General features: G+C 64.2%; 55 protein-coding genes, 3 tRNA genes and 1 pseudogene (2 of these 59 only partly in view). 26 read left to right on the top strand and 33 right to left on the bottom strand.

The window, feature by feature from the left end; all coding sequences use genetic code 11:
- The 3 genes in view from AB3X95_RS02015 to ssuD are tightly spaced (at most 25 nt apart) and all read right to left on the bottom strand, a layout consistent with a single transcriptional unit that may run on beyond the window.
- Positions 1 to 38, bottom strand: partial view of an ATP-binding cassette domain-containing protein gene (locus tag AB3X95_RS02015; protein WP_176119941.1) — the beginning only. The gene continues 964 nt to the left of window position 1, outside the view; 38 of the gene's 1,002 nt are visible here — the first part of the coding sequence; the start codon lies at positions 36 to 38; its stop codon lies beyond the left edge, outside the window.
- Entirely contained in the window at positions 35 to 883 is an 849-nt protein-coding gene (gene ssuC / locus AB3X95_RS02010) for an aliphatic sulfonate ABC transporter permease SsuC (protein ID WP_368620551.1), read from the bottom strand. Before ssuC ends, AB3X95_RS02015 begins: the two co-directional genes overlap by 4 nt.
- A 25-nt stretch (positions 884 to 908) precedes the next feature.
- Complete coding sequence (ssuD, locus tag AB3X95_RS02005; protein ID WP_368620550.1) at positions 909 to 2,069, bottom strand: FMNH2-dependent alkanesulfonate monooxygenase; 1,161 nt, start codon at positions 2,067 to 2,069, stop codon at positions 909 to 911.
- Positions 2,070 to 2,593: 524 nt separating this feature from the next.
- On the opposite strand from ssuD, the gene AB3X95_RS02000 reads away from it, so the two are divergent.
- Positions 2,594 to 3,019 (top strand): hypothetical protein, encoded by a 426-nt coding sequence (locus AB3X95_RS02000; RefSeq protein WP_176108714.1) that lies wholly within the window; start codon positions 2,594 to 2,596, stop codon positions 3,017 to 3,019.
- Positions 3,020 to 3,116: 97 nt separating this feature from the next.
- On the opposite strand, the gene AB3X95_RS01995 is transcribed toward AB3X95_RS02000, so the two are convergent.
- Positions 3,117 to 4,253, bottom strand: coding sequence for an enoyl-CoA hydratase/isomerase family protein (locus AB3X95_RS01995; protein ID WP_368620549.1), 1,137 nt, complete (start codon positions 4,251 to 4,253; stop codon positions 3,117 to 3,119).
- Between the two features lie 46 nt (positions 4,254 to 4,299).
- On the bottom strand, positions 4,300 to 5,136 hold the full coding sequence (locus AB3X95_RS01990) for a TetR/AcrR family transcriptional regulator (protein ID WP_368620548.1): 837 nt from the start codon (positions 5,134 to 5,136) through the stop codon (positions 4,300 to 4,302).
- 146 nt (positions 5,137 to 5,282) lie between these two features.
- Between AB3X95_RS01990 and AB3X95_RS01985 the strand changes: the two genes are divergently transcribed.
- The gene (locus tag AB3X95_RS01985) at positions 5,283 to 6,257 is read left to right on the top strand and encodes an NAD-dependent epimerase/dehydratase family protein (RefSeq protein ID WP_368620547.1); all 975 of its coding nucleotides are present in this window, start codon (positions 5,283 to 5,285) and stop codon (positions 6,255 to 6,257) included.
- A 42-nt stretch (positions 6,258 to 6,299) separates the two neighbouring features.
- Here the strand turns inward: AB3X95_RS01985 and AB3X95_RS01980 are convergent, their stop codons facing one another.
- Both AB3X95_RS01980 and AB3X95_RS01975 read right to left on the bottom strand, forming a co-directional pair.
- Positions 6,300 to 6,584: a DUF1488 domain-containing protein gene (locus AB3X95_RS01980; protein WP_013089272.1), complete on the bottom strand. Its 285-nt coding sequence runs from the start codon at positions 6,582 to 6,584 to the stop codon at positions 6,300 to 6,302.
- A gap of 162 nt (positions 6,585 to 6,746) precedes the next feature.
- Positions 6,747 to 7,034 (bottom strand): hypothetical protein, encoded by a 288-nt coding sequence (locus tag AB3X95_RS01975; protein ID WP_176367862.1) that lies wholly within the window; start codon positions 7,032 to 7,034, stop codon positions 6,747 to 6,749.
- Positions 7,035 to 7,323: 289 nt separating this feature from the next.
- On the opposite strand from AB3X95_RS01975, the gene AB3X95_RS01970 reads away from it, so the two are divergent.
- Together AB3X95_RS01970 and AB3X95_RS01965 are read left to right on the top strand one after the other, a co-directional pair.
- Positions 7,324 to 7,515, top strand: coding sequence for a hypothetical protein (locus AB3X95_RS01970; RefSeq protein WP_176108719.1), 192 nt, complete (start codon positions 7,324 to 7,326; stop codon positions 7,513 to 7,515).
- An 82-nt stretch (positions 7,516 to 7,597) separates the two neighbouring features.
- Positions 7,598 to 7,987, top strand: coding sequence for a hypothetical protein (locus AB3X95_RS01965; RefSeq protein WP_176367863.1), 390 nt, complete (start codon positions 7,598 to 7,600; stop codon positions 7,985 to 7,987).
- A gap of 46 nt (positions 7,988 to 8,033) precedes the next feature.
- Here the strand turns inward: AB3X95_RS01965 and AB3X95_RS01960 are convergent, their stop codons facing one another.
- Positions 8,034 to 8,372, bottom strand: a complete 339-nt coding sequence (locus AB3X95_RS01960) for a multidrug efflux SMR transporter (protein WP_176119950.1) — start codon at positions 8,370 to 8,372, stop codon at positions 8,034 to 8,036.
- A 4-nt stretch (positions 8,373 to 8,376) separates the two neighbouring features.
- A complete protein-coding gene (locus AB3X95_RS01955; protein WP_013089267.1) occupies positions 8,377 to 8,874 on the bottom strand; it encodes a heme-degrading domain-containing protein in 498 nt (165 codons plus the stop codon).
- A gap of 221 nt (positions 8,875 to 9,095) precedes the next feature.
- On the opposite strand from AB3X95_RS01955, the gene AB3X95_RS01950 reads away from it, so the two are divergent.
- The 4 genes from AB3X95_RS01950 (at position 9,096) to AB3X95_RS01935 (ending at position 11,765) form a co-directional block, all read left to right on the top strand.
- Positions 9,096 to 9,172 (top strand) — tRNA-Met (locus AB3X95_RS01950).
- Positions 9,173 to 9,643: 471 nt separating this feature from the next.
- Positions 9,644 to 9,985, top strand: coding sequence for a hypothetical protein (locus tag AB3X95_RS01945; protein ID WP_368620546.1), 342 nt, complete (start codon positions 9,644 to 9,646; stop codon positions 9,983 to 9,985).
- Between the two features lie 337 nt (positions 9,986 to 10,322).
- Positions 10,323 to 10,706: a hypothetical protein gene (locus tag AB3X95_RS01940; RefSeq protein WP_368620545.1), complete on the top strand. Its 384-nt coding sequence runs from the start codon at positions 10,323 to 10,325 to the stop codon at positions 10,704 to 10,706.
- Positions 10,707 to 11,033: 327 nt separating this feature from the next.
- A complete protein-coding gene (locus AB3X95_RS01935; protein WP_368620544.1) occupies positions 11,034 to 11,765 on the top strand; it encodes a hypothetical protein in 732 nt (243 codons plus the stop codon).
- 314 nt (positions 11,766 to 12,079) lie between these two features.
- Here AB3X95_RS01935 and AB3X95_RS01930 read toward each other — a convergent pair whose 3' ends face one another.
- The 10 genes from AB3X95_RS01930 to AB3X95_RS01885 form a co-directional block, all read right to left on the bottom strand.
- Positions 12,080 to 12,487, bottom strand: coding sequence for a hypothetical protein (locus tag AB3X95_RS01930; RefSeq protein WP_368620543.1), 408 nt, complete (start codon positions 12,485 to 12,487; stop codon positions 12,080 to 12,082).
- Between the two features lie 15 nt (positions 12,488 to 12,502).
- Positions 12,503 to 12,697: a hypothetical protein gene (locus AB3X95_RS01925; RefSeq protein ID WP_368620542.1), complete on the bottom strand. Its 195-nt coding sequence runs from the start codon at positions 12,695 to 12,697 to the stop codon at positions 12,503 to 12,505.
- 121 nt (positions 12,698 to 12,818) lie between these two features.
- On the bottom strand, positions 12,819 to 13,886 hold the full coding sequence (locus tag AB3X95_RS01920; protein WP_368620541.1) for a hypothetical protein: 1,068 nt from the start codon (positions 13,884 to 13,886) through the stop codon (positions 12,819 to 12,821).
- A gap of 121 nt (positions 13,887 to 14,007) precedes the next feature.
- Positions 14,008 to 14,289, bottom strand: a complete 282-nt coding sequence (locus AB3X95_RS01915) for a hypothetical protein (protein WP_368620540.1) — start codon at positions 14,287 to 14,289, stop codon at positions 14,008 to 14,010.
- 3 nt (positions 14,290 to 14,292) lie between these two features.
- Positions 14,293 to 15,183 carry a hypothetical protein gene (locus AB3X95_RS01910; protein ID WP_368620539.1) on the bottom strand — a complete coding sequence of 297 codons (891 nt, stop codon included), beginning with the start codon at positions 15,181 to 15,183 and terminating at the stop codon, positions 14,293 to 14,295.
- Between the two features lie 56 nt (positions 15,184 to 15,239).
- Positions 15,240 to 15,572: a hypothetical protein gene (locus AB3X95_RS01905; RefSeq protein WP_368620538.1), complete on the bottom strand. Its 333-nt coding sequence runs from the start codon at positions 15,570 to 15,572 to the stop codon at positions 15,240 to 15,242.
- A 131-nt stretch (positions 15,573 to 15,703) separates the two neighbouring features.
- On the bottom strand, positions 15,704 to 16,351 hold the full coding sequence (locus AB3X95_RS01900) for a hypothetical protein (RefSeq protein WP_368620537.1): 648 nt from the start codon (positions 16,349 to 16,351) through the stop codon (positions 15,704 to 15,706).
- Complete coding sequence (locus AB3X95_RS01895) at positions 16,344 to 16,769, bottom strand: DNA primase (RefSeq protein WP_368620536.1); 426 nt, start codon at positions 16,767 to 16,769, stop codon at positions 16,344 to 16,346. The genes AB3X95_RS01900 and AB3X95_RS01895 overlap by 8 nt, the downstream gene beginning before the upstream one ends.
- Positions 16,766 to 16,981, bottom strand: a complete 216-nt coding sequence (locus AB3X95_RS01890; protein ID WP_368620535.1) for a hypothetical protein — start codon at positions 16,979 to 16,981, stop codon at positions 16,766 to 16,768. Before AB3X95_RS01890 ends, AB3X95_RS01895 begins: the two co-directional genes overlap by 4 nt.
- A gap of 431 nt (positions 16,982 to 17,412) precedes the next feature.
- Positions 17,413 to 18,732 (bottom strand): tyrosine-type recombinase/integrase, encoded by a 1,320-nt coding sequence (locus AB3X95_RS01885; RefSeq protein WP_368620534.1) that lies wholly within the window; start codon positions 18,730 to 18,732, stop codon positions 17,413 to 17,415.
- A gap of 422 nt (positions 18,733 to 19,154) precedes the next feature.
- On the opposite strand from AB3X95_RS01885, the gene AB3X95_RS01880 reads away from it, so the two are divergent.
- The 6 genes from AB3X95_RS01880 to AB3X95_RS01855 all read left to right on the top strand — a co-directional run bounded on the left by AB3X95_RS01880 (position 19,155) and on the right by AB3X95_RS01855 (position 24,293).
- The gene (locus AB3X95_RS01880) at positions 19,155 to 19,700 is read left to right on the top strand and encodes an NUDIX hydrolase (RefSeq protein WP_018432136.1); all 546 of its coding nucleotides are present in this window, start codon (positions 19,155 to 19,157) and stop codon (positions 19,698 to 19,700) included.
- Between the two features lie 9 nt (positions 19,701 to 19,709).
- A complete protein-coding gene (gene aat, locus AB3X95_RS01875; protein WP_176119951.1) occupies positions 19,710 to 20,447 on the top strand; it encodes a leucyl/phenylalanyl-tRNA--protein transferase in 738 nt (245 codons plus the stop codon).
- A gap of 102 nt (positions 20,448 to 20,549) precedes the next feature.
- Positions 20,550 to 21,395 carry an arginyltransferase gene (locus tag AB3X95_RS01870; RefSeq protein ID WP_368620533.1) on the top strand — a complete coding sequence of 282 codons (846 nt, stop codon included), beginning with the start codon at positions 20,550 to 20,552 and terminating at the stop codon, positions 21,393 to 21,395.
- A 126-nt stretch (positions 21,396 to 21,521) separates the two neighbouring features.
- Positions 21,522 to 22,544, top strand: a complete 1,023-nt coding sequence (locus AB3X95_RS01865) for a quinone-dependent dihydroorotate dehydrogenase (RefSeq protein WP_368620532.1) — start codon at positions 21,522 to 21,524, stop codon at positions 22,542 to 22,544.
- A gap of 109 nt (positions 22,545 to 22,653) precedes the next feature.
- Complete coding sequence (locus tag AB3X95_RS01860; RefSeq protein WP_184225780.1) at positions 22,654 to 23,448, top strand: cystine ABC transporter substrate-binding protein; 795 nt, start codon at positions 22,654 to 22,656, stop codon at positions 23,446 to 23,448.
- Between the two features lie 185 nt (positions 23,449 to 23,633).
- Complete coding sequence (locus AB3X95_RS01855; protein WP_176108727.1) at positions 23,634 to 24,293, top strand: amino acid ABC transporter permease; 660 nt, start codon at positions 23,634 to 23,636, stop codon at positions 24,291 to 24,293.
- A gap of 32 nt (positions 24,294 to 24,325) precedes the next feature.
- Here AB3X95_RS01855 and AB3X95_RS01850 read toward each other — a convergent pair whose 3' ends face one another.
- The 5 genes and pseudogenes from AB3X95_RS01850 to AB3X95_RS01830 all read right to left on the bottom strand — a co-directional run bounded on the left by AB3X95_RS01850 (position 24,326) and on the right by AB3X95_RS01830 (position 30,119).
- Positions 24,326 to 25,372 carry a Gfo/Idh/MocA family protein gene (locus tag AB3X95_RS01850; protein ID WP_368620531.1) on the bottom strand — a complete coding sequence of 349 codons (1,047 nt, stop codon included), beginning with the start codon at positions 25,370 to 25,372 and terminating at the stop codon, positions 24,326 to 24,328.
- A 188-nt stretch (positions 25,373 to 25,560) separates the two neighbouring features.
- Positions 25,561 to 26,280 carry a FadR/GntR family transcriptional regulator gene (locus AB3X95_RS01845; protein ID WP_176119954.1) on the bottom strand — a complete coding sequence of 240 codons (720 nt, stop codon included), beginning with the start codon at positions 26,278 to 26,280 and terminating at the stop codon, positions 25,561 to 25,563.
- A gap of 338 nt (positions 26,281 to 26,618) precedes the next feature.
- On the bottom strand, positions 26,619 to 27,182 hold the full coding sequence (locus tag AB3X95_RS01840) for a flavin reductase family protein (RefSeq protein ID WP_176120116.1): 564 nt from the start codon (positions 27,180 to 27,182) through the stop codon (positions 26,619 to 26,621).
- A 15-nt stretch (positions 27,183 to 27,197) separates the two neighbouring features.
- Positions 27,198 to 28,139: pseudogene (locus AB3X95_RS01835) on the bottom strand (sugar phosphate nucleotidyltransferase); the annotation flags it as partial.
- Positions 28,140 to 28,256: 117 nt separating this feature from the next.
- Positions 28,257 to 30,119 (bottom strand): alpha/beta fold hydrolase, encoded by a 1,863-nt coding sequence (locus AB3X95_RS01830; protein ID WP_368620530.1) that lies wholly within the window; start codon positions 30,117 to 30,119, stop codon positions 28,257 to 28,259.
- A 456-nt stretch (positions 30,120 to 30,575) separates the two neighbouring features.
- Between AB3X95_RS01830 and AB3X95_RS01825 the strand changes: the two genes are divergently transcribed.
- Positions 30,576 to 32,045, top strand: a complete 1,470-nt coding sequence (locus tag AB3X95_RS01825) for an oligosaccharide flippase family protein (protein ID WP_368620529.1) — start codon at positions 30,576 to 30,578, stop codon at positions 32,043 to 32,045.
- Between the two features lie 9 nt (positions 32,046 to 32,054).
- Here AB3X95_RS01825 and AB3X95_RS01820 read toward each other — a convergent pair whose 3' ends face one another.
- Positions 32,055 to 32,588: a GNAT family N-acetyltransferase gene (locus tag AB3X95_RS01820; protein WP_176108731.1), complete on the bottom strand. Its 534-nt coding sequence runs from the start codon at positions 32,586 to 32,588 to the stop codon at positions 32,055 to 32,057.
- 368 nt (positions 32,589 to 32,956) lie between these two features.
- Here AB3X95_RS01820 and AB3X95_RS01815 point away from each other — a divergent pair, with 368 nt between their 5' ends.
- From AB3X95_RS01815 to AB3X95_RS01795, 5 genes are read left to right on the top strand one after another with little or no spacing between them, the layout of a single operon-like run.
- Positions 32,957 to 33,208: an acyl carrier protein gene (locus AB3X95_RS01815; RefSeq protein WP_176119958.1), complete on the top strand. Its 252-nt coding sequence runs from the start codon at positions 32,957 to 32,959 to the stop codon at positions 33,206 to 33,208.
- Positions 33,205 to 34,512 (top strand): acyl-CoA dehydrogenase family protein, encoded by a 1,308-nt coding sequence (locus AB3X95_RS01810; RefSeq protein ID WP_368620528.1) that lies wholly within the window; start codon positions 33,205 to 33,207, stop codon positions 34,510 to 34,512. The genes AB3X95_RS01815 and AB3X95_RS01810 overlap by 4 nt, the downstream gene beginning before the upstream one ends.
- Positions 34,513 to 35,586: an amino acid--[acyl-carrier-protein] ligase gene (locus AB3X95_RS01805; protein ID WP_368620527.1), complete on the top strand. Its 1,074-nt coding sequence runs from the start codon at positions 34,513 to 34,515 to the stop codon at positions 35,584 to 35,586. It begins immediately after the preceding gene.
- Positions 35,583 to 36,656, top strand: a complete 1,074-nt coding sequence (locus AB3X95_RS01800; RefSeq protein WP_368620526.1) for a DUF1839 family protein — start codon at positions 35,583 to 35,585, stop codon at positions 36,654 to 36,656. The genes AB3X95_RS01805 and AB3X95_RS01800 overlap by 4 nt, the downstream gene beginning before the upstream one ends.
- 15 nt (positions 36,657 to 36,671) lie before the next feature.
- Positions 36,672 to 39,320, top strand: a complete 2,649-nt coding sequence (locus AB3X95_RS01795; RefSeq protein WP_368620525.1) for a glycoside hydrolase family 2 protein — start codon at positions 36,672 to 36,674, stop codon at positions 39,318 to 39,320.
- A gap of 164 nt (positions 39,321 to 39,484) precedes the next feature.
- Here the strand turns inward: AB3X95_RS01795 and AB3X95_RS01790 are convergent, their stop codons facing one another.
- Positions 39,485 to 39,727: a hypothetical protein gene (locus AB3X95_RS01790; RefSeq protein WP_176119963.1), complete on the bottom strand. Its 243-nt coding sequence runs from the start codon at positions 39,725 to 39,727 to the stop codon at positions 39,485 to 39,487.
- Between the two features lie 222 nt (positions 39,728 to 39,949).
- On the opposite strand from AB3X95_RS01790, the gene AB3X95_RS01785 reads away from it, so the two are divergent.
- Together AB3X95_RS01785 and AB3X95_RS01780 are read left to right on the top strand one after the other, a co-directional pair.
- A complete protein-coding gene (locus AB3X95_RS01785; RefSeq protein ID WP_062123840.1) occupies positions 39,950 to 40,684 on the top strand; it encodes a Crp/Fnr family transcriptional regulator in 735 nt (244 codons plus the stop codon).
- A 36-nt stretch (positions 40,685 to 40,720) separates the two neighbouring features.
- Positions 40,721 to 42,106: an undecaprenyl-phosphate glucose phosphotransferase gene (locus AB3X95_RS01780; RefSeq protein ID WP_368620524.1), complete on the top strand. Its 1,386-nt coding sequence runs from the start codon at positions 40,721 to 40,723 to the stop codon at positions 42,104 to 42,106.
- Positions 42,107 to 42,279: 173 nt separating this feature from the next.
- On the opposite strand, the gene AB3X95_RS01775 is transcribed toward AB3X95_RS01780, so the two are convergent.
- From AB3X95_RS01775 to rpiA, 3 genes are all read right to left on the bottom strand, one after another.
- Positions 42,280 to 42,702, bottom strand: coding sequence for a type II toxin-antitoxin system HigA family antitoxin (locus AB3X95_RS01775; RefSeq protein WP_176119965.1), 423 nt, complete (start codon positions 42,700 to 42,702; stop codon positions 42,280 to 42,282).
- Positions 42,703 to 43,196: 494 nt separating this feature from the next.
- Entirely contained in the window at positions 43,197 to 44,426 is a 1,230-nt protein-coding gene (locus tag AB3X95_RS01770) for a glycosyltransferase (protein ID WP_176119966.1), read from the bottom strand.
- Between the two features lie 433 nt (positions 44,427 to 44,859).
- Positions 44,860 to 45,555, bottom strand: coding sequence for a ribose-5-phosphate isomerase RpiA (gene rpiA, locus AB3X95_RS01765; RefSeq protein WP_368620523.1), 696 nt, complete (start codon positions 45,553 to 45,555; stop codon positions 44,860 to 44,862).
- Between the two features lie 206 nt (positions 45,556 to 45,761).
- On the opposite strand from rpiA, the gene AB3X95_RS01760 reads away from it, so the two are divergent.
- Together AB3X95_RS01760 and AB3X95_RS01755 are read left to right on the top strand one after the other, a co-directional pair.
- Entirely contained in the window at positions 45,762 to 46,595 is an 834-nt protein-coding gene (locus tag AB3X95_RS01760; protein WP_368620522.1) for an RNase A-like domain-containing protein, read from the top strand.
- Positions 46,592 to 46,885: a contact-dependent growth inhibition system immunity protein gene (locus tag AB3X95_RS01755; protein WP_013089241.1), complete on the top strand. Its 294-nt coding sequence runs from the start codon at positions 46,592 to 46,594 to the stop codon at positions 46,883 to 46,885. The genes AB3X95_RS01760 and AB3X95_RS01755 overlap by 4 nt, the downstream gene beginning before the upstream one ends.
- Positions 46,886 to 46,993: 108 nt before the next feature.
- On the opposite strand, the gene rlmB is transcribed toward AB3X95_RS01755, so the two are convergent.
- Positions 46,994 to 47,737, bottom strand: coding sequence for a 23S rRNA (guanosine(2251)-2'-O)-methyltransferase RlmB (gene rlmB, locus AB3X95_RS01750; protein ID WP_013089240.1), 744 nt, complete (start codon positions 47,735 to 47,737; stop codon positions 46,994 to 46,996).
- Between the two features lie 132 nt (positions 47,738 to 47,869).
- On the bottom strand, positions 47,870 to 50,365 hold the full coding sequence (gene rnr / locus AB3X95_RS01745) for a ribonuclease R (RefSeq protein WP_368620521.1): 2,496 nt from the start codon (positions 50,363 to 50,365) through the stop codon (positions 47,870 to 47,872).
- Between the two features lie 422 nt (positions 50,366 to 50,787).
- Between rnr and AB3X95_RS01740 the strand changes: the two genes are divergently transcribed.
- Together AB3X95_RS01740 and AB3X95_RS01735 are read left to right on the top strand one after the other, a co-directional pair.
- A tRNA-Leu gene (locus tag AB3X95_RS01740) sits at positions 50,788 to 50,874 on the top strand.
- 227 nt (positions 50,875 to 51,101) lie between these two features.
- Positions 51,102 to 51,188: transfer RNA gene (locus tag AB3X95_RS01735), tRNA-Leu, on the top strand.
- A 166-nt stretch (positions 51,189 to 51,354) separates the two neighbouring features.
- On the opposite strand, the gene AB3X95_RS01730 is transcribed toward AB3X95_RS01735, so the two are convergent.
- Complete coding sequence (locus AB3X95_RS01730; protein WP_368620520.1) at positions 51,355 to 52,212, bottom strand: MBL fold metallo-hydrolase; 858 nt, start codon at positions 52,210 to 52,212, stop codon at positions 51,355 to 51,357.
- A gap of 28 nt (positions 52,213 to 52,240) precedes the next feature.
- On the bottom strand, positions 52,241 to 54,307 hold the 3' end of the coding sequence (locus tag AB3X95_RS01725; protein WP_368620519.1) for a TIR domain-containing protein. The gene runs 2,208 nt beyond the window's last position; only the last 2,067 of its 4,275 coding nucleotides appear in the window; the start codon falls outside the window, past its right edge; the stop codon is at positions 52,241 to 52,243.

Here is a 54,307-nt window from a genome sequence, read left to right as displayed (position 1 = left end):
ATGCCGCCGAAGGTCGTCGAAAGTGTCGTTGCGCTCATGCTTTTGCTCCTCGCTGATACGCCGGATGCCAGCGCAGCGACGCGCGCTCGAGGCTCTTCGCGAGCATGTCCGCGAGCTTGCCGAGCGCCGCGTACAGCAGAATGCCGACCACCACCACATCGGTTTGCAGGAATTCGCGCGCATTCATCGTCATGTAGCCGATGCCCGATTGTGCGGAAATCGTCTCGGCGACGATCAGCGTGACCCACATCAGGCCGAACGCGAAGCGCACGCCGACCAGAATCGACGGCAGCGCGCCCGGCAGGACTACGTGGCGGTACAGCGCGAAACCTTTGACGCCATAACTGCGCGCCATCTCGATCAGGTTCGCATCGACCGAACGGATGCCGTGGAACGTGTTCACATAGACCGGAAAGAACACGCCGAGCGCCACGAGGAACACCTTCGCTTGTTCCTCGATGCCGAACCACAGGATCACGAGCGGAATCATCGCGAGCGCGGGGATGTTGCGGATCATCTGCACCGTCGAATCGAGCACGATTTCCGCGGGCTTGAACAAACCCGTCGCCAGTCCGAGCACGAGGCCGATGCCGCCGCCGATCGCGAAGCCCGACACCGCGCGCCACGTGCTGACCTTCACGTCCGCCCACATTTCGCCGGACTGGATCAGCGACCAGGCGGCCTTCAGGACCGCGAGCGGTTCCGGCAACACACGTGTCGACAGCGCGCCGCTGCGCGCGGCGATTTCCCACGCGAGCAGGATCGCGATAGGCGCGAGCCACGGCACCAGGTGCGCGCCGAAACGGCGCAACGCGTCAGCGCGTGTGGCGGACGCGGGCTGCGGGGTTGCCCCCGTGGCCGCGCTAAAAGCAGTGTCACTCATGTTGGCTTTTCTCCTTGCCGGTCGATCAGCTCGCGCTCGCCGCCTTCGGCAGATCGCTGGTGCCGACGATTTCGCCGAACGGCCCCGACAGCGGCCCGTTGGCGACCTTGCTGAAGCGTTGCGGCAGCAGCGGAAACACGAGTTCGGCGAAGCGATAGGATTCCTCGAGATGCGGATAGCCGGACAGAATGAACGTCTCGATGCCGAGTGCCGCATACTCCTTCATACGCGCGGCCACCTGCTCCGGACTACCGACTAGCGCAGTGCCCGCGCCGCCGCGCACGAGCCCGACGCCCGCCCACAGATTCGGATAGACCTCGAGCTGTTCGCGGCCGCCGCGCTTGCCGCCGTGCAGCGCGGCCATGCGGCGCTGGCCTTCCGAATCCATCTTCGCGAACGACGCCTGCGCACGCGCGACCGTGTCGTCGTCGAGCTTGCTGATCAGCTTGTCAGCGGCGGCCCACGCTTCTTCCTCGGTCTCGCGCACGATCACGTGCAGACGGATGCCGAAGCGGATCTGCCGGCCGCGTGCCGCGGCGCGCGCGCGAATGTCGGCGATCTTCTTTGCGACCGCTTCGGGCGGCTCGCCCCACGTCAGATAGGTGTCGATGTGCTCGGCCGCGATATCGTGCGCGGCCGCCGAGGAGCCGCCGAACCACAGCGGCGGATGCGGGTTCTGCACCGGCGGATACAGCGCCTTGCCGCCCTTCGATTGCAGATGCTCGCCGTCGAAATCGATCGCTTCGTTGTTGTGCGAGGCCGTAAGCAGCTTGCGCCAGATATGCAGGAATTCGTCGGTGATTTCGTAGCGCGTGTCGTGATCGACGAATACGCCGTCGCCGGCCAGTTCGGCCGCGTCGCCGCCCGTCACCACGTTGATCAGCAGCCGCCCGTTCGACAGCCGGTCGAACGTCGCCGCCATGCGTGCGGCGAGCCCCGGCGACGACAGTCCCGGGCGAATCGCGACGAGGAACTTGAGCCGCTGGGTCGCGGGAATCAGGCTCGACGCGACGACCCAGGCGTCCTCGCACGAGCGGCCGGTCGGCAGCAGCACGCCCTCGTAGCCGAGCGTATCGGCGGCGACGGCGATCTGCCGGAAGTAGTCGTAATCGGCTGCGCGTGCGCCTTGGGACGTACCGAGATAGCGGCTGTCGCCGTGAGTCGGAATGAACCAGAACACATTCATGTTGTTGCTCCTGCCTGCTCTTGAAAGAAAACGGTGGGCGCGAGCGCCGGCCGCGCGCATCGAGCCGGCAACCGGCAAGGCGCTGCGACGTGTTGAAGGATTGCGAAACGGACGGCGGGCTCAGGCCACCGGCAACAGCGCTGAAAGCCTATGCGCCGGGCGGACGACACCGCGAACACGACCGTGCGCGGGCCCTGCGGCAACGGAGATTCGGCATGAGGCTCGACATTGCGACGGTTTTCCTCGACCAACGTGCGCGTGGTGCGCTCGATTTAACGGATGACGGCGACACCCGAGCCGTCTGCATGAGGAAACAGTCTATGGAGCGGTCCGCGGCTTTTGAACGATTTTTTTTAGCTTAGGAATTCCGCTTTCGTGATTAGCCCGGCGCTACCGCATACGGTTGTTGCGCTTTACACACGCGGCCGCGGCCCCCGCACCCCGATCGATATAATGGCGCTCGTTTCCAATCACCCGGTACAGGCGTTGCGATTCGCGTCGCCAGTACGTTGCCGGTGCAATGCATGCACAAAATAATTCTGCCGTTCGTCGCCGGTTTTCTGGCTTCCTTGTTCTTCCGCGAATCGACGCTGGCGCTGATGCACGCCGCCGGCATGATCGACCCCACCGGTTTTTCGACCGCGCCGTTTTTGCCGCTCGGCCTGCCTGAATTCATCGCGAACGCAATCTGGAGCGCGTGCTGGGCCGTGCTGATGGCCTGGCTGCTGCGCGTCGCGCCGCATCGGCACGCGCCGTGGGTACCGGCGTTCGTGTTCGGCGGCATCGTGCTGACCGCGGCGAGCGTGTTCGTCGTCGATCCGCTGCGCGGCATCTGGCCGAGCGGCAACATGCTGCCGCGCCTCGCGGTGGGCTTCGCGGCGAATGCGATGTGGGGCTGGGGCGCGCTCGTGTTCATGCGCGCGTTCATGGCGAGCGAGGCCGAGGAATGAGCGCGTCGCGCGTGAATCCGCGCAACGCGTAGATTTTCGCGGGCGGGTTCGCGAGGCGGCGCGTTCAGTGCGCGCTCAGTGCACGCTCAGTGCACGTTCACCCGCGCAGAGCGACTAGCGGATGCTCGTCCGCCGGCCACGGACTGTCGAACATCTTCTCCACATCGGCCTGGTTGACGTCCTCGATGCGCGCGAAACGCCAGCGCGGCGCGTTGTCCTTGTCGATGATGCGCGCGCGAATGCCTTCCACCGTGTCTCCGAGCAGGAAGCTCGAACGTGTCAGATCGAGATCGACACGAAGCACGTCGGCCATCGACCCCTCCGCGCGCGTGACCACTTCGAGCGAGACCGCCATCGACAGCGGCGAGCGCTCGCGCAGCACCGCGATCGTCCGCTCGGCCCACTCCGCCGCGTCGCCGCCGCGCTCGCGCTCCTGTTCGAGCGACGCGAGTATCCGCGCGACGTCGGGCTGCGCGAAATGACGGTCGATCAACGTGCGCGCCTTCGCGAGCGCGCTCTCCTCGGGCGGCGGCGCGACCTGATAGGCGAGCGTTTCGCGCTCGACGCACGCAACCACATCCGCGCCGCGCTCGAACGGTTCGCGGCTCAACGTAGCGACGAGCGCGGGCAACGCCGCGTCGTCGATGTAGACATCGGCGAGGCCCGCGTACAACGCGTCGGCCGCGCCGATCGTCTCGCCCGTCACCGCCAGATAGCGGCCGAGCGCGCCGGGCGTGCGCGCGAGAAACCAGCTCGCACCGACGTCCGGAAAGAGGCCGATACGGGTTTCGGGCATCGCCATCTTCGTCGATTGCGTGACGACGCGCAGGCCGCCGGTGCGATGCGCGCCCTGCGAAATGCCCATGCCGCCGCCCATCACGATGCCGTTCATCAACGCGATATACGGTTTCGGATACACGAAGATCGCGTGATTGAGCCGGTATTCCTCGCTGAAGAATGTATCGCGGGCCTGCTGGTCGCCGCGTTGCGCCGCCTCGTACATGAAGCGGATGTCGCCGCCCGCGCAGAACGCGCGCTCATGCCGGCTGCGCACGACGACGGCCAGCACCTCGGGGTCGTCGCGCCACTGGTCGAGCGCCGTGTGGATCGCTCGAATCATGCTCGTCGACAGCGCATTCAGCGCTTTCGGCCGCTCCAGTTCGATGAAACCGATGCGGTTGGTTACGTGGGTCGCGATTTCGTCGCTAGTGGCGGGCGAGGCGGACGTGGGCATGGAAAGCTGGGCGCGGCGGCGCGGGTTGACGTGGAACTGAACGTTATCACGGGCCTGCCGCTTTGCGTTTGGTGGCGGGCTCGGGAGCCGGGTCCGTGGATTCGGCAGGCTCGGAGTGGCGCCGCGCGACGGTTTTCTTGCCGTGCACTGCGGCGCTCTTCGATGCGCCCGCTGCCACGGGCTGCGGCGCGCCGAGCCAAGCGTCGAGCGTTACGCCGACGAGCGTCTCGAGCGGCGCGCTCGGAAACACCGGACACGTGAGATTCAGCGCGACGATGCCATGCAGACTCGCCCACAACGCCTCGGCCCACACGGCCGACTCCATCGATGCGACCGACGCCGACAGACGCCCCGCTGCTCGCAACTCGTCGAGCGCGTCGATCATGATGTGCAGCGCGGCGTCGCCGGGGTCGTCGTCGGCGTTGCTTCGGGACGCGGTTGAACCACCGGTCCCGGCGTTCGCGCTTGCATCGTCCCCGTTGCCGCCGTCTTGGCCTGCGCCCGCCGCCGCGCCACCGAGCGCCGCGCCCGTATAGCTCGGATCCTCCATGAAAATCAGCCGGTATGTTTCCGGATGCTGGACGCCAAACGCGACGTACGCGCGCCCGAGCGCCTTCAGCCGTTCGGCGGGATCTGCGATCTGCACGAGCGGCACGAAGGTCGCGAGCAACTGCGCGTAACCCTCCTCGCACAAGGCCCGCGCGATGTCGTCGCGACTCGCGAAATGCAGATACAACGTGGCGGGCGAATATTCGATCGCGTCGGCGATCTTGCGCATCGACAGCGCGGCAAAGCCCTCGCGCACGACGATGCGCCGCGCGGCATCGAGGATGCGTTCGCGCAGCGCCTGTTTCTGGCGGTGTTTTCGTTCAGCGATTCCCATGACTCGCAATTTTCAGGTTGACAAACTGAAAAGTCAAATTAAACTGAACGCTGTTTACTGAACAGTGTTCAGTACATTTTCATCGGTCGAACTGAGTCGCCACGTGCACACGCGACGAGGTCGCGCCGCCATCTGAAGGAGTCGTCATGCAAGCCACGGGAAAGGTCGGTTTATTCGGTGCCGCGGGCGCAGCGGGTCAAAGCATTGCCGCGGCGCTTGGTGCGGCGGGCCGCGATTATCGGGTGGTCGGCCGCTCGCGCGAGGCATTGCAACGCAGCTTCGGTGACGACCCGCACGCTGAGATCGTCACCTGGAACCCAGACGACCCCGCCTCGATTCGCGCCGCGGCCGCCGGTCTGCAAACCGTGATCTATCTCGTCGGCGTGCCCTACGACCAGTTCGCGCAGCACCCGCCGTTGATGGAGAAAACGCTGGCTGGCGTGACGGCCGCCGGCGTCGAGCGCTTCATTCTGATCGGCACCGTGTATCCGTATGGCCGCGCGCATGGCAATCCGATTCGCGAAGGTCATCCGCGCGAGCCGCACACGTTCAAGGGCCGCATGCGGCTCGAACAGGAAAAGCTCGTGCTGGCCGCGCATGGCCGGAAAGGTCTCGAAACGCTGGTATTGCGGCTGCCCGATTTCTACGGACCGGGGGTTGAGCGCAGCCTGTTGCATGGTGTCTTCGTTGGCGCCGCTACCGGTAAGCGCGCACAGGTGCTCGGTCCCGTCGACGTGCCGCACGAATTCATCTTTCTGCCGGATGTCGGCCCCGTGGTCGAACGACTCACGCGCACACCCGAGGCTTACGGCCGCTGGTGGCATCTCGGCGGCGCAGGCACGATCACGCAGCGCGAAGTGGCGCACGAGGCCTACGCGCTCGCGGGCCGCGAGCCGAAGCTGATGGTGGCCGGCAAGGGCATGCTGCGCGTGCTCGGGCTGTTCAATCCGCTGATGCGCGAACTGGTCGAGATGAACTATCTGTTGACCGAGCCGATCGTGCTCGACGATTCCGCGCTGGCGACGTTGATCGGGCCGTTCAGCAAGACTTCGTATCAGGAAGGGATCAGGCGGTGCTTCGAAGCGGCGCGCGAGGCAGTGCCGGCGCATGGCGTGAATTAGCGGCAACGCGTTGACGATGCGTTGGTGGAAGGAAAGTTCCGCTCAGCCTGCCATCTGCCCTGGCGGAAAGTGACCACTCTTGAGCAGCACGGGTGTGCCGTTGCTGATCTGCAAATGCTCACGCGCAACGGCCTCGATGCGCGGCCGGCCCGCATCGAACGCACGCAGCCAGCCGTCGAGGTCCTCGCTGTAAGCGCCGAAATGATCCTCGAGCGCTTCTACCGAGATCGCGCACGGCACCGGCTCACCGTCCACCAGCGCTGAAAACACGACGGTCAGATTGGAGTCACGGTAAGCAGGCGCGTCTTCGGGAAAACGGATTTCCATAGTCGCCTCATCAAAAGGTGGCGGCGGGAACGTAACACGCGTGGAAAGCCGCTATGCGCCGCCGATCCGCGCGGGTCCCGCTATGGTACCCGCGCCGCCGGATCACGGTCCAGCGTGCGCGGGCGCCTGATTCAGGGCATCGTGCGGGAATCGCCGACACGCTCACTGCCCATCCAGCAATCGGTCGACATATTCACGCGCCGCCCGTTCGACGAACGCGAGCGCCTCTTCTTCGCTACTGAAGCGTTGCCGGTCGCCGAGTTCGAGCAACGTTTCCATCCGATGCGGATCGTCCGGGCCGGCTTCGGCGAGGCTAACCGAGCCGACGTAAGTACCATCCGCTTTGGCGTGCGCTTCGCCCGACGCGCCCGACGTGCTGCCCCCCGGCACGAGGCGCGCGGTGGCGCTGATGTAATAGCCGCGATAAGGGCCACTGACCCGTTCAGCCATCTTCGTCCTCCTGTTGCGGTTGCGGAGCTGGAGCCAGTCGCGACGGCGCCGCCTTGATGCTTCAGCATGCGGCGCGCCGCTGCACCGGAGGTGTGCGGGCGCCCCGCCCCATTCCGATAAGGCGCGTTACAGCGCGATAAGTTCTGCGCGCTCGCGAGCCGCACTTTCGCCCCACACCGCGGCCGCGCCGCACGTCAGCCACGCGCGCTGGTCGAACGGTCCAGATCGGCATGCTCCATGCTGTCGAAAGGTACTATGACGACGCCATTTCGAGGCCAGCGAGCGCAATATGGGAAAATATTTTCTGCAGAATCACGAACTGCCCGAGCCGGATGCGGCGAACCGCTGGTTCGAGTACGCCGAAAGTCATGGGATCGATATCCCAAAAGCGATCAGCATCTGGGAAGACGCGGCCACTGAAGAAGGCGCGGAAGCCCGGCGGCTCGTCAGCGCGGCGGGCATCACCGTCGAAGCGACCTGAGCCTTGGCGCGCGCCCTCGCGTTCCACACCGACCGGCTCCAGCCCGGCAGCAACCTCTATCTGAATGAAAGGACACAACACGATGCATTTCACGACGCAACCGCGGCGCGCCGGCCGATTCCACCGCCTCCGATCCAGCGCCGCGCTTGCCTTCGTGCGTCGTGCGTCGCTGACGGCCGCATTGCCCGTCGCGCTGCTGCTCGCCGCGGGGCTCGGCGGCTGCGCGTCGTCGAACACGACCACGCTGATCAATCTGCCGAACGGCCAGACCGGCTTCGCGGTCAACTGCAGCGGCGCCAACGCCGGCTCGAGCTGGGCCTCGTGCTACGTGCAAGCGGGTAAGGCCTGCGGCGCGACCGGCTACGACATCGTGTCGAAAGATAACGACGAGGGTGGCACCGCTGGCGGCAGCGTCACCAACGTGGCGTCGGCGAATGTGAAAGGCCGCTCGATGATCGTGCGCTGCAAATAACCCGATTTATGTTCCGTGCGGCAACCGAGGCGGCATGCGCGGGCCCTCAATGCGCCTGCATCTTCGAGAAGAGATTCAACACCGCGACGCCAGCGACGATCAATCCCAGCCCGATGATCGCCGGCACGTCGGGTACCTGCCGGTACAGCACCAGCGCGACCAGCGTGATCAGCACGATCCCGGCACCGGACCAGATCGCATAGACGATGCCGACCGGAATGCTCCTGAGCGTCAGCGACAGGCAATAGAACGCGATGCCGTAGCCGAGCACGACGACCATCGACGGCAGCAGCCGCGAGAAACCGTCCGAGGCCCGCATCGCGGAAGTCGCAATGACCTCGGCGACGATCGCGATCGCGAGCAGCGCATACGGGGGTATGCGCATCGCGTCAGCTTTTCGCGAGCGCGAGCTTGCCGTAATCGTGACCCAGATGCGCGCACAGCGCTTCGACCACGAGTTCATGATCGGCGCGCTGCGGCAGACCGGACACCGTGATCGAACCGATCACGCCCGCGCCTTCCACCGTCAGCGGGAATGCGCCGCCGTGCGATGCGTACTCGGTGGCCGGCAGACCGTGCTTGTCGGCGAGCGTCGCACCCGCGAGCTGCATTTTCAAACCGATCGCGTACGAGCTACGGCGAAATTGCGCGACGGTGTTGCCCTTGCGGCGCACCCAATCGACGTTGTCGGGCGTCGCGCCGTCGAGCAGGCTGAAGAACAGCGGCTGGCCGAACGTGCGCACGTCGATCGCGGCGGCAATGCCGCGCGCTTTCGCGACCTCGTGCAGATACGCGCCGACTTGCCACGCACGGTCGGCATCGAAACGGGGAAACACGAGGGTCTTTTCCTGAAGAGCGATGACCTGCAGATCGTGAGCGATATCCATGGGTTCAGAACGGGTCGGAGGATCAGAGTCGAAGAGGTCGCCGTCGTGAAGATCCGGCGAGCCGCGTGGAGAATCTGAATTCTAGCGCAGCGTCCGCGCGCGGCTTTCCGGAGCCTTTCCGATAGGTGCGTAGGGGTCGCGGCGCAAGGCGCAATGAAGCCAATCCTTACATGGCTATTGCGCTGTCTGGCTGGCTGGTCTATAATCTTTTCTTCGACGGACGCGGGGTGGAGCAGTCTGGCAGCTCGTCGGGCTCATAACCCGAAGGTCGTAGGTTCAAATCCTACCCCCGCAACCAAAGCCTGATAAAGCTTTGCGCGATTCCGATGTTTTTGGGCAGTCCCCCTCTTTTTGCGTTTTTGGGCAATAGGTGGGCAAAACCCGCGAGAATCAGGCAAGCCGTCTCAAACAGAAGCCCGCACATGCGGGCTTTTTGTTTTGGGTTTCCGGAGTGAATCGCGCGGCCGCGCCCGAGACGCCTCGATCAGTTCGCCGTGCGGCACTGCACCACCTTCCCCAATCGTCCGAGCAGCCCGATCATTAGAGCAAAGACTTTGGCTATTGAGGTGCTGTCGTGCAAATGATCCCTGAGGTAAAACCCGCGAGACTTGACCGATCGGCAGTGGCACGCAAGGCGTGGGAAACGCGCCGCGCAGTGGCGATCCAGACTCGCCGGTCGGCCGCCGCGACCAAGGCGTGGGTAACCCGCCGCGCAGCAGGCGCGCCGGCGAGCGAGCGCGCGACGTATATCCGTCACCTTCGCGTCAGTATGCGCGGTGCGATCAGTCTGGCGCGTGCGCGTCAGGCAAAACGCGCCTCTGAAGGAAAGCGCGCAGTCGCCGTGACAGTCACGGTCGCCGAGTTGATGACGAAGCTCGCCGCACAGGACTACCGTTGCGCGATCAGCGGACTGCCCTTCTATGTGGACGACGCTGACCGCTTCGGCCCCGCATGCCCAAGCCTGGATCGCATCGATCAGGACGGCGACTACAGCGATGCGAATCTGCGCATTGTCTACCTAGGCATCAATAGCCTGCGCGGGCGCGGTTCGGATGCGGATGTTTTGCGCATCGCGCGCGCAATCGTCGGCAGGGCTCGCACGGCCATGTAGCCGTCAGTGCGCTGCGGGTGACGTCCGGCGGATAATGGCGGCATCGTCCAACGGTGCGAGGCTCATTATGACAAAGAACGTAACCGGCAATCGGGACGGCTTGCCGGTTATCGGATGGATCTCTTCGGAGTCGCGCCTTCAGTTTGAGCAAATCTGTACCCACTGCGCTTACTTTCACATTCCTTTTCAGCTAATTGGTTTGTAATCAGATTCAAAAGTCGCCGCGCGCCGCTGCGGCATGTTGATGGCCGCCTATTACCGATCGGCATCATCGCCTGCTACAGGCTTGTGTAAATATTCGTACGACCTATATTGGTATTCAAATTGAGGAGGTCGTATGGGCAAAGTAATCCCGACTGGCATAACAGTGCTAGCCTTGCTGGCCGGCTGCGCACAGCCCGAACTTATTACCAAAACGGAATCCGGCAACCCGGAGGTTGTGATTAAAAATGCAATTCCGGATGATGTTAGAAATCGTCTTGTTAAGGGATGCGCGAGTAAGGGGGTGGAGGTCCTGGAAGCCACGCAATATCACGTCGTTTGCGGGAAAGAATTGAAGGGCGGTCAAGCCACGCTGGCGACGCTTGCGATCGGGAACGCCTATTCGACGACCCCAATTCAAAAAGTTAGGTTCACGATCTTCCAAGAGGGCGACGGCGTAAAGGTGGTCGCGAACCAATGGATTGAATCTCAAATGCCAGGGGGCAAACCAACAGGATGAACTTGACAAGTAACGCGCAAAACAACGACCTTCAACAAGCGCTAAACAGATTAACCAGCCCGCCCGCAGGTACTGATCCAGCATTATTTCCGGATACCGACCTTGCTCCGGCGAAATGAGGAACAAGGCTAGGACCGAAGGTCGCTGCCAGCCGAACGGCCCAGCGCCGGCAGTAACGGAGGCAACCCCACAACTTGCAAGCATTCAGATCGCGAACGCGTGGTCGTCGCTTCCGTAGATTGCGCGGAAAGGAGAGCAGAAGTGTCCCGATATCCATCGCTTATCTTGTTCGCTGTTTCGTGCCTTGCTGTAAGTGCAGCCTCGATCATGTCCACGATTCGAAAATTTGTCATCGCGACGATGGTGTGTGCTGCGCTAACCGCCTGCTCAAAGCCAACGGATGTCGTGCTACCGACAGATGTGAGCCAGTGGAATGACGATTTTGCGAAAAAAATTAAGGGCTTGAGCGACGGAGACAAACAACTGTTGGCTGGCTACATGGCGCGCGTAAAAGTAGGACACGCGTTTGGAGGCCAGGACATCCCCCCCGGCACTACCGTTGGGCAAGCGATCGACGCGCAGAAGCAGTGGATTGCACAACAAGACCAGTACAAGGCGCAGCAAGAACAACTGAAGCAGCAACTGCAAGCCAAGCAAGCAGCCGCCGCCGCAGAGCTAAGTAAGACTATCGTGATGACGTTCTTGGAGCAGAAACATGTGCCTCAGGACTTTCATGCCGGACGATACGAGAACCAGTGGGACATCCGGATTGGGGTCAAAAACACCGGGACCAAGGCGCTGAAAGGAGTACGCGGCCTCCTCATCGTCAAAAACACCTTTGGCGATGTGATTACACAAACCCGATTGAACATTGAAGCAGACATCCCGCCCGGCGGCGACTATGTGTGGAATGGGAGCCGAAAGCTCAACCAGTTTGATAGTGAGGACCAGAAGCTGATGAGTCTTGAGGATGGAAAATTCTCGACGGAAATTCAGCCCATCCTTGCGGTGTTCGCTGACGGCTCCAAGGTCGGGGTATCGGACGATGGCTCGAACTGAAAAATCAGAGCTCGTCGCGGGCATCGCTTTGGTCTCAGTCACGGCCGGCTCACGCGCGGTACTGTGGACGTGAGCGCCGGATTGCATGCCGGTGCGGTGTGGCTCCGCGCCGCATCTGGCCGGGGTAAGACTGGGCCTTAATTCACTATTAGCTTAAGAACCCCGATCCTCGAATCACGCTTTCGGGTTTGCAAAAGCCGCGCGTAGGTGCTGACGGCCTTCGCCCAAAATCTTTTTCACTCCCCCCGGTCTCCGCGCCGACGGCCAGGCCGCCTCGCGCGAGCGGCGGATCGTTTGCGGGAGCGCGAGCGCGCTCACTTCCAGACCAGACTACCGTGACGGTCGACGAGCTCCGGATTGCCGGTCGCATCGTCGGTCGGCGCGTCGTCAACGCTCGGGCGATCCGACGGGCTCGGCGCCAGTGCGATCGAGACGCCGTTGTCCAGGGTAAATTCCAGACGCTCGCCGGCGCCGCTCCCGTTGTCGGTGGGCACGAGCAACGAGGCGTAGAGCACGCGCGTGCTTGCAGCGATTGCCGCGATCAGTGCATGCGGTAGCGCCCTCACCGCAGCCAGGTCGCTGGTCCGCCAGGCGTCGTCGTTGCCGGCCGCGCCATGTGCCGCCAGGATGACACGCGCTAGTATCGCGAGCGACGCCGTATCGCTTGTAGCGGGGTACTTGAAAAACGATGCCGGCTTGATGCCGTTGCCGTTGTTTGCCATTGTCGTTGCCTCCGCTTATGCAACGAGGCGAACCCGACGCGAGTCGACAAGCGCCTCGTGTTGCTCGCCCGTATGCGACCACCAGTAAACGCCGGCATCCACCGTCATGAGGTCCGCGAGGTGCGCGCGCTGCGGCGCGAGCAGTGTGGCAAGTTCGTGCGCGCGGCGCGGCGCGGCGTCGGCCCGCTTGCCGCGCAGCAAATCGAGCACGGCATGCTCCAAGCGGGACGCGGCGGCCTGCCGTGCGCGTTCTTCGCGGTATTGCTGCTCGTTGCCATAGCAACTGCAATGTCTTCCAGTGGTACAAGTGCATGTGGACATAGCGGCCTCCTTACGCGCTCGCCGGTGTGCGCTTCACCTTCGACGCAACCGGCCGGATCGTTGCGGGCACAACGTCGCTGACCAGTCCGCACGCGTCCGGTGCGACCGCGCGCCAACCGGTGTAAAGAACGCCGCGAATGCTCGTCAAATCTTCCTGAAAACAGGAGTGAATCTCGATCGAGTCGCCGTTATTCACGGTCACGACGGCCACGTCGCTTGCGCTCACGTACGCGCCGGCTTCGCTCAATAAGACCAGCGGCGGTACGATCCACCCGACGTCGCCTGGCTTAATGCTCGTCGAGACGACGCACGGAAAGCCAAACAGCAGACCACCAGTGCGGGCGTTCAATGTCGACGCGTCGGCCGCGCCGGAGGCGATCAGCGACGGCACGGACCACGGCGAAACGACCAGCACGAGTTGATCGGCGTACTCTTCGGGCAGCGTCGAGAGCGCCGCGCCGATATCTTCGGCGGCGTTGCCGGTCCCCGGTATCGTGCTCGTGCTGTCGACCAGCGATGGCGGGCGGCTTGCGTCACCGGCCGCGCCGTCGAACAGACTCGCGTCGAGTCGCCGGATCAGCGCGTTTTCAACGCAGCGGCGAATCACCGCGTCAGTGCGGGGTCCGGTTTGCTTGACGAACTCGGCGCTAAAAACCACGAGCGCGCCAATTTTCGTGACCGGAATTCTGGAGACGACGAACGGGTCGATGCCTTCGATCGCCGGAACCGTCATAGCCTCTGCGATCCAGAAACCGATTCCGCTGTCGCTCGCGCGCATGACCGGATCGTTGAACGCCACGCGGTAGAACGGCGCGATACCTTCGATCCTGCCGAGCACCGAACGCCGGACCACGGCATCGGCGAGCGCGGTTGCATACGCGTCCGGCGGCTCGATCGCAGAGCTCGTCGTAAGCACCGAGGCGCGCTCGACGAGCCCGATCGCCGGATCGTTCGCACCGTAGTTTTCGGTCAACCAGGCGCGCGCGGCGGCCGGCAAATTTCCGGAGGCGGCGAGCGCGCGGCCGGCGCGGACGGCGATGGTCGCATTGCGGGCCGTCGATTCGAGTTGTACAGGCATGGCGCATATCTCCGGTCGGTTCCCTATTACGGGCATCGTCGACCACTTCGGCGGGGCTTTCCAGCGCAAACGGAACGAATGGAACGAATGGAACGAACGGAACGAATGAAACGAACGAATGTCAGTTCGCGACCTCGATCTCGCCGTCGACGAGCCACGCGGCGATGTCGGTCACGCGATACCACCGGCGGCCGCTCAGCACGCGCACCGGCCGGATCGGTCCGGTGCCTTCCCAGTACCAGCGACTTACCGTGGCAATCGAGACGCGCAGCGCACGGGCCGTCCCCCGTTCACAGAGCTCGTCGAACAACGAGTCGTAGTCGAAACCTTCGCGCATGGCCCATGCACGCAAGGTCGCGGCGACTTCGTCGATCCTCTCGTGGCGGGTCGGGCGGTCGTTCATTTTCTATTTCGGGTCTTGCCACGAAATCGAATTGCCGCGATCGAAAGTCGAGCGGATCGCACAGAGAAACCCGGTCATTGATTCGCGTTGGACCTTTTCGACGGCCATGCAGTGATCCCATGCGTCGCGGTCAATGAGTGCCGTTATTGCCTCGCGTACGCGCTCGCGCAACGCGCGCGGGTCCATCGCGTCAAGCTCCACGCATAGCGGCCCGTAATGTTCGCGAAACCACCGATAGCGCGGATCACCCGCTTTCGCATCCGCATTAAACTCCGGCAGACCAGAAGTGTCGCTTGCGGTGAGTGCGATCCTGTTCAGCGATACATTGCGCGCTCCGTACCGGTCGAGCCGTCCGGGCAGATCGACTTCCGACATATGCATGCCGGACGGATCGTAATCGCCGATGTAGAGCAAATGCGTCGGCCGGCCGGCGTCCGCGATGTCGTCGGCGATGTCATGCACGGTCGTCGCCGATCCATAGCCGTGCAGCACGCGAAAGGTCACACCCAGCTCGTTGAGCACGGGCGCGATGGTGCCGCGCACGGTGCCCTTTTCGGACAGGATTTCGACGCGGCGCGGTTGATCGTTCCAGTAGTCGAGCCGGTAGCCCCGCACGGCGGCCTCCCATATCTGCCTGGGGTTGTCCCACTGGTCCGCGCGTTCGGGGCGGCGCGTTTCGTCGACGATCCATTGCCACTCGATTTCGCCGCGCTCGCGGGCACGCGCGAGCAGGTCTGACACCCGGTTCGTGTGCGACTTTCCCATGCTCGCGAGCAGTCCGGCCGTGAAGAGCCGGTAGCAGACCGCGCGCACGGTCGCGGGTTGAATCTCGGCGAGGATTTCGATCGCCGCGTCGAGCCGTTCACGCGTTGCGTGATGCATTCCACGTCCCATGTCGAGCTCCGCAAGGTTCGTTTAGCTCGCCGCGTACCGTGCCGCCGGGGACGGCTTCACGTCGCATTCCTTCGCACGCGTACCGCGATCCGGTCGAGAATCGGTACTCGCGCTTTCCTGCTGCGGGTCATCCTTTTGCATGTCGTCGGCTCCTTGTCGGTCATACGGTCGTCGAGTCCTTCGCCGTGCCACGAGCGCGAGGCCCGCAACTCGTCGCCGGCGGCCTTGCATTGCGCCGCGATCAGGCGTTTTTCGAAGTACCGGACGTTCGGCAACAAATCCGAAAGCGGCCCGCAAACGGCGCGCGTCAAGACGGCGGCGCGGTCTTCCTTCGGCCAATGTTCGAGCGCGCTCAACGTCTCGATCAGTTCGAGCAGTTCAGACCGCATCCGGCGCAAATGGTCGGCGTCGAGATACGGTCCCCACGGCAAATACGGCGCGCCCGATTTCGATATCAGCGCGCCTTTGCAGTCGTCCGGAATTAATTCGGCTCGCGTGCGCGGATTTGATCTTTCAGGCGTTAGTGGTCCACAACCGCTTTTTTTTTAACGGCAACGTTCGAAGGGGGAGCGGCTTTCCCTCGTACGTTGCTTTTCTCCGGCGCAAGCGAACCGCACGCGTCCGGGTCGGGCGCGGACGCTCCAGGTTTACCGAACCATTCTTGTTTTCTATTCGGGTCAATGTAGGGTTGACCACTCGGCGGTCCGAAATTGACCACTCGGTTTTTGTCGAGTGATAACTCTCTGTTGACCACTCGCGGTTCTTCAGTCGTCAACGTATGGTTGACCAGTTCAAATTCGGCAGTGGTCAATCCAGTGTTTACCACTTCGGCGTTTTGAGTGGTCAATTCCGAGTTGACCACTTGAAGCCGTTCATAGTGCAAACGCAAGCGACGGATACGACTTCCCTTTTGCGGCGGGTCGATAAATTCCAGCAATCCGTTTTTCGCGAATTCGTTCAGGAGATTCAGCACGACCGGGCGACTAATGCGCGTAATTGCCGCGAGCCTCCGCGTTCCGGGAAAACAAAGCCGGTCGGTATCCATGTGTTCGATCAACGCGCTATACAGGGCAATGCGGCGCGTATCGGATAACGGGTGCGCGCGAAGACATAGCAACGCCACGCGCTGCGCCTTCAACGTCGAATAGTTCGGAATGTCGTCAGCCACGGCTTGCCCCTTCCGCGACCGACACGCGCGAGACCGCGAGCCGGAGGCGCTCGTGCTCGGTCAACGTGATCGAGCCGCGCTGCAAAATCGCGCCGGCGATCAACAGCACTTCGAGCAATTCCAGGTTAATCGCGCCGAGCACCTGTACGGCGTTAAAACGGCGCCTGATCGGCTTCGATGCGTGTACACCGTCGACGTGCGGCGGAAAGAGGTCGGCGAGGTCGACGCCCACGGCCGCGGCGATGTCGGCGACGGCGCATCCATTCCGAAAGCAGTGCAACAGCACCGTACCCTCCGCCGTCTCCGTCAGCGCGAGCACCGCCTTGTGCGATTCGCACACCGGACAGCGCGCCCGCCAGCGGCCCGAGCCGCACCCGCGCACACCTTCGAGCTTGTCGAGGAGTGCGGCGACAGTCATGGCTGTTTTTCGCCGCTTTGGACCGCAAGCGCGGCATCGATGAGCTTCAACGCTTCGGCCGCGCGCTCGCGCATGGAGAGCAACCGATTTTTTGCTGCGCCATTGAGCGCGCGCACGGTGCGCGCCTCCTGCCATTCGCGCGCGGCCTCGTGCGTGATTAGAACGCGGCGCCCGACTTGAACAACATCCGGGCCGCGACCGTCGCGGCGCATGCGGAAGAGGTTTGCGCGGTCGATGTGATAGCGCTCGCAGAATTCCGCAAGGGTCATTACGGGCGACGTGCTCTCGGCGTCCGTCGTGTCAGGTTGCATTTTTGGCCCCCTCGTGTGCCCCAGCAAGCACCATTAAGGCGCGGAAGTGGTATCAGTGCAACCGGGTTTTGAGCGGTCGAACGAGCCGGTGTGCCTATCCCGCGAACAGGTGTGCTCGCGCCCTGAACACAAAGGTTCCCGTTTCGTTGCGCGCTCACGTAATGGCGGCGCGAAAACCAGTTGCTACGCGGACTGGGACGGACGGGGACGGACGGGGACGGACTTGCGAATGAGGGGAACGGGTGGGGGCAGCGGCGCACAGATGTTTCGTTTTAACGTGCCCGGGTGCCGCCGGTTTATTGAAGTGGTATTGCGAGACTAAGGGTAATTACCTATATTTCGGTGGTCAGTTTCGCGCCCTTGTGCTTCGCCTTTTCGCGGCGCGGTGCGTTGAACGCCTGTTCGACGGCGTCGTGAAGGTGATCGGGCGACAGGTGCGCATACCGCAACACGGTCTTGATGTCGCTATGCCCGAGCAGCGCGCGCACGCGGTTCAGGTCAACGCCCGCCGCGACAAGGCGGCTCGCGTAGTCATGTCTTGCGTCATGAAAACGGAAGTTCGTGATTTCCGCCGCCGCAAGCAACGCATCCCACGCGTTGCCGAAGTCGGTCAGCGGCGCATCGGTGTCCCGGTTGCCGAACACGTAGGTTCGATGCGCGAGCGGTCGCCATGCCGCGAAGCATTCGAAAAGTTCGTCGGTTACGGGCACGTCACGGCGTTCGTCATCCTTGGTCGTGCCGCGCCGGACGTGGATTGTCCGAAGGTCCAGGTCAACGTCGGACCATTCGAGCGCCAACAGTTCGCCCTTGCGCAAGCCGCTATTGAGCGCACACACGACCAGCGGCTGAAGGTGATCGGTGTAGCGGACATTCCGCAGCGACGGCGGCGGCGTGAGTTTGCGCATGCGGCGGTGCGCGATGGTCCGGTGTCGTGCGTCGCGGTTCGCTTCCTCACGGGCATCCATTGCCCGATACAGGCGTTCGCGTTCGTCGGCGGACAGGTAGCGAACGACAACGTCTGCCTTGCCGTTGCGCTTAACCTTGCGGGCCGGGTTGTCGCTGATGTGTTCGGCGTCGGTCGCCACGCGAAGCAAGCCTTGCAATGCGTGCAACTTGTTCGCGATGGTCTTCGCCTTGACGCCGGTCTTCGCAACCCGCGACTTCCAGCCCTCGATAAGCCAAGGTGTCAGTTCATCAAGCGGGCGGTCGAGAAATTCAGGGAACGACGACCGGATGACGGCGGCGTTCGCCGTGCTGATGCCGTTCGCTTGCAAATAGGCGGTGTAATCGCCGTCAAGGAATGCGGCGAGGGTCGGACAACCGCGCGCGCGCCGTGTGCTTTCGACGCGCCGCCGCTTCTTTTCTTCGATGGTCGCGGCGGTGTCGCTGATGGTCGGGGTCTGTTCCAGTTCCGCTTTCGCGGCGTCGCGCGCGGCTCCTGGATTCATTTCAGGATAGCTGCCGACGCGCTTTCGTCCGAACGTACCGTCCGGGCGGCGGAAGCGAACGGTAAACTGGATCGATCCGGCCGGCGTCACGCGCACACCAAAGCCTTTCAGCGTGGCGTCGCTGTAATCCTGAAACTTTCCGGACGGGACAAGGGTGCGAACAAAATCACGGGTGATCTCGACGCGGCTTGAGGCTTTGGGCATGGCTTCGACTCATTTGGGCACAATTTGGGCAATCCCCGCCAGCAACAGCGGGCAACATCCTGCAACAACGAAACCAAACTATAAGCCTAAGTCGCTGATTTTTAAACGGTATGCAACACCCTGCAACATCCGGCAACATCCTTCGACAGGTTAAATCGGGCTCATAACCCGAAGGTCGTAGGTTCAAATCCTACCCCCGCAACCACAACGAAATCATTGAAGGGTTACAACGCATTGGCGTGTAACCCTTTTTAGTTTTTGTGGCCACGATCTGACGAGCCCATTCGAAAATCGACTGTCAAGCGTGTCAGACGCGGCGGCGCTCGCCGCATCGAACCTCCCATCGCGCACTCCCCGCCGGCGCCTCAGTAATCGCCCGCCCGGGTGATAAACTCCTATCACCCTTTCTCGTCCCCTTTCCAATGAAATTCTGTTCTGTCTGCGGCCACGGCGTCAGTCTGAGCATTCCGCCGGGCGACAATCGCGAGCGCTTCGTATGCAGCAGTTGCGGCACCGTGCATTATCAGAATCCGCGTAACGTGGTCGGCACCGTTCCCGTGTGGGACGACAAAGTGCTGCTGTGCCGCCGCGCGATCGAGCCGCGCTACGGTTACTGGACGCTGCCCGCCGGCTTCATGGAAATGGGAGAAACGACTGCCGAAGCGGCCTCGCGCGAAACGCTCGAGGAAGCCGGCGCGCGCGTCGAGGTGCAGAACCTGTTTTCGCTGCTGAACGTGCCGCACGTGCATCAGGTGCATCTGTTCTACATGGCGCGGCTGCTCGATCTCGACATTGCCGCCGGCGAAGAAAGCCTCGAAGTGAAGCTGTTCGAGGAGCACGAGATTCCGTGGGACGAGATCGCGTTTCCAACCGTCGGCCAGACGCTGCGCTTTTTTTTCGCCGACCGCGCGGCCGGCAGTTTCGGCCTGCATACCGGCGACATCTTCCGCTCCCTGCGCGAAGGTTGAGCGGCGCGCATGGTTCCCTGGCTCGGAGCTGACGATCCGTTTCCGCCCGTCGAGCGCGCGCTCGGCGCCGCGAGCGGCGCGCCCGGTCTGCTCGCAGCAAGCGGCGATCTACTGCCGTCGCGCCTGATCGACGCTTATCGGCGCGGCATTTTCCCGTGGTATTCGGACGGCCAGCCGGTGTTGTGGTGGAGCCCCGATCCGCGCATGATCCTGCGCCCCGCCGAATTCAAGCTGTCGCCGTCGCTGCGCAAGACGCTCAAGCGGATGTTGCGCGACGACGCGTGGGAAATCCGCGTCGATCAGGATTTCGCCGCCGTGATGCGCGCCTGCGCGCAGGCGCCGCGCCGCGGCCAGCGCGGCACGTGGATCACCGCCGACGTCGTCGAAGCCTATTCGTCGCTGCATCGCCTCGGCGACGCGCACAGCATCGAAACCTGGTTCGAGGGCAAGCGTGTAGCGGGCTTGTATGGCGTGTCGCTCGGCCGGATGTTCTTCGGCGAATCGATGTATACCGACGTCACCGACGGCTCGAAAATGGCGCTGGCCGCGCTGGTCGGGCACTTGCGACGTCACGAAATAGAAATGATAGACTGCCAGCAGAACACGTCGCATCTGGCGTCGCTCGGCGGCCGCGAGATAGCGCGCAAGGCGTTCGTCGCGCATGTTCGCGCGTCTGTCGGCGCACCGGCCATTCCTTGGCGCTTCGACAAGACCGCCCTGCTCGAAATCCTCGTGCGCGCGGCGTAGGAAAAATCAGGCCGAATCCGGGTCCGCCGCCCATCGAATCGCGGCATCAACCGCCAGGCGCGCCGGGTTTGCATTACCAGAGACGCTTCGAGAGCTGCCAACGTGACTCATCCCAACGAGCTGCCTCTTTCGCCGCTTTCCGCGCTGCAATTTTATGCAACGGCGCCCTATCCCTGCAGTTACCTGGACGGCCGCATCGCGCGCTCGCAGGTCGCCACACCCAGTCACCTGATCAATTCGGACGTCTACACGGATCTCGTCAAGGCCGGCTTCCGGCGCTCGGGCGTGTTCACCTACCGTCCGTATTGCGACGGCTGCCGCGCATGCGTGCCGGTGCGCGTGCCGGTCGAGCGTTTTCAGCCGAACCGCACTCAGCGGCGTGTGTGGAGAAAGCACGGCGACCTGATCGCGACCGTCGCGCCGCTGCATTACGACGAGGAGCATTACGCGCTGTATATGCGCTATCAGTCGGCGCGCCACGCAGGCGGCGGCATGGATCGCGACAGCCGCGATCAGTACGAGCAGTTCCTGCTGCAAAGCCGGATCAACTCGCGGCTCGTCGAGTTTCGCGAGCCGGCGCCGCTGCGTCCCGATGGACGGCCCGATCCGCGCCCCGAAGCACAGGGCGCGCTGCGCATGATCAGCATGATCGATATCCTCGGCGACGGCTTGTCGTCGGTCTACACGTTCTTCGAGCCGAACCTGCCGCACGCGAGCTTCGGCACCTACAACATCTACTGGCAGATCGAGCAGGCGCGCAGCCTGAGCCTGCCGTACGTGTATCTCGGCTACTGGATTCGCGAAAGCCCGAAAATGGCGTACAAGGCGAATTTCCGGCCGCTCGAAGGCTTGATCGACGGCGAGTGGCGCGTGCTCGATCCGGCAAGCATCGACTTTCCGCCGGTCGATCTGCCGATGCATGGACGACGCGGTCCGCTCAGGCCGTAGCCGAAGCGCCGTCCGCCGAGTCGTCGCCGGGCCCTGCTCGCCGCCAGCAACGCCCTACCAGTCTCATCAAAGCCCAAAGCCGGTAAAATAGCGGGTTCCCATTTTCCGGCCGTCCGGCTTCATCCCGTGTTCAGTTCCCTTTATCCGCTCGTTCGCGCCCAACTCTTTCGCATGGACGCGGAAGACGCTCACCATCTGACTTTGCGCATGCTCGGCGCTGCCGGCCGCACCGGCCTCGCCGGCGCGCTCGCCGCGCGCGTGCCGGATTCGCCGCGCACCGTGATGGGCCTCACGTTCCGCAACCCGGTCGGACTCGCGGCCGGCCTCGACAAGGACGGCGCGTGCATCGACGGTCTGGCGGCGCTCGGCTTCGGCTTCATCGAAGTGGGCACCGTGACGCCGCGCGCGCAGCCGGGCAATCCGCGCCCGCGCATGTTCCGGCTGCCGCAAGCGCACGCGGTGATCAACCGGATGGGCTTCAACAACGCCGGCGTCGACCAGTTCGTGAAGAACGTCCAGACCGCGCGCTATCGCGGCATCCTCGGTCTGAACATCGGCAAGAACGCCGACACGCCGATCGAGCGCGCCGCTGAAGACTACCTGTACTGCCTCGAGCGCGTGTACCCGTTCGCGAGCTACGTGACGGTCAACATCTCGTCGCCAAATACGAAGAACCTGCGCCAGCTGCAAGGCGCCGACGAACTCGACGCGCTGCTCGCCGCGCTGAAGGACAAGCAGCAACGGCTCGCCGACATGCACGGCAAGCTCGTGCCGCTCGCCCTGAAGATCGCTCCGGACCTCGACGACGAGCAGATCAAGTCGATCGCCGACACCTTGCTGCGCCACCAATTCGAAGGCGTAATCGCGACCAACACGACGCTGTCGCGCGCTGCCGTCACCGGCATGCCGCATGCGGACGAAGCCGGCGGCCTGTCGGGCAAGCCGGTGTTCGACGCGTCGAACGAAGTGATCCGCAAGCTGCGCGCCGAAGTCGGCGACGCGGTACCGATCATCGGCGTCGGCGGGATCTTCTCGGGGGAAGACGCACGAGCGAAGCTCGCGGCCGGCGCGTCACTGGTGCAGCTTTATACTGGGTTCATCTACCGCGGTCCGGCGCTCGTCGCCGAATGCGCGCAGGCGCTGCGCTAAGCATCCGCACCGGCGGTGCATATAGACATAAACAAACGGTATTTAGATTGCGATAGTCTCGTTTGCTATGCTCTCGACCGTCAAAACGTCAGACGTACAAAGGAACACGATGAAATTTGGCCTGCTGAAGAAACTCCTCGCCACCGCGCTGATCGGCGCGTCGTTGACCGCCGTCGCCGCGCACGCGGAAGACCTGCTCGACCAGGTCAAGCAGCGCGGCACGCTGCGCGTCGGTCTCGAAGGCACCTTCCCGCCGTTCAACTCGAAAGCGCCGTCGGGCGAGCTGGTCGGTTATGACGTCGACATCGCCAAGGCCGTCGCGGCCAAGCTCGGCGTGAAGCCGGTGTTCGTCACGACCGAATGGAGCGGCATCATCGCCGGTCTGCAGGCGGGCAAGTTCGATGTGATCGTCAACCAGGTCGGCATCACCGACGCGCGCAAGCAGACCCTCGACTTCTCGCCGGCGTACACGTACTCGGCCGCGCAACTGATCCAGCGCAAAGACGACACGCGCCAGTTCGCGTCGCTCGAAGACCTGAAGGGCAAGAAGCTCGGCGTCGGTCTCGGCACGAACTACATGGACATGGCGAAGTCGGTGCCCGGCATCGACGTGAAGACCTATCCGGGCGCGCCCGAATACCTGCGCGACCTGGCCGCCGGCCGGCTCGACGCCGCGTTGAACGACCGTCTGATGCTCGCGTACCTGCTGAAGAACTCGAACCTGCCGCTGCGCACCGGCGCGAACGTCGGCCCGGGCAACCCGTCGGGCATTCCGTTCCGGAAGGGCAACCCGCAGTTCGCAAAGGCGATCGACGATGCGATGACCCAGCTCGAAGCGGACGGCACCTTCACGAAGATCTCGGACAAATGGTTCGGCATCGACGTCAGCAAGCCGATCAAGTAACACCCGTGTAGTCAAACTAAGGGCGGCATCGATTACGATGCCGCCCTTCGCGTTTATGCGGCCCGCGCGGGGCTTGGGACCCGAACCGCGCGTCACGTATACCCCGAGCCGCATTGCGCGACCCGCGCCTGAACGCGCGCCAAAGTTTATGATGTGCGCTTTGTGCGTCAATAAGAACACTACCCATGTCCATCACATCCCTGCTGCTCCAATCGCTGCCGGTACTCGCACAAGGCGCCTTGCTGACGATCAAGTTCGCGATCCTGTCGATGATCTTCGGCTTGATCGGCGGCGCCGTGCTCGCACTGATGGGGATCAGCCACAGCCGGCCGCTGAACTGGATCGCACGCGTTTATGTGAGCGTGATGCGCGGCACGCCGCTGCTGGTGCAGATCTTCGTGATTTACTACGGTCTGCCGAGCTTCGGCATCTCGCTCGAACCGACGCCGGCCGGCGTGATCGCGCTGTCGGCGAACGTCGCCGCCTATCTGTCCGAGAGCATGCGCGGCGCGATTCTGGGCATTCACCAGGGCCAGTGGCTCGCGTCGTACAGCCTTGGGCTGTCACGGCGCCAGACGCTGCGCTACGTGATCGCGCCGCAGGCGCTGCGCATCGCGGTGCCGAGTCTGTCGAACAGCCTGATCAGCCTGGTCAAGGACACCTCGCTCGTGTCCGTGATCACGGTGACCGAGTTGCTGCGCAGCGCGCAGGAAATGATCGCGTCCACGTATCAGCCGCTGCCGCTTTATCTGGCCGCCGCGGCCGTGTACTGGGTGCTGTGCCAGGTGCTCGAGTGGGCGCAGCGCTGGTACGAGCGGCGACTGTCGCTGCCGACGCGGCACTGAGCGCCGCGCACTCCTTTCTTTGCCCTGGCGGCTCATTCGCCAGCGAACTTCAGCCCCAACGCCGCGCGCGCCGCGTCGGCCATCGCGATCATCTGTCGCGACGTGTCGTGCGGCATCAGCGGACTCTGCAGCACACCCGCGCGAATCAGCTCGCAAAAGTGCGCGGTCTCGTAGTTCAAACCACCGCCTTCGAACGGTTCGTCGAGTTCGAGGACGCGGCCGTCCGCGTAACGGATGCTCGCGCGCGACGGGTTCCACCACGGCTCGTGCAGCGTCACGTGACCGCCTTTGGCCATCAGCAGCGCATCGCCCTTGCCATGCAGATCGAGCCCGCAGAATAGCTGCGCGATGCCGCCGCGCTCGTGCTGGCTGTTCAGACTCGCGAACGTATCCACGCCGGTGGCGCCGAGCCGGCCGAAGGTCTGCACGTCGCATGGTGCGCCGAGCCAATCCACCGCAAGAAACATCTCGTAGATGCCGATATCGAGCAGCGCGCCGCCCGCGTGCTCGAACGACAGCGACGGATGATCGGCCGGCACGCCAGGCACCGAACAGCCCGCGCGCACGAGGCCGACCTCGCCGATCGGATCGGCCGCGAGGTGCTCGCGCAACCTTCTGTAAAGCGGGTAGAACGGCGGCTTCATCGCTTCCATGAAGAGCCGTTGCGAAGCGCGCGCGGTCTCGAGCACGCGCTCGAGCTGCGCACGATTGATACACGCGGGTTTCTCGCACAGCACGTGCAACCCGGCTTGCAACGCGGCGATCGCATAGTCGGCGTGGCTGTCCTGCAGCGTCGCGATATAGAGCGCGTCGATGCCGCTCGCGAGCAGCGTATCGAAACTGTCGCAAACGGTACCGCCGAATTCATCGGCGAACGCCTGAGCCGGTTCCACGCGACGCGACCACAGCGCGGCGAGCCGCGCGCGCGGCACGAAGGCGAGACCTTGCGCAAAGCGGCGCGCAATCCGGCCAGTGCCGACGATCCCCCAACGGATCTCACGCGATGAAGTGGTGTCCTGCGTTGCCTGATTGGTCGGTTGGGCGGTGGCTGCCTGCGGTGCCGCTGTCGTGTCTGTCATCGTTGTGCGAGGGTCCATGCGGTTCGGAACAGCCGCTATTGTCGCCGATGCCGTTTGAGAATGCGGCGAACCCGGCCAATCCGAACCATGCGACATCGCAGCGGCGCACCGACCTTCGACACCCGCGCCGCCGCTGTCGCGGCCAGGCACTCAAGCAACCAGGCTCAAACCGACGCTCAAACCGAGGCTCAAACCCGCGCCGGCGGCTCTGCGGAAAACCGGCCGCCGATCTCCTCGGCCGAGTAATCGATCATCGCCAGCGAGGCGATCTCGGCCTCCTTCGGATCGCGCCGCTCGATCGCTTCGACGACGCGCTGATGCGACGCGATCGCGCCCTCCCACACCCCGGTCCGGTCATGCACGAGCGGGGTGACGGTCGACAGCGCGCCGCGAATGATCGCGGCCATCTGCTTGAAGAACTGGTTGCCGCTCGCGATCACGATACGCGTGTGAAACAGCTCGTCGGCTTCCTGATAGGCGGGCTCCCCCGGACGGATCACGCGAAACGCCTCGAACGCCTCGCGAATCGCCGCGACATCCGCGGCACTGCCGCGTGCGGCCGCCTGCGCCGCAGCGCGCGGTTCGATCAGGATGCGAAACTCGATCACGTCACGCAGAAACATCGGATCGGGCTTCGCGCGAAAACGCCAGTTGACGACGTCCTCGTCGATCATGCGCCAGTCGCTCATGGGCCGGATGCGCGTGCCGATCTTCGGGCGCACGTCGAGCATGTCGCGCGCGAGCAGCATCGATAGCGCCTCGCGCATCACGGTGCGGCTCACATCGAATTCCTTCGACAGCACATCCTGCGGCGGCAGAATCGCGCCGTACTTTTCCTCGACGATGCCGCTGACGAGCCCGTCCATCACTTTGCTCACCAGCGAGCGATCCTTGTTTGCGTGTTCCATGACATATCCCCGAAGCGGTGTTGACCCCGCGTGGCCTGTTAATGAAGGGCCCGTACGTATCTGCTATGCAAATAGGATCGTTTTCCGATACGTTGCTAGCTTCGAAACGGATGCGCCAGTTGGGACACTTCCTGACAGGGTTATCCCTCTGAAGATTTGTTTCGTTCGTGTAACGCAATCTGTTCCGCCAGGCTCAAAGCTCGCCCGTCAAAGCGTGCCTGCGTTACCCGGTTTAATTAGTGCGCATTCGCACGTTGGCGTGACGAAATTGTCTGATTTGCACGGACGTGGTCCGGCGATTGCGTGCTCGGGCGAACCAACATGCGATGGCAATCGCATCACGCCGAATCCTCGTTCGACGCGCTCGCCGCCACCGACGCATAGCGGCCGCCGAAAAACAGCAGCGGCGCGTGCTCGTCGAGCGAGAACACCAGCACTTCGCCGACGAACAGCGTATGGTCGCCGCACGGATGGCGGTCGACCACGCGCGCGGCGAAGCGCGCGGCCGCGTGCTCGAGCAGCACGACGCCGGCAAGGCCGTCGACCGCCGCGAAGCACGGTGCGCAAGTCGGCGCGAGGCGGCTTTGCGCCTCGCCCGCGAAATGGCGGCTGTGCGACTCCTGCGCCTCCGACAGCACGCTGACGCCGAATAGCTCGGCTTCCATCAGCCGCGCATGCATGCGCGCACGATGCCCGACCGACACGACGATCAGCGGCGGCTTCAGCGACCCCGACATGAACGCGTTGGCGGTCATCGCGTGAAGACTGTCGCCGCTGCCGGTCGAGATCACCACCACGCCGGTTGCGAAGCGCCCGAGCGCATGACGAAAGCGCCGCTCGTCGAATGACGGCGACCGCGCGTCATCGGCTGGCTTGTCGGCTTGACCTCCATTGACGCGCATGGGCGCGCCGACGTCCGGCCAGCCCTCGCCGAGCGGTACCGTCACGCCGAGAAGACGCGCGTCGGTACCGATGCGCTCCATCACCGCATGGTCGACCGAGTCGGACGGACACGCGGCGAACGCGTCGCGCGCGAGATGCACCGCGCCGGCATCGTCGATGCTCGCTCCCGCGAATGCGTCCTTGCAGGCCGCCGCGATCAGCGGACGGCACAAGCCGATCGCGTCGAGCCATACCGACGCGCGCACCACGAACATGCCGCAGTTCCACCAGTACTCGCCCGCTGCGTAGTAGCGCTCGGCAAGCTCGGCATCGGGCTTCTCGACAAAGCGCCCGATCGTCCGTGCGCCCCGGTTGCCCAAGGGCGCGTCGGTGCGGATATAGCTGTAGCCGATCGCCGCGCGCTGCGGTGGCAACCCGAACGCGACGATCGCGCCGCGCGAGGCATGTGCGAGCGCCTCGGTGAGCGCCGCACCGAATGCAGTGTGATCGGCGCCCGGATGATCGGTGGGCAGCACGACCAGGATCGGATCGTCGCCAGCCACAGCCGACGCGCGCGCGGCGAGCGCCGCGACGCTCAGCGCCGGCGCGGTGTTGCGCACCATCGGTTCGAGCAGCAAGCGCGCAGGCTTGCGGTACCGCCGCTCGACTCGCTCTAGCGCAGGCAGCCGCGGTTCGTCGCGGCAGACCACCAGCGGCGCGGCGGACAGCGTGGTACGGGCCGCGTCGTGCGCGGCCGAGTCGAATGCATCGTCGAGCCAACGCAGCGTCTCTTCGAGTAGCGAGCGGTCGTCCATCGGACCGGCCAGTTGCTTCGAATTACGTTCGCGCGACAGCGGCCACGGCCTCGTACCGGAGTCGCCCACGAGAATCACCGGTTGCACGGTCAGTTCGTGAAGCGCGGCGGCGGCTCGAGCCCCCGGCGCCAGCGGATTACCTGGCTCTACTATTCGGTTCATTTGCGATCCTCTCGAATCCAACTCCTGTTCACCGGCCGGCATGACGCCAGCAGGTGCCTCGTGGTCGCAATCGTTTCTGGTCGTACGCGCGTGCCCCTCTGTCCGCCGCGTGTTCCCCTATGCTTCTCCGAACGGACGCAACGCCCCCGGGCCGCGATGCTCATCGTGTTCCGGGTGCTGCCTGTGCAGTTCGCCGTCGAGCGCGGTGCTGTCGGGCTGACGCAGCTTCGTGAAGCCGCCGCGATAGACGTTCTCGACGTAGGACATGATGTTTTCCTGCGCCACCGACGACAGGATCGCGTGATCGGTGTGCTTGCAAAAGGCCACGTGAATGCGCGTGAAGCGCGCGAGCCGCGTGCCGCGCGCACCGAAGTAGCGCTCGAGCTCTTCGACGCCTTCGTCGAGCACACCGAACACCAGGTGCGTGTCGACGCCCCGCGCATCGAGGTTGGCGAACAGATGCCGCTCATCCCGCGCGCCGAGTTCGAGGCCGCACAACCGCTCGATCCGGTCGGCCAGCGTTTCGCCGGTCTTCGCGAGCTGCCGTACCACCAGCTCGCGCACGAGGCCCCAGCCGCCCGTCTTGCCCTTGAGCACGCGCAGCCATTTGCCCGGCTGCTTCATCGAGCGCATGTAGTTGCGCGTCGAGCCGAACGCGGACACCGGGATCATCGGCTTGCCGTGTTCGTCGCAGACGTTGTGCCATCTGAACTTCTGTACGTTGACGATCACCGCGCCCACCACCGCGGGTTCGCGGGCCGCGGCATGCAGGCCGGTATAGGCGCCCGAGCAGATGCCGACCGGCACCGCGCCCGCATGACCGCGCGCGACGAGCCAGCGCGCTGCGCATGCGGCGTCGGCGGCGCTCGATTGCGAGTACAGCGCGTCGAGACTCAGCGTGTCGCACGACGGCATGCTGTCGCCGACACCGCCGACGTCGATGCGCAGCGAAGCGATCCCCTGGCGGGCAAGACGCCGCGCGAAATGCACGCCGAAACGGCCGTTGCCGATCCGCGACACCGCGCCGGTATTGAGCAGCAGCACCGCCGGCGCGTGCGCCGCCGCGGCGCCGTCGGGCCGGCAGTAGATGCCGAACACCTTGCCGTCGTTCAGCCATACCGGCGTCTCGTGCAGCGTCGGCGCGACATAATGGCCGCCCGCCGGCTCTTCGCCTCGCTCGGGCACGCGCGCTACCGCGTGGCTGGTTCGCGTGCTGCCCGCGAGCAGCCAGTTCTCGATGGTCTCGAACGCGGCGTGCGGTATTTCGCTTTCGAGCGGCTCCATCATGAAGCGGCTGTATTCGTCGAACGGGTGAAGCTCGAGCTCGACGCCATGTTCACTGTAATGCGCGGCGAGCGCGCCGGTGCGCACGGGGTTCAGTGAATCGAGCAGCAGCACGCGCGCGGCCGGCCGGCTCGTCGCGCGATACAGATCCGCCGCGTGCAGGCTCTCGAGCGTGTCGCGATACATGCGGAAGCCGTATGCTTCGACGAACTCGTCGGTATCGGGCTCGACCACGCAATCCATCGCGGCCGGATCGTTCAACCATTGCCGGTAATGCGCGCGCAATTCGCGCTGATAAGTGTTGCCCGACAGCACCGGCGACATCAGCACGAGACCGTGCACGTCGCCGAGTTCCTGCGCGGCAAGCGCGGCCAGCATGCCGCCAAGACGCAGACCGCACAAGCTGACCCGCTCGACACCGGTCGCCGCGCGCAGCTGCGCGACCGCCTGTTTGACGCTGTCGATCCACGCGCGCCACAGGCCGGCGTCGGTCGGATCGCCGGCCGAATCGCCGCTCGCCGGGTAGTCGAAGCGCAGCACCGGTATGCCGCGGGCGGCGAGGCGCTCGGCGAGCCGGCGCATGCCGCGATACGTGCACAGCGTGTCATAGCCAAACGGGGAACACATCACAACGCCATCCGGGCCGTGGGCTGAATGCAACCAGCCGAAGTTGCCGTCGAAGACGATGGGTCTCACTGTCCGCTCCTTACGTTTTCTTCCTTTTCATGCGATTACAACAAAGGCGCTGTCGCCCATATGTGCGTCCCTCCACATTGGTTTGGGCTCCGAATCGAGCAGGGCTCGCGTGTGTGTCGATGAGCATGCTGTGCAGTGCAGCATGCCCCGCGCAGGGACCGAAACGCGGCTGATCGCGTCGTTCATGCGCTGTATTGAATGCCGGCGGCTGCGGTGCGCGTGCCGCGAGCATCAGGTGAAGGAGAAGGTGCGGGCGCGCCCGCGCGCGACGCCAAGGCTCGTGGCCAACCACCACGCGACCCTATGACCATTGCCATTTAACTCCCTACGATCGCGGCCATCTGTACGGCCACCCACACAGTCACGCGGCGCCTGGGGGCAAGATGCAAGACCTGCGACGGCGCCGACGGGAAAGTCATACGATAGGCTCGCCCGTCACCGGCCGGACAAGGGACCATGGAACGAAGCATCGTCAGGAACATCTTCATCAACTTTGCCGGAGCCGTCGCGCCGACCTTCGTGTCCCTCGTGACCGTGCCGGCCTACATTCATCTGCTGGGCGCCGAGCGCTATGGGGTGATCAATCTGGTGTGGGCGCTGATCGGCTACTTCAGCGTCCTCGATCTGGGCACCAGCCTCGCGACGGAAAACCAGATCGCCAAGGCGCGCGCGACCAACGACGATTCGATCGAACCGATTTTCTGGAGTGCGTGGTTCATGAATTTCGGCACCGGCATCATCGGCGGGGCGCTGATTTATGCCGGCACCATCGTCTACATCAACTACGGCGTGAAAATCGAGCCAGCGTTCCAGCGTGAAGTGATGGCGAGCCTGCCGTGGATCGCGGTGGCGGTGCCGATCGCGAACGTCACCTGGGTATTCGCGGGCGCGATTACCGGCGTCGAATGCTTCGCGAGCTACAACATCAACCAGATGCTCGGCACCGCGCTGTTCCAGCTGCTGCCGATCGCGGCGATCTTCTGCTTTTCGCCGTCGCTGGCATTCGTGATTCCGGCCGCGGTGATCGCGCGCTTCATCGCCGGCCTGATGCTCGGCGTGGCCGCCATTCGCGCGCTCGGCATTCGCCGGATGCGGGTGCCGCAATGGCGCCTGATGATCGGGCTGTTCCGATACGGCCGTTGGCTGCTGATGTTTTCCGGCGCCAACATGATTGCCTCGACCCTCGACCGCGTGTTCGTCGGCGGACTGCTCGGCGCGCGCTTCGTCACGTACTACGCGACACCGCAAAACCTGATCAATCGATTGAACCTGCTGCCGCTCGCGATGGTGCGCACGCTCTTTCCGCGTCTGTCGGCCGCGTCACGCGAGGATGCGGACGCGCTCGCGCACCACGCGCTCGCGTTTCTCAATGGCGCTTTTACGCCGTGCGTGATCGTCGCGCTGTTCGCCTTGAAGCCGTTCCTGCTGCTGTGGCTCGGTCCGCAGCTTGCCGCCTCGGCGCCGGTCGCGAGCGTGCTGATCGTCGGCGTGTGGCTGAGCGGCCAGTCGAGCATCCTCGGCAGCCTGTTGCAGGCGCAGACCCATCCCGCGGCGGTAGCAAGCGTCAGCTGGCTTCAGTTGCCGCTCTTCACCGGCGCGTTGTGGTGCGGCATCCACTGGTTCGGCATCATGGGCGCGGCGGTCGTCGTCGTGCTGAAGGCGCTGTTCGATTACTCGGTGTTGCTCGCCTTCTCACGGCTGCATGCGTGGACGATCGTGCGCAACATGCTCGCGCATCTGGCGTTTCTGCTCGTCGCGCTCGCGCTCGCGGATTCGATCAACGCGCTGCTGCTGGCGATCGTCGCTGCCCTCGCGTTGAGCGCAGCGAACTTCGGCATATCGCTGCGCGGGTCCAGCGAATTGCGCGCCGCGCTTTACCGGCTCTGGCTGCGTCTCGTGCCGTCGTCCGGACGGGCACGAGGCTGAGCCCCGGCATCACAACAGTTCGAACGTGTTGGCGAACGATGCGCCGGCGCGCTCGCGCCGCCGCTGCCCGAAGCGCGCCTGAGCGCCACGCACCTGACGCGTGAGACCGATGTACGGCATTCCGTGTTCGAGGTATGGCCCCTCCGTTTTGCGAAAGCCGAACTGCTCGTAGAACCCGCGCAAGCCAAGCGGCGCACTCACGCGCGTGGCGCGGCCAGGCCAGCGTTCGGCGACCGCTTCGAGCACGCGCTCGATCAGCATCTCGGCGGTACCGTCGCCGCGCCGCAGCGGACTCGTCAGCACCTTGTCGATCGTCACTTCCGGATCTTCCGAATCGCCGGGCTGCACCCGCGCATAGGCGAGCACAGGCATTGGACGTGCCATGTCGTCGACCGCGAACACATGCAAAGCGTGCTCGTCGCGACCGTCCGCGTCGAGGCACACATGTGACTGCTCGACGACGAATACCGCACTGCGCGCACGCAGCACGACATACAACTCCCGTGCAGATAGCTGATCGAACTCCAGCGTTTTCCAGTTCATCACGCCCCCGGCGGTCAAAATACCTGGCGAAACCGGCGATGCCTGCCGTGCGCGACGGCCGGCCGATCCATGACGGTCCCTCATCATCGACTACACGGTAGCCTGCGCGAAAGACGTGCTTCCGTGCGCCATCGCACTGACGCTCGGGGTTGCCGATTCTTAAATACGAGCCAATGAAGCGCAGTCTCACCACGTGCCCCGGTATCGCAGATGGCTTCACACAGCCCGCCTGCATCACCGCACCGCACCATCGCGCACACACACTGCGGCCTTCGCACCGCACGAACCTACCTACGAAAATCAGGCGCCCACGATCATTCGATCCCGGCACCCATCGGCAGACCTTTGACCATAAGGGGGAGCACTGCATGAAAACTGCATTGAGACGCATCCTTTCAGAATCCGCACGCCTGGATGTCCCGGTGGAAAACCTCGCCGACGACGCCGACCTCTATGCTGCCGGACTCTCATCGCTCGCGACCGTGCATCTGATGCTTGCCATGGAAGACGAATTCAACGTCGAAATTCCTGACCGTATGCTGACGCGCCGCCTGTTCTCGAGCATCGACTCGATGGCCGCCGCGATGACGGAGTTGCTGCAGGCCAAGGCGGCAGCATGACCGCGCCGCTGCTGGATCAGGCCGCCGCAGCGGCCTGCGGGGCGGCCGCGAACTCGACTACCGACGCACGGACCGGCGCTGGCGAGAGCCCCGCCACCGGGGCGCTGACCGCGCTCGACAGCGGTCCCGAATGGCGTGCTGCAGCGCATCGGTGCGCGGCGATCGCCGCGCAATACGCGGACGCTGTCGACCATGACGCGCGCTTTCCGGTCGAGGCGTTCGCCGCGCTGAAGGCCGAGCGTTTGTTATCGGCGATGGTGCCGACCGCCTACGGTGGCGCGGGCCTGTCGCTTGCCGATATCGGCGCGATCTGCGAAACGCTCGCCCAGGGCTGTGCATCGACGGCGATGATCTATGCGATGCATCAGATTCAGGTCGCGTGCATCGACTCTCATCGCGGCAATTCGGCCTGGCAAGCGAGCCTGCTCGCGCAACTTGCCGAGCAGCAATGGCTGCTCGCGTCGGCGACATCGGAAGAGACGATCGGCGGCAACATGCGTACGAGCGCGTGCTCGGTCGAGCTCGATGGCGCGCGTTTCCGGATCGAGAAGCTGGCACCGACGATCTCGTACGGCGCGCACGCCGACGGCATCCTCGTGACCGCGCGGCGCACCGCCGAAGCGGCCGCGTCCGACCAGGTGCTGATCGTCGCGCTGCGCGCCGAAACGCAGCTCGAGCGACGCGGCGGTTGGGACGCGATGGGCATGCGCGGCACCTGCAGCGAGGGCTTCCGGCTCGTCGCGACGGGACTCGCCGAACAGATTCTTGCGACGCCGTTCGCCGACATCGCCGATCAGACCATGCTGCCCGTGTCGCACACGCTGTGGGCGTCGGTGTGGACCGGCATCGCGATCGACGCGGTCAATCGAGCGAAAGCGTTCTTCCGCGCGCAGGCGCGCGCGAAGCCCGGCACCATGCCGCCGGCGGGCCTGCGGCTAGCCGAAGCCGTCGGGCTGCTGCAGATGATGCAGGCGCGTCTGTCGGTTGCACTGGAGGCCGCGCGCGCCGCGCATCAGGCGCGCGACGGCGCGATTGAGGCGGACGCCCCGCTCGCGGCGATGCTCGGTTTCGCGTCGGACATGAACACGCTGAAGACCAGCATTTCGAGCACCGCGCTGCAGGTCGTACAGGAAGTGCTGATGATCTGCGGCATGGCGGGCTACAAGAACGGCACACCTTATAGCGTCGGCCGCCATCTGCGCGACCTGCACTCGGCGCCCTTGATGATCAATAACGACCGTATCGCGCAGAACACCGCGAGTCTGCTGCTCGCGCAACGTCCTGCCGCGCCGGGGAGACCCTGAATGAAGCTGATGACCGATACCGCCGTTGCTGCCACTGCCGCGGCGGCCTCCACCACCGACGTGGGGCCTTCGCTCACGCTGCGCGACGAGATGCTGGCAGCCGGCCTGCTGATCGACACCGGCGAAAACGGACTGTACGGCCGCAGCCAGATTTTCGAGGACGTGATCGATCGATTGAACGTGGCGATTACGCATCTCGGCAAAGATCAGCAAGCCGAAGTACTGCGTTTTCCGCCCGCGATGCGCCGCACCGACTTCGAGGACAGCGAGTACCTGAAGAGCTTTCCGAATCTCGCGGGCACCATCCATGCGTTCTGCGGCGACGACATGGGCCATCACCGTCTGCTGCGCGCGCTCGACGAGGCGATGGCCGACAGCGACGACGACCGCGGCGACGGGTGGCTAGCGCAACAGAAACCGACCCGCGTCGTGCTGACGCCGGCCGCCTGCTATCCGATCTATCCGGTGATGGCGCGGCGCGGCGCCCTGCCCGCCGGCGGCCGCACGATCGACGTGCTGTCGTACTGCTTCCGCCATGAGCCGTCGCTCGATCCGGGCCGGATGCAAATGTTCCGTCAACGCGAATACGTGCGTCTCGGCAGCCCCGAGCAGGTGATGGCGTTCCGGCAGATGTGGATCGAGCGCGGCTCGTTGCTCGTGAAGCTGCTGGGCTTGCCCGTCGAAGTCGATCTTGCGAACGATCCGTTCTTCGGCCGCGGCGGCAAGATCGTCGCCGATAGCCAGCGCGCGCAGGCGCTCAAGTTCGAGTTGCTGATCGCGGTCGCCGATCCGCGCGGCAAGACGGCCTGCCTGTCGTTCAACTATCACATGGACCACTTCGGTGCGATCTGGAAGATCGCCTGCGACGACGGCACGACCGCGCATACGGGATGTGTCGGCTTCGGCATGGAACGCATCACGCTCGCGCTGTTCCGTCATCATGGGCTCGACGTCGACGCGTGGCCCGACGACGTGCGCGCGCTGCTGTGGGGCGATACCGGGAGCCGTGTCGCGGATGCGCTGCAGGCGGCGCAATCTATGCAAACCGCAGCCGTCGCCGGAGAGCGCGCATGAACTCATCGCCGACTTCGGCGCTTGCCGGCTCGCTCGCCAACTCGTCGCTGCCGCGACGCGCAGGCGATCCGCCGACGCATCAGGCGACCCATGCGGCGCCGCGTGCCGGCACGCAGTTGCGCGAGCACGTAGCGCACGCACTGCATCAGGGCGAACGCGTGTGGCAGGAGACCAACTGCTACGTCGATCTGTGGATCGAGCTGCTGCACGGCTTCGGGCTCGACCCGCGCGCGGCGCTCGCGTTCACGGTCACGCAGGACTTCGAAGGCGATCAGTTCACGTTCTTCAAGTTTCCGCTCGATGATCTCGAACGGCTGTATGGCACTAAGGTGCAGGAGCTCGCGATCTACGATTCGCTCGAAGAACGCGTGCTCGCGCAGACCTTGCGCGGCCACACCGTGCTGGTCGAAGTCGACGGCTACTACCTGCCCGATACGCGCGCGACCTCGTATCGCAGCGAGCATCCGAAGACCACGATCGGCATCGACTTCGTCGATACCGCCGCGCGCCGCCTCGGCTATTTCCACAACACCGGTTACCACCAGCTCGAAGGCGACGACTACGACGGCGTGTTTCGCAAGCTGCCGCATTTCACCGGCCAGCCCGATCTGCTGTTTCCGTACGTCGAGTTCGCCAAGCAGGCGCGGCCCGCGCTCGAAGGCACCGCGCTCGCGGAGGCGTCGGCGGAACTGCTGTGCGCGCATCTGGAGCGGCGTCCATTGAGCAATCCGATTTCGCAATGGCGTGCCGCGTTTCCCGCGCATCTCGATACGCTGTTCGAGCGCGACGAGGCGTACTTCCATTTGTACTCGTTCAATCTGATGCGGCAGCTCGGTGCGAACTTCGAGTTTCTGTCGAAGTATCTGCAGTGGCTGTGCGCGCAAGGCTTCGAGATGCCGCCGACGATACCGGCCGCCGCGCAGCGCATCGCGTCGGAATCGATGGTGATGCAGTTCCGGCTGATTCGCGCGCTCGCGCGGGGACGCCGCGATAGCTGCGAAGACTGCTTCGACGTGCTTGAAAGCGCCTATGAACAAACGCTGCCGCCGCTAGCCGCTCTGGTGCGCTAATGCGTTGATGCGTTGATGCGCGTGCTTCGCGCCGCGCGGATTTTCCGGGAATTGACCGTGGATGTATCGACACTCGATCCGGCGGCTGACGAGAGCGGCGCCGGCCGTCCGCGCGCGGACGGCGCGCTCTCCCTATGGCCACAACGGCTCGACACCGGCTGGGCTTGTCTGAGCACCCCACCCAACGCCTATGCGTCACCGGCCGATCTGCCCGCGCAAGGCTGGCTCGCCGCGCCCGTACCCGGCACCGTCGCGAGCGCGCGGCGCGCCGCCGGTCTGCTCGATGTCGATCACCCGCCACCGCTCGCGTTCGACGATCACTGGTATCGCGTCACGCTGATCGGCACCGGTCGGCGCCGCCTGCGCTTTCATGGACTCGCGACGCTCGCGCAAGTGTGGCTCGACGATGTGAAGCGGCTCGATTGCGCATCGATGTTCATCGCCCATGATGTGGATATCGAACTGAATGGCCGTGCGACGCTCGTGCTGTGCTTTCGCTCGCTGACGCCGGCGCTGGCGGCCAAACGCTCCCGTGCGCGCTGGCGGCCGCGCCTCGTCTCGCCGCCGACGCTTCGCAACGTGCGCACCACGCTGCTCGGCCACATGCCCGGCTGGTGTCCGTCGATCCAGGCGGTCGGGCCGTGGCGTCCGATCGAGATGCTCGGCGACGCGCCGCACGCATTCGACACGATTGATCTGACCAGCCGGCTCGAGCACGACGATGGGGTTGTTTCGTTGACGTTACGTTTCGTACACCCCCACGACGCTGCCTGCCGCGCGACACTCGCGTGCGGCAACCATGTTTCGTGTTTGCAATGGCACGATGCATATACACTCACCGGCGACGTGCGCGTGCCCGATGCGAAACGCTGGTGGCCGCACACGCACGGAGAGCCCGCTTTATATCCGCTGACGTTGCAACTCGCCGACGGCAACGTGATCAGCCAATCTCTGGGCTCGATCGGCTTTCGTCTCATCGAAGTGGATCGCGGCGCCGATGCTGCGGGCTTTACCTTGCGCGTGAATGAGGTGCCCGTGTTCTGTCGCGGCGCGTGCTGGACCAGCGCCGATCTCGTCACGCTAGCAGGCACCGAAGCGCAATTGCGCCATACGTTCGAGCTCGCGCGCGCCGCCGGCATGAACATGCTGCGCGTCGGCGGCACGATGCTCTATGAATCAGATCTGTTTTATGCCCTCGCCGATGAGTACGGCCTGCTGATCTGGCAGGACTTCGCGCTGGCGAATTTCGACTACCCGAACGATGCCGCATTCAGCGCACTGATCGAGCGTGAAGCGAGCCAGTTCCTGACCCGCACGCGTCGCTTCGCGTCGCTGGCGGTGCTGTGCGGGGGCAGCGAGGTCGATCAGCAGGCGGCGATGTTCGGACTGCCCGCGGCGCGGCGCGCGCAACCGTTGTTTACCGAGCTGCTGCCCGCGCTCGTCGCGCGCGAACGCGCGGACGTGCCCTATGTCAGCAATTCGCCATCGGGCGGCGCGTGGCCGTTTTCGACTAACGAGGGCGTCACGCACTACTACGGCGTCGGCGCGTATCAGCGGCCGCTCGCCGACGTGCGGCGCGCGCAAGTGCGCTTCGCCGCCGAATGCCTGGCATTCGCCAACGTCCCCGACGACGCGACGCTGCACGACGCGCTCGGCACGATCCACACGCACGACCCGCGCTGGAAAGCCGCCGTGCCGCGCGATGCTGGCGCAGGCTGGGATTTCGACGACGTGCGCGATCACTATCTGCAGGCGCTTTACGGCGTCGAGCCGGCGCGCTTGCGCTATGAAGACACGGCGCGCTATCTGGATCTGTCGCGCGCGGTGGTTGCCGATCTGATCAGCGACGTGTTCGCCGAGTGGCGGCGCGCGGGCTCACCGTGCGGCGGCGGCCTCGTGTGGCAGTTCCAGGATCTGCGCGCGGGCGCGGGCTGGGGCGTGATCGACGCGACGGGACGGCCGAAAAGCGCGCTGCACGGCTTCGCGCAGACACTGCAGCCGTTGCAGGTCACGCTGACCGACGAAGGCCTGAACGGCCTCGATATCCATCTGATCAACGAGCGCGCGCAAACGTTTAGCGGCGAACTCGAACTGGTCTGTCTGCGCGACGGCAGCGTGAAGGTCACGTCCGCGCGCAGCGCGCTGACGCTTGCGCCGCGCAGCCTGCAACGCATCAGCGCGGCCGCGCTGCTCGGCCAGTTCTTCGACCTGACGCATGCGTATCGCTTCGGCCCGCGCGCGCACGATGTCACGATTGCAACGCTATACGATGCCGCGAGCGGCGACATCGTGTCCGAGGCGTTTCATCTGCCCGAGCGTAGCGTGCACGCGCGAGATGACCTCGGTATGACCGTTCAGGTCGAACGTCGTGGCGACGGCAACGGCTGGCAGCTCGCGATCGAAACGAAGCGCTTTGCGCGCTTCGTTCATATCACTGATCCGCACTATCGCGCGACGCGCGACTGGTTCCATCTCGCGCCGAACCGGCGCTGTATCGTGCCGCTGCATCCGCTCGAACCGCTGTCGCCGACCGCGTTCGCCGCGTCGCCGCAAGAAGTCGTTGCTTCTGCATCAAACGCGGCCTTTAAAGTGGATGAAACAAGCGCGGCGCCCCAAGGGGAAGTCCGCGCGATCAATGCGCTTTCCGCCATCTTTTACGGCTAGTGGTGGTTCCGAACTAGTCGCAGGCCCGCGAGGCGCGCCAGAGCCCGCTTCGCACCTCTCGAACTGTCTGCTCCGCGCAGTCACTGTTGGCTCGAACGCGACTGTTAGCGGCTCTGAAAGGCTTAGTGTGCGACAGCGGACGCACTTCATTTAACACTTCTGAATCATTTCCGACACTTCAGGTCGAGCGCTTCAAAACGTGCATGCGGCGCCAGGTTCAAATCTGAGACAGCTTCGACAGCCCTGCTGTTTTTGGCCGTGAAGCCTTTGATATCAAGGGATTCCCCGAAACCCAAAGCTTTCATACGATGCATTCCCCATCCGGAGGGGGTGTGCAGAACTGAAACAAAAAGCCGCTTTTCCCCTCCCGACGCACTCCAGTTTTGTTCGCTGCGCCGCATCAGCACACGTTTTCCCTGATGTTGGCACGGTCCTCGCTATTACCTTCACGCAACAGAGTGCCACCGCACACGAGCGCAACAACAGAGGCGGTGGCAGACAGGCCTATAACGGGGCCGATGCTGGTCATCCTAGCTGCCCGCCGGGCAGCCCTGTCCCGAGGATGCGGGCATCGGATCAAATAAACGGAGAGAGTCGCGCGCGGTGCGGCTTTCATGCGAGGACCGATCATGTTGACACTTCAATCCGATTTGCACGGTAACCATCTGCTGGGCGCATTGCCTTCGCACGAATGGCAAGCGCTGGCGCCCCACCTCGAACTGGTTCATCTGCGCACCGAGCAACTGCTATGCGACTCGGGTCAACGGATCCATCATGTTTACTTCCCCACCACCGCGATCATCTCGATGCTCTCGACGATGGAAGACGGCAGCTCCGTCGAAATCGCCGCGGTCGGCCGCGAAGGCATGACCGGCGTGCCGGTCCTGACGGGCGGCGAAACCATGCCCAACCGCGTGCAGGTGCAATGCGCGGGCTTCGCCTACCGGATGAGCGCGCAGGCGCTCAAGCAGCAGTTCGCGCGGTCCGACTTTCTGCGCCGCCTGATGCTGCTGTATATGCACGCGCTTCTGACCCAGGTCGCGCAGACCGCCGCGTGCAATCGCCATCACGCGCTCAACAAGCAACTGTGCCGCTGGCTGCTGATCGAAGTGGATCGCGTCGCGTCGAACGATCTGACCGTCACGCAGCAGCTGATCGCCGACATGCTCGGCGTGCGCCGCGAAGGGATCACCGAAGCGGCCGGCAAGCTGCACGACGAAGGCCTGATCCATCATAGCCGCGGTCATATCAAGGTGCTCGACCGCAAGGGCCTCGAAGACCGCGCGTGCGAATGCTACGGCCTCGTGAAACGCGAATTCGATCGTCTGCTGCCGCGCCTGCGCCAGGCGGAGACCGTCGAATAAGCGGGACGCCGTTCGATGACCGGGGTCGATTTGCCTATGCTTAGGGCTACTTCTCGATGTCTCGACGTGCTCTTCGTGATTGCAGGTGGTCTGCTAGCCCACTGGATCCGCTTTCCCGCGCCAATCGCGTTAGGCGATACCGAGCGCCTTCTGATTGCGTTCAACTGTGTGCTGGTTCTGCTGCTGTTTCCGGGCTTCGGCACCTATGAGACGTGGCGCGGCAAGGCGATTGCGCCAGTGCTCGCGAGAATCGCCGCCGCGTGGGTCGTGGTGGTCGCGACCTCGCTCGTGCTCGCGTTCACGCTGCATCGGATGGATGCGGTGTCGCGCCTATGGTTCGGATATTCGACGCTGCTCTCCGGCGCGCTGATCATTGCGACCCGCTGCATCATGCACGTGGTGCTGCGCTTCGTGCGCCGCCGCGGGATGAACGCGCGCACCGTCGCGATCGTCGGCGCACCGGGCTTTGCGCGCACGCTGCTCGCGCATCTCGAGCATGCGCCGCAAGCGGGCTTCAAACCGGTGTGCGTGTTCGACACTAGCGTGGCAGGCCGCGACGCCTCTGGCGCGCGTCTGGCCCGCCTGCCCGTGCTGACCGATCTGGAAGCGTTCGCGACGAAGGTGCGCGACGAACGCGTCAACGAAGTGTGGCTCGCGTTGCCACTTTGCGAGGAACACACGATCTATCGCTTCACGCGCACCTTCAGACACGACTTCGTCAATCTGCGCTTCATTCCCGACGTGCGCGGTCTGTCGCTGTTCAATCATGCGATCGTCGATGTCGTCGGTTTGCCGACGCTGAATCTGAGCGCGACGCCGTTCTCGCCGCCGCAGATGTGGCCCAAGCTGATGTTCGACCGCCTGTTCGCCGCGCTAGCGCTGTTCGCACTCGCGCCGATGTTCGTCGTGCTCGCGATCGGCATCAAGCTCACGTCGCCGGGACCCGTGTTTTTCCGGCAGATCCGCAAGGGCGTCGATGGTCAGCCGTTCTGCATCTACAAGTTCCGCTCGATGACCGTGCACCGGGAAGAGCACGGCCAGATCACGCAGGCGACCCGCAACGACTCGCGCGTGACGAAGCTCGGCAGCTTCATGCGCCGCACGAGTCTCGACGAGCTGCCGCAGTTTCTGAACGTGCTGCTCGGTCAGATGTCGGTGGTGGGTCCGCGCCCGCATGCGATCGAACACGATGATCTGTACAAAGACCAGGTGTACGGCTACATGCACCGCTACCGCATCAAGCCCGGCATCACCGGCTGGGCCCAGGTCAACGGCTATCGCGGCGCGACCGCCAAGGTCGAGAAGATGGAAGCGCGCGTCAAATTCGATCTCTTCTATATTCAGAACTGGTCGTTCTGGTTCGACATGAAGATCGTCTTCATCACGATTTTCAAGGGCTTCGTCGGCCGCAACGCGTTCTGATCATGCGATCGAGCGGATCGCTTCCGACGGTGGCGGCCATCGTGCCGGCGCCGCGGCGCGCTGCAAATAGAAACGCCAACTCCGGCGGCCCGATCGACGGCCGCCATCGTTGACGCAAGACAAAGAGCCGCGACGGACTCCATCATGGATGGACCCGCCGCGCGACACCGCCGCTACAGGAACTGGCTGACGTCGGTCTGAAACCGTACCGCGAGCGCCTTGGCGACTTTCTTGCTGATCGCGCGGCGCCCCGCGAGAATATCGCTGACCACGGTCGGCGACGCGATGCCGGCCAGATCCTTCTGCTTGAGACCATGCGTGGTCAGCAAATGGCGCAGGACCTCGCGCGGCTCCGCTTTTGGAATCGTCAGGTTGCGCGCTTGCCAGTGACCGACCAGCTCCTTCACGATCGCGTGCAGATCCGCGAGCGGATCATTTTCGTCGCCACTTAGATGATCGGACAGCGAGTTTGCGATGCGCACCATCTGGTGATAATCCTCTTCGGTGCGAATCGGCGTGATCGGCAACTGGCTCTTCAGCGCAGTCCAGGTTGCGGCAATGTCGGGAAAGGGTCCCGGAAGGCGATCGGCATTCATGAGTTTAAATTCGTCCTCGTCCAAAAGCCGTCGGCGCGTTAATCGGTGACGCGCGAATGACGACTGCCTGTTGTAGTGAATCGCCGTGGCACGCCGAATTGCCAGCACTGCGAACTTCGCAGTGAGGTCATTCAGCGGTCACGATAGCGAACGTCTGCTTCAGGTCGTTATGGCCACGCGAGGCATGCCGCACCAGCGAATATCTCGCCCGTAGCGCGTGGCGCGCACCCCGATGTAGTTTTTTGAAGTCCAGTCCTGCCTGCTTGACAATGGCCGGCCGCGGCTCGCCTTGCACGCGCGGTGCGTTTCGCGCGATACGCGATACGCACTGCCGACACAAAGCGCGAAGCGGACGCGCCCACACCAATAGCCGCCCGGACGCGTTGGTCAGAACGGCTCGTTACTGCCTGTTGCGAAATCACCGCATGACGACGAAAACCCTTCCCTCTCCTATCGAAAACTCCACGAGGCAAGAACAGCGAAAGACCCTCACCTCATTGCCTCCACCTGCTTTTCGACGCCGTGTCGCTGGCGATGCCGAGTTCCCGGGTCGCGAGATCGGACTCCGCCCACGTCACCTGCTCCCCCAGTTCCGCCGCCGGCAGACCCTGAGCGACCGCCGCAATCGTGCGCGTAACCTCGGCCATGAACGCCCGCCGGAACACCTGAGCCGAAAACCGTTCTGCATTCGCGCGACAGGCCGCCGGCGTGATGTACGCGCTCAGCCGCTCGAAGCGGTTGATCGCGTCGAGCACCGACACCGCCGTCTGACGCGCGAAGAAAACGCCGGTCGGATGCGGATCGCCGACCGGCACGACCGTTTCGAGCGCCCCGCCCTTGGCGAACGCAATGACCGGCGTGCCGCAGGCCTGCGCTTCGAGCGGCACGATGCCGAAATCTTCCTCGGCGGCGAACACGAAGGCTCGCGCGCGCGCCAGATAATCCTTCAGTACGCCAAATGGCTGATAACCAAGGACCGTCACGTTCGGTCCGGCTTTCGCGCGAATCGACGCCATCTGCGGCCCATCGCCGATCACGATCAGCTTGCGCTGCGGCGTCGCGTTGAACGTCTCGACGATCAGATCGATGCGTTGATGCGGCACCATCCGCGACACGCTCAGATAGAAATCGTCTTTCTCGGCGCGCAGTTCGAATTCGTTCACATCGACGGGCGGCGGAATCACTGCGGCATCGCGCCGATAGGTTTTCAGCATGCGCCGCGCGACCGATTGCGAATTCGCGATCAGACGATCGACACTATTCGTCGATTGCGCGTCCCAGCCGCGCAGATAATGCAGCAACACCCGCGCGGCCCACGACTTCGGTCCGCGCAGCAGATTCGCGTCGCGCAGATACTGATGCTGCAGATCCCACGCATAACGCATCAGCGAATGCACGTAGCTGATGTGCGTCTGATGTGGGCCGACCAGTACGCCCTTCGCGACCGCGCAAGAACTGCTTATGATCAGGTCATAGTTCGACAGATCGAACCGTTCGACGGCAAGCGGCATCAACGGCAAATAGGCGCGATACCGGGTGCGCGCAAACGGCAGGCGTTGTATGAACGACGTGGTGACCGGCTTACCGGCAAGCGGCGTGCGATCTTCGAGAAAATCGACGACGCTGAAAACATCGGCGTCGGGAAAGCACTCGATGATCTGCTCAAGCACTTTCTCGGCGCCGCCGGGAGCGACCAGCCAATCGTGCACGATCGCCACTTTCATATTCCGCCCTATCCGTCACGAAACGCCACCTGGCCTTGGAGAAGAGTGTATGTGCCACGTTCCTGACTGTGCGTGCGCGTGCACACATTCGACGTGCGACAGTTCGCGAGTAATTCGCAGAGTCCGTTCGCGTCTGCAAAATCACGGCTTGATTGCTGAGGTTTCGTCTGTGCACCACGGCTGACGTTTTCGTCGTCACCTCTTCTCGCTAGTCCTGGCCACGCGTTGCGATCGGAGCGCTGCGCGGGCGAATCGCACGCGACGCGGCGGGCATTGCGCGCGGCTAGCATCGACGGCGAATGGTCTGCGCGCGGGTCCAGGCATTTTCCGCCAGGTGCGCGCGATTGCCGCTGCGGCGGGCGAGCACAATAAAAAACGCGTGTGAACCGCTGGAGCGGTTCACACGCGTCAGAGCGAACGGAAATGCAGCCGCTTAATTCTGGCCGTACGTGATCGTTTGCACGCCGGTGTCGGTGCCGAGCAGGCACAGATTCGCGCCGCGGCCCGCGAACAGGCCGACCGTGACGACGCCGGGCCATGCGTTGATATGCGCCTCGAGCGTGCGCGGGTCGCTGATGCTCAAGCCCTTCACGTCGATGATCTCGTTGCCGTTGTCGGTGATGAACGGCGCGCCCTCTTTCGTCACACGCACGACCGGCACGCCGCCGAGCGCCGTCACGCGACGGCCGATCGCGGTACGCGCCATCGGCAGGACTTCGATCGGCAGCGGGAACTTGCCGAGCGTCTCGACGACCTTGCTCGCATCCGCAATGCAGACGAATACTTCCGACACCGACGCGACGATCTTCTCGCGCGTCAGCGCGCCGCCGCCGCCCTTGATCATTGCACCGCTGCGATCGATTTCGTCGGCGCCGTCGACGTACACCGGCAGCGAGTCGATCTCGTTCAGGTCGAGCACCTTGAAGCCGTGCGATTGCAGCCGCGCGGTGGTGGCGAGCGAACTCGACACCGCGCCGCGATAGCGGGATTTGGTGGCGGACAGCGCGTCGATGAAGCAGTTCGCGGTGGAGCCCGTGCCGACGCCGATCACCGAGCCTTGCGGCACGTTGGCGTTCACGTAATCGGCGGCGGCCTGGCCGACCAGTTGCTTGAGTTCGTCTTGAGTCATGGGAGAGGCGGGAAAAGCGTGAAAAACCGATAGTTTACCGGAGTGGCGGGGGGAGGGTTCGGTTTGGGCGCGCTTTGTGCCGGGGAGCGCACTCGATTGCCGGACACCTTTGGACACATTGAGTCGTAAGAATCATCCATCGCCCATATCGAACCGCTGTGGTGCTTGCTAGTTTTTAGGCCCGCAAGACCACAGAGGATTCTGGAATGTCGCAGGAATACGATGGAGATGGCGTGCGCTTGGTGCTCAGCGCGCCGCAGCTGGCCGCCATATTGACGCGCGGATCGATCAGCCAGACGGAGATGCTGAGCAACCGGCTCTGGGGCGGCCTGCAGGTCGCCGCAGGCGTAGCGGAGATGGTCGGAGCGGCAGCGCTATGCGTGCTGCCTGAACCGACGATGGCAAGCAAGGCCGGTTGCGTGATGTTCGGCGTGCATGGCTCGGACACGGCGGCGAGCGGTCTGCGTCAGATGCTGACGGGCAAGGACACGGCTACGCTGACACAGCAAAGCGCGACGAAGCTCGCCGAGTCGCTGAAAGCCCGCCCGGACCTGGCTAATCAGATTGGCGTGTCGATCGATATCGCGGTGCCGTTCGGACTCATCGGCTCGATCAGAGCCGCGCGCGTCGCGCGGATTACGATGGGGCGGATTAGTCTGGATGCGCATGAGGCCAAAGCCGGTAGCCGGATCGGCGGGCATACGATACTGAAGCATGTGGGGAGGACTGAGGCGCAGTTGCGGGAGCGGCTGCGATTGGAATCGGAGAGAAGAGTAGTATCGTCGTTTCGGGACTTGGCGGCCGCGGAATGGGCTATCTCCAAGGTGATGGAGTCCAACACGTCGAAAATCAGGAATTGGGCTCAGTCAAACCCAAGGCGTCTTTTGATTCTCTATCAGGACGTAGGGAGCAAGGTGGGCTATGGAGTCGTCCGGGCAACGGGGGAACTTAAAGAAATGAGTACTGTTCGAGTTTCTATTAAATTTGAGGAATACAACGGAATGCCCTATTACATTCTCACATCGTACTTACTGAAATGATCGACGAAACATCGTACCCACAGTTCTATGCATTGTTTGGCGGCTATCTCAATCAGGACTCGGACCTTTGGGGAGAGACTCTGGAGGAGATAGTCTCCTGCTTCAAGAGAGACAGTTCGCCCGAAGAGATCCAGGATACGTTGGCCGAAATAGAGAAATTCAGGCAGGAGGCAGGTGAAAAACTGGATGAAAAATTCGATGAGGCGTGTGGATATGATTTCGATCCCGTTTTATGGGGATATACAACCAGCACCTTCTTTGATGAATTAGCGAGAATTCTCACTACGTAACCTGTTGCGTGAATAGCCAATCCCTTGCACGCAAAACAAAGCGCCCGAAACCACCATCGCGTTTCGGGCGCCATCAATCGACCAACAACAAGAACGACGACAGAAAAACTACTTCTTCACCGCCCGCTGCCGCACCGCTTCAAACAGACACACCCCGCTAGCCACGGACACATTCAAACTCTCCACCGTCCCCGCCATCGGAATGTTCATGACGACGTCGCAGGTTTCACGCGTCAGACGCCGCATGCCCTCGCCTTCCGCGCCCATCACGAGCGCCACCGGCCCGTCGAGTTCCGTTTCGTAGACGCTCTTCTGCGCGTCGCCGGCCGTGCCGACCACCCAGACGCCCGCGTCCTTCAGTTCGCGCAGCGCGCGCGCCAGATTCGTGACCGTGATGTACGGCACCGTGTCGGCCGCGCCGCTCGCGACCTTCGCGGCAGTCGCGTTCAGTCCCACCGCGCGATCGCGCGGCGCGATCACCGCATGCGCGCCGGCCGCGTCGGCGACGCGCAGGCAGGCGCCGAGATTGTGCGGATCGGTCACGCCGTCGAGCACGAGAATCAGTGGCGAACCGCTGATCCCGTCGAGCAGTTCGGCAAGGTTCTGCGCGAGCGGCAGATCGCCCGCGCGCGCGACCACGCCTTGATGGCGCTCGGTGCGCGCGAGACCCCACAGACGGGTTTCGTCGGCGGCGATCAGACGCACGCCCGCGTCCTTCGCGGCCTGCAGGAATTCGGTCATACGACGGTCCTTGCGCGTCGCGTCGTAATAGACATCCTCGACCGTCGACGCATCGTGCCGGATACGCGCGGTCACTGCGTGGAAACCGTATAAAACCTTATGACGTGCCATGACTGAACAACCTTTGATTGGACGCGCATTCAACGCGCGCCACTGTGATGAAGATGAAACCAAAAGGCAGACCGCGCGCAACCGGCACGCGTTCACGTGCCCGCTGCGCGCGGTCCCGGCGCTGTGAAAGCCTCAGCGCTTCTTGCGTGCCTGCTTCGACGCCGCCTTGCTCGCGACGCCATGCTTCCTCGCCGCGCCGCGCGCGGCGCGCGCTTCCTTGACCGCCACGCTCTGCGCGGGCGCGGCTTTCTTGCGCCGCAGCCCCGGCACCGACGCGCCGCTTTCCGCCGACGGCAACACGCGCACTCGCGGGCCAGCGCCTTCACCCTTGTCCGCCGCCATACCGCGCGCCGCAGGCGGCTTGATCGGCGTATCGCGCACGAGACGGAAGTCGATCTTGCGCGCGTCGAGATCGACGCGGCTCACCTGCACGCGCACACGATCCGACAGCCGGTAGCGAATGCCGGTGCGCTCGCCGCGCAGCTCGTTCCTGATCTCGTCGTACTGGAAGTAGTCCGAGCCGAGTTCGGTCACATGCACGAGACCTTCGATGAACAGCGAATCGAGCTGCACGAAGATGCCAAACGACGTGACGCCGTTGACCATGCCGCCATACTCTTCGCCGAGCTTGTCGCGCATGAAATAGCACTTGAGCCACGCTTCGACGTCGCGCGATGCTTCGTCCGCGCGGCGCTCGTTGGCCGAGCAGTGCAGCCCGAGCTCTTCCCAGATCGCCACGTTGTTCGTGCGAGCGCGGGCACCGCGCTTTTCCTCGTCGGCCTGCTGCATTGCGCGGGCGCGCGGCGACAGCGCGGTATTGAGCTCGACGCCGTGCGGCGGCTGCGGCTGATACTTGCGGCCTTGCAGGATCGCGTAGATCGCGCGATGCGTGAGCAGGTCCGGATAGCGACGAATCGGGCTCGTGAAGTGAGCGTAGGCCTCGTAGGCGAGACCGAAGTGGCCGATGTTGTCGGGGCTGTAGACCGCCTGCTGCATCGAGCGCAGCAGCATCGTCTGCAGCATCGAGGCGTCGGGCCGGTCGCGGATCTGCGCCATCAGTGCGGCGTAGTCGCTCGCGTGCGGCGTGTCGCCGCCGCCGAGCGTCAGGCCCATGCCGCGCAGGAACGTGCGCAGGTTCTCGAGCTTTTCCGCGCTCGGGCCCGCATGCACGCGGAACAGGCCCGGGTGTTTGTTGCGCTTCAGGAAATCCGCCGCGCACACGTTCGCGGCCAGCATGCATTCCTCGATCAGCTTGTGCGCGTCGTTGCGCGTGCGCGGCACGATCTGCTCGATCTTGCCCTGCGCGTTGCAGACGATGTACGTCTCCGTCGTATCGAAGTCGATCGCGCCGCGCTTCTGGCGCGCCGCGAACAGCGCCTTGTAGACGCCATACAGATTCTGCAGTTCCGGCAGCAATGCCGCACGGCGGGTCGCCTCGGGGCCCTTGGTGTTTGTCAGCACCGCGGCGACTTCGGTGTACGTGAGCCGCGCGGCCGAATGCATGACGCCCGGATAGAACTGATACGCCTTCACGTCGCCACGCGCGGTGACGATCATGTCGCACACGAGCACGCAGCGGTCGACTTGCGGATTCAGCGAGCACAGTCCGTTCGACAGCTTCTCAGGCAGCATCGGGATCACGCGGCGCGGGAAATACACCGACGTACTGCGCTCGATCGCGTCGGTGTCGAGCCCGCTTTGCGGCAGCACGTAATGCGACACGTCCGCGATCGCGACGATCAGGCGGAAGCCGTCGCCGCGGCCCACCTTGACCGGCTCGCAATAGACGGCGTCGTCGAAGTCGCGCGCGTCCTCGCCGTCGATCGTGACGAGCGGCACGTCGCGCAGATCGACGCGATGGCGGATGTCGGCCGGGCGCACTTCGTCGGGCAGCTTGGCCGCTTCGCCGAGCGCGGCCTCGCTGAATTCGTGCGGCACGCCGTACTTGCGCACCGCGATTTCGATTTCCATGCCGGGGTCGTCGATATCGCCGAGCACTTCGACCACGCGGCCGAGCGGCTGCGAATGACGGCTCGGGAAATCGGTCAGCTCGACCACCACGACCTGGCCGACCTTCGCCTTGCGGGTGTTCTGCGTGATCAGGATGTCGTGGCCGATGCGCTTGTCTTCGGGCGCGACGATCAGCGCGCCGTTCTCGTTGAGCAGACGCCCGATCACGCGCTTGTTCGCGCGGTCCGTGACCTCGACGATGTGCCCTTCGGGCCGCCCACGCCGGTCATAGCCGACGATGCGCGCGAGCACGCGGTCGTTGTGCATGACCTTCTGCATCTCGCCGTTGGGCAGGAACAGGTCGTCCTGGCCGTCGTCGCGAATCAGGAAACCGTAGCCGTCGCGATGGCCCTGCACGCGGCCCGCGACGAAGTTCGACGGATGAGTCAGTTGATAGAGATTGCGCTGATCGAGCCGGATCTGGCCGTCGCGCTCCATCGCGCCGAGACGCTTGAAAAATCCTTCGCGCTCCTGGCGCTTGATCGACAGGGCTTCGGCGATGTCGTTCGCGGCAAGCGGCGTTTCACTCGTGCGCAGCACGCCGAGGATTTCTTCGCGGCTTGGAATCGGATACGGAAATTTGCTCAAGGGCTTGTCGATGATTTTTTCTCGTTGCATGGACGTCGGTCGGCGATGTGGTCCGGCCTGGAAGGCGTTTGCTTAATGCGCGCAGTTGCGCTCGGCTGCATCTGTAAGGCGGCTGCGCTGCCTCGGTCATTACACCTGCTGCTTGCTGCTCTTCTGCTCGACTGCTCTACTGCGATTAGCACAGGAAACTGCCTGGGTTCGGCTCGTTCAACGCGAGGCCGACGCGCGTCTGGCTGATCGCATGTCGACACTCGCGTCGCGACACCGGATGTGCATCGTGCCAACGAACTACTGCGAGGCATTCTAACACCCGTGTCGGGCGCCACGCGGGCCTGCGCCGGTGGTTCGGACGCGTCGTGCGCCGGCTCGCCGCGAGGTTCAAACGCGTTCGGCAAATCGCTTGACAGGTCGGAATCGGTCGCTATAATGGCGGTCTTTGCAGTTCATCACCCGCCCAGGTGGCGAAATTGGTAGACGCACTAGGTTCAGGTCCTAGCGGTGGCAACACTGTGGAGGTTCGAGTCCTCTCTTGGGCACCAGATTCGAAAGTAGAGCCGCCTTCTGGCGGCTCACTTTTTTGTGTAAGGCCTGGCAATCGAAATCGCTGTTCCTATTTCGATTGCCGGATCAGCAGGACGGTGGTTCGGTAGCGGTTGCATCACTCCGCTGCGCGTTCAACCGGGCCGATGAGAAAAGCAAGTTTGTTTGAAGCAGAGATTGACAAACTTAATCATCTTGCTAAAATAGCGGTCTAGCTTGAAGACGTGCCCAGGTGGCGGAATTGGTAGACGCACTAGGTTCAGGTCCTAGCGGTGGCAACACCGTGGAGGTTCGAGTCCTCTCCTGGGCACCACAAGTTGTTCCGGCGTAAGCCGAAGTAGTTCGAGAAACCCCGTAAGATGCTCGTCTTACGGGGTTTTTTGTTATTCACAGCTGGGCTTCCGGAGCGCCAGGCCACGCTCTCAGCCCCACCTGCATTGCGGCACATGCGCCGATCTCGCCACGAAAGCCCATCAACATCAATCCCTCCGCATGCGAACAACCACCGCGAGCAAGCGGGCACGCATTTCATCGGCCGGCAAGTGCGTGGGCCAGCCGTGACCAGGAAGCAACCAGTCGAAGCGATACGCGACTAGCTTGCCAAGCGATTCGGTGAGCTCAGTCCATGAATACCAGCACGCGTCCCTGAACGCGACGAGGTCCCCCGCGCGCGGGCTCCACGCAAGCGAATCACCCGAGAACAACACGCTGTCGTCGAGCAGGTACACCACGCTGCCGCGCGTGTGCCCGGGCACAGGGATCGCGCTTACGCCGACCGCAATGTCCGTTGCCGATCCATCGTCGAGCAGGTCCGTTGCATAAGGCGCGGCCGACATGTCTTCCCGGTGAATCCAGACGCGCGCGCCGAAATGACGGGCGTATTTATCTGCGTCCGCGACGTCGTCACGATGCGATAGAAGGATGTGCGCGATGCCACCGTTCTCATCAAACCATTTCACGAGTTCCGCCGCGTAGCGCGGTGAGTCGATCATCAGATTGCCGTCCGGACGCCTCGCAAAGTAAGAGTGCGCGCCAAACGACGACCGCGCGTTAAATCCGCAGCGCCACACAGCCGACGTGATCGGCTGTGGAAAGATCGCGACACCCGGACGAGGCTGCTTCGTTTCACTCCGTACCGACGCCGTAGGACACACGAGCACCGCACGCCATGCGTCGACGTGCTCTTCGGGCGTAACGGGCTGCCGCAAGAAGACACTCTTGTCGTTTCGTTCGACAATCAGCCCCGGCGCGACGTGACGCGATGCACCGCAATTGATGCACGCTGTGTCGATGTACCACTCGCCTGGGACGGAATCGGCGTTGCGTGTCGGCTTCATTCGATGCTCCTGTCGTCCGGTCGGCAAATCAGGATCCACATACGTTTTCGCCCCGGCGCCCGCGTACGAGAGAAAGGGCGGCTCCATCACCGGTTGTGAGCAAGTTTGCTCCCACAAGCCTTTCCTTGCACACCGCCATCGCCAGGCTCCGCCCTCGATTCTGCATAAGCCATCGGATAGGCCACACCCGCGCGGTCTGATCCGCGGACGCGGTCACCACCCGCTCGCCGTCCGGGCTGAAGGCGGCGGAGCTCACGGCTCCCAAGTGCCCGGTGAGTTGCGCGATCACCAGGCCAGTCGCCGCGTCCCATACTCGCGCGGTCTGATCCGCGGACGCGGTCACTACCCGCTGGCCGTCCGGGCTGAAGGCGGCGGAGTCCACTGCCCGCTCATGCCCGCTGAACTGGCCGATCTGTTTGCCCGTCGCCGCGTCCCACACCCGCGCGGTCCCATCCGCGGACGCGGTCACCACGCGCCGTCCGTCCGGGCTGAAGGCGGCGGAAAAAACGGTGCCGCGATGGCCGCTGAGCACCACGATCTGTTTGCCGGTGGCCGCGTCCCACACCCGCGCGGTCCCATCCCAGGACGCAGTCACCACCCGCTGGCCGTCCGGACTATAGGCGACGGAATCGACCGGCTCCCGATGCCCGCTGAGCACCAGAATCTGTTTGCCCGAGGCCGCGTCCCACACCCGCGCGGTCCCATCCGCGGACGCCGTCGCCACCCGCTGGCCGTCCGGGCTGAAGGCGGCGGAAAAAACTGCCCCGTGATGCCCGCTGAGCTGCACGATCTGTTTGCCCGCGGCCGCGTCCCACAGCCACGCGGTCTGATCCGCGGACGCGGTCACTATCCGCCGGCCGTCAGGGCTGAACGCAGCGGAGTCAACCCACCCCTGATGCCCGCTGAGCAGCGCAATCTGCTTGCCCGTGGCGACGTCCCACACCCGCGCGGTCCTATCACGGGACGCCGTCACCACCCGCTGACCGTCCGGGCTGAAGGCGGCGAAAACGACTGGCTCCTGATGTCCGCTGAGCAGCAAGATCCCCTTCCCCGCGTCCCACGCGCGCGCTGTCCTGTCACGGGATGCAGTCAACACCCGCTGACCGTCCAGGCTGAAGACGGCGACGTTCACCGGCCCCTGATGTCCGATGAGCTGCACGATCGTCTGTCCGGTCGCCGCATCCCACACCCGCGCAGTCTTGTCATCGGAGGCGGTCACCACACGCAGGCCGTCCGGGCTGAAGGCGGCGGAGCTGACCGGTCCCTGATGTCCGGTGAGCTGCGTGATCACGTGGCCGGTCGCCGCATCCCACACCCGCGCGGTTTTGTCATCGGACGCGGTCACCACGCGCCGGCCGTCCGGGCTGAAGGCCGCGGAGAAAACCGGTCCCTGATGCCCGGCGAGCTGCGCGATCACGTGGCCGGTCGCCGCATTCCAAACCCGCGCGGTTTTGTCATCGGACGCGGTCACCACGCGCCGGCCATCCGCGCTGAAGGCCGCGAAGCTCACCAGTTCCCGATGCCCGCTGAGCTGCGCGATCACCTGGCCGGTCGCCGCATCCCACACCCGCGCAGTCCTGTCCGCGGACGCGGTCACCACGCGCCGGCCGTCCGGGCTGAAGGCCGCGGAGAAAACCGGCCCCTGATGCCCGATGAGCTGCACGATCTGTTTGCCCGCAGCAGCGTCCCACACCCGCGCGGTCCTGTCCGCCGAGGCGGTCACCACGCGCCGGCCGTCCGGGTCGAAGGCGGCGGAATAAACCAGATCCCGATGCCCGCTGAGCTTCACGATCTGTCTGCCCGTAGCCACGTCCCACACTCGCGCGGTCCTGTCCGCCGAGGCGGTCACCACGCGCCGGCCGTCCGGGCCGAAGGCGGCGGAATAAATCAGCCTCTGATGTCCGCTGAGCTGCACGATCTGTTTGCCGGTAGCCGCGTCCCACACCCGCGCGGTCCCATCCCAGGACGCGGTCACCGCCCGCTTGCCGTCGGGGCTGAATACGGCGGAATCGACCGCATCCTGATGCCCGCCGAGCAACGCAATTTGCATTGATGCCTGCGCGCCGCGCATGAGCTCCAGCTCTGCGTCAACCGA

The sequence above is a fragment of the Paraburkholderia sp. BR13444 genome (assembly GCF_040948755.1).
Classification (GTDB): Bacteria; Pseudomonadota; Gammaproteobacteria; order Burkholderiales; family Burkholderiaceae; genus Paraburkholderia; species Paraburkholderia youngii.
The sequence above is the reverse complement of the archived record's forward strand: the minus strand, read 5'-3'. Positions and strand labels throughout refer to the sequence as shown.

Coding starts and splice junctions, on each gene's coding strand:
- ssuC (WP_368620551.1), bottom strand. CDS start 883: ATGAGTGACACTGCTTTTAGCGCGGCCACGGGGGCAACCCCGCAGCCC.
- ssuD (WP_368620550.1), bottom strand. CDS start 2,069: ATGAATGTGTTCTGGTTCATTCCGACTCACGGCGACAGCCGCTATCTC.
- AB3X95_RS02000 (WP_176108714.1), top strand. CDS start 2,594: ATGCACAAAATAATTCTGCCGTTCGTCGCCGGTTTTCTGGCTTCCTTG.
- AB3X95_RS01995 (WP_368620549.1), bottom strand. CDS start 4,253: ATGCCCACGTCCGCCTCGCCCGCCACTAGCGACGAAATCGCGACCCAC.
- AB3X95_RS01990 (WP_368620548.1), bottom strand. CDS start 5,136: ATGGGAATCGCTGAACGAAAACACCGCCAGAAACAGGCGCTGCGCGAA.
- AB3X95_RS01985 (WP_368620547.1), top strand. CDS start 5,283: ATGCAAGCCACGGGAAAGGTCGGTTTATTCGGTGCCGCGGGCGCAGCG.
- AB3X95_RS01980 (WP_013089272.1), bottom strand. CDS start 6,584: ATGGAAATCCGTTTTCCCGAAGACGCGCCTGCTTACCGTGACTCCAAT.
- AB3X95_RS01975 (WP_176367862.1), bottom strand. CDS start 7,034: ATGGCTGAACGGGTCAGTGGCCCTTATCGCGGCTATTACATCAGCGCC.
- AB3X95_RS01970 (WP_176108719.1), top strand. CDS start 7,324: ATGGGAAAATATTTTCTGCAGAATCACGAACTGCCCGAGCCGGATGCG.
- AB3X95_RS01965 (WP_176367863.1), top strand. CDS start 7,598: ATGCATTTCACGACGCAACCGCGGCGCGCCGGCCGATTCCACCGCCTC.
- AB3X95_RS01960 (WP_176119950.1), bottom strand. CDS start 8,372: ATGCGCATACCCCCGTATGCGCTGCTCGCGATCGCGATCGTCGCCGAG.
- AB3X95_RS01955 (WP_013089267.1), bottom strand. CDS start 8,874: ATGGATATCGCTCACGATCTGCAGGTCATCGCTCTTCAGGAAAAGACC.
- AB3X95_RS01945 (WP_368620546.1), top strand. CDS start 9,644: ATGCGCGGTGCGATCAGTCTGGCGCGTGCGCGTCAGGCAAAACGCGCC.
- AB3X95_RS01940 (WP_368620545.1), top strand. CDS start 10,323: ATGGGCAAAGTAATCCCGACTGGCATAACAGTGCTAGCCTTGCTGGCC.
- AB3X95_RS01935 (WP_368620544.1), top strand. CDS start 11,034: ATGTCCACGATTCGAAAATTTGTCATCGCGACGATGGTGTGTGCTGCG.
- AB3X95_RS01930 (WP_368620543.1), bottom strand. CDS start 12,487: ATGGCAAACAACGGCAACGGCATCAAGCCGGCATCGTTTTTCAAGTAC.
- AB3X95_RS01920 (WP_368620541.1), bottom strand. CDS start 13,886: ATGCCTGTACAACTCGAATCGACGGCCCGCAATGCGACCATCGCCGTC.
- AB3X95_RS01915 (WP_368620540.1), bottom strand. CDS start 14,289: ATGAACGACCGCCCGACCCGCCACGAGAGGATCGACGAAGTCGCCGCG.
- AB3X95_RS01910 (WP_368620539.1), bottom strand. CDS start 15,183: ATGGGACGTGGAATGCATCACGCAACGCGTGAACGGCTCGACGCGGCG.
- AB3X95_RS01905 (WP_368620538.1), bottom strand. CDS start 15,572: ATGCGGTCTGAACTGCTCGAACTGATCGAGACGTTGAGCGCGCTCGAA.
- AB3X95_RS01895 (WP_368620536.1), bottom strand. CDS start 16,769: ATGACTGTCGCCGCACTCCTCGACAAGCTCGAAGGTGTGCGCGGGTGC.
- AB3X95_RS01890 (WP_368620535.1), bottom strand. CDS start 16,981: ATGCGCCGCGACGGTCGCGGCCCGGATGTTGTTCAAGTCGGGCGCCGC.
- AB3X95_RS01885 (WP_368620534.1), bottom strand. CDS start 18,732: ATGCCCAAAGCCTCAAGCCGCGTCGAGATCACCCGTGATTTTGTTCGC.
- AB3X95_RS01880 (WP_018432136.1), top strand. CDS start 19,155: ATGAAATTCTGTTCTGTCTGCGGCCACGGCGTCAGTCTGAGCATTCCG.
- aat (WP_176119951.1), top strand. CDS start 19,710: ATGGTTCCCTGGCTCGGAGCTGACGATCCGTTTCCGCCCGTCGAGCGC.
- AB3X95_RS01860 (WP_184225780.1), top strand. CDS start 22,654: ATGAAATTTGGCCTGCTGAAGAAACTCCTCGCCACCGCGCTGATCGGC.
- AB3X95_RS01855 (WP_176108727.1), top strand. CDS start 23,634: ATGTCCATCACATCCCTGCTGCTCCAATCGCTGCCGGTACTCGCACAA.
- AB3X95_RS01850 (WP_368620531.1), bottom strand. CDS start 25,372: ATGACAGACACGACAGCGGCACCGCAGGCAGCCACCGCCCAACCGACC.
- AB3X95_RS01845 (WP_176119954.1), bottom strand. CDS start 26,280: ATGGAACACGCAAACAAGGATCGCTCGCTGGTGAGCAAAGTGATGGAC.
- AB3X95_RS01840 (WP_176120116.1), bottom strand. CDS start 27,182: ATGCGCGTCAATGGAGGTCAAGCCGACAAGCCAGCCGATGACGCGCGG.
- AB3X95_RS01825 (WP_368620529.1), top strand. CDS start 30,576: ATGGAACGAAGCATCGTCAGGAACATCTTCATCAACTTTGCCGGAGCC.
- AB3X95_RS01820 (WP_176108731.1), bottom strand. CDS start 32,588: ATGAACTGGAAAACGCTGGAGTTCGATCAGCTATCTGCACGGGAGTTG.
- AB3X95_RS01815 (WP_176119958.1), top strand. CDS start 32,957: ATGAAAACTGCATTGAGACGCATCCTTTCAGAATCCGCACGCCTGGAT.
- AB3X95_RS01810 (WP_368620528.1), top strand. CDS start 33,205: ATGACCGCGCCGCTGCTGGATCAGGCCGCCGCAGCGGCCTGCGGGGCG.
- AB3X95_RS01805 (WP_368620527.1), top strand. CDS start 34,513: ATGAAGCTGATGACCGATACCGCCGTTGCTGCCACTGCCGCGGCGGCC.
- AB3X95_RS01800 (WP_368620526.1), top strand. CDS start 35,583: ATGAACTCATCGCCGACTTCGGCGCTTGCCGGCTCGCTCGCCAACTCG.
- AB3X95_RS01795 (WP_368620525.1), top strand. CDS start 36,672: ATGCGCGTGCTTCGCGCCGCGCGGATTTTCCGGGAATTGACCGTGGAT.
- AB3X95_RS01785 (WP_062123840.1), top strand. CDS start 39,950: ATGTTGACACTTCAATCCGATTTGCACGGTAACCATCTGCTGGGCGCA.
- AB3X95_RS01780 (WP_368620524.1), top strand. CDS start 40,721: ATGCTTAGGGCTACTTCTCGATGTCTCGACGTGCTCTTCGTGATTGCA.
- AB3X95_RS01775 (WP_176119965.1), bottom strand. CDS start 42,702: ATGAATGCCGATCGCCTTCCGGGACCCTTTCCCGACATTGCCGCAACC.
- AB3X95_RS01770 (WP_176119966.1), bottom strand. CDS start 44,426: ATGAAAGTGGCGATCGTGCACGATTGGCTGGTCGCTCCCGGCGGCGCC.
- rpiA (WP_368620523.1), bottom strand. CDS start 45,555: ATGACTCAAGACGAACTCAAGCAACTGGTCGGCCAGGCCGCCGCCGAT.
- AB3X95_RS01760 (WP_368620522.1), top strand. CDS start 45,762: ATGTCGCAGGAATACGATGGAGATGGCGTGCGCTTGGTGCTCAGCGCG.
- AB3X95_RS01755 (WP_013089241.1), top strand. CDS start 46,592: ATGATCGACGAAACATCGTACCCACAGTTCTATGCATTGTTTGGCGGC.
- rlmB (WP_013089240.1), bottom strand. CDS start 47,737: ATGGCACGTCATAAGGTTTTATACGGTTTCCACGCAGTGACCGCGCGT.
- rnr (WP_368620521.1), bottom strand. CDS start 50,365: ATGCAACGAGAAAAAATCATCGACAAGCCCTTGAGCAAATTTCCGTAT.
- AB3X95_RS01730 (WP_368620520.1), bottom strand. CDS start 52,212: ATGAAGCCGACACGCAACGCCGATTCCGTCCCAGGCGAGTGGTACATC.